This is a genomic window from Streptomyces sp. 7N604 (assembly GCF_052245475.1).
Classification (GTDB): Bacteria; Actinomycetota; Actinomycetes; order Streptomycetales; family Streptomycetaceae; genus Streptomyces.
This window is the reverse complement of sequence record NZ_JBQQBX010000021.1, coordinates 113,020-169,257: the sequence shown is the minus strand read 5'-3', so window position 1 is coordinate 169,257 and position 56,238 is coordinate 113,020. Positions and strand designations below refer to the sequence as shown.

52 protein-coding genes, 1 tRNA gene and 1 pseudogene (2 of these 54 cut by a window edge) are annotated in these 56,238 nt (G+C 71.1%); 31 read left to right on the top strand and 23 right to left on the bottom strand.

Annotation, left to right across the window (positions count from 1 at the left end):
• Positions 1 to 278 carry the start of a UDP-glucose 4-epimerase GalE gene (gene galE / locus ACTWP8_RS23760; protein WP_443324153.1) on the bottom strand. Its footprint begins 724 nt before the window's first position, so 278 of the gene's 1,002 nt are visible here — the first part of the coding sequence; it begins with the start codon at positions 276 to 278; its stop codon lies beyond the left edge, outside the window.
• 283 nt (positions 279 to 561) lie between these two features.
• Between galE and ACTWP8_RS23755 the strand changes: the two genes are divergently transcribed.
• From ACTWP8_RS23755 to ACTWP8_RS23725, 7 genes are all read left to right on the top strand, one after another.
• Positions 562 to 2,523: a DUF5941 domain-containing protein gene (locus ACTWP8_RS23755; protein WP_443324162.1), complete on the top strand. Its 1,962-nt coding sequence runs from the start codon at positions 562 to 564 to the stop codon at positions 2,521 to 2,523.
• Positions 2,520 to 3,257: a phosphocholine cytidylyltransferase family protein gene (locus tag ACTWP8_RS23750; RefSeq protein WP_443324152.1), complete on the top strand. Its 738-nt coding sequence runs from the start codon at positions 2,520 to 2,522 to the stop codon at positions 3,255 to 3,257. Before ACTWP8_RS23755 ends, ACTWP8_RS23750 begins: the two co-directional genes overlap by 4 nt.
• Positions 3,245 to 4,306 carry an iron-containing alcohol dehydrogenase family protein gene (locus ACTWP8_RS23745; RefSeq protein ID WP_443324151.1) on the top strand — a complete coding sequence of 354 codons (1,062 nt, stop codon included), beginning with the start codon at positions 3,245 to 3,247 and terminating at the stop codon, positions 4,304 to 4,306. The genes ACTWP8_RS23750 and ACTWP8_RS23745 overlap by 13 nt, the downstream gene beginning before the upstream one ends.
• Positions 4,284 to 5,063 carry a CDP-alcohol phosphatidyltransferase family protein gene (locus tag ACTWP8_RS23740; RefSeq protein ID WP_443324150.1) on the top strand — a complete coding sequence of 260 codons (780 nt, stop codon included), beginning with the start codon at positions 4,284 to 4,286 and terminating at the stop codon, positions 5,061 to 5,063. Before ACTWP8_RS23745 ends, ACTWP8_RS23740 begins: the two co-directional genes overlap by 23 nt.
• Complete coding sequence (locus ACTWP8_RS23735; RefSeq protein ID WP_443324149.1) at positions 5,060 to 5,947, top strand: glycosyltransferase family 2 protein; 888 nt, start codon at positions 5,060 to 5,062, stop codon at positions 5,945 to 5,947. The genes ACTWP8_RS23740 and ACTWP8_RS23735 overlap by 4 nt, the downstream gene beginning before the upstream one ends.
• Before the next feature lie 112 nt (positions 5,948 to 6,059).
• A complete protein-coding gene (locus tag ACTWP8_RS23730) occupies positions 6,060 to 6,995 on the top strand; it encodes an ABC transporter permease (RefSeq protein ID WP_443324148.1) in 936 nt (311 codons plus the stop codon).
• Entirely contained in the window at positions 6,988 to 7,776 is a 789-nt protein-coding gene (locus ACTWP8_RS23725; RefSeq protein ID WP_443318421.1) for an ABC transporter ATP-binding protein, read from the top strand. Before ACTWP8_RS23730 ends, ACTWP8_RS23725 begins: the two co-directional genes overlap by 8 nt.
• 127 nt (positions 7,777 to 7,903) lie before the next feature.
• Here ACTWP8_RS23725 and ACTWP8_RS23720 read toward each other — a convergent pair whose 3' ends face one another.
• On the bottom strand, positions 7,904 to 10,105 hold the full coding sequence (locus tag ACTWP8_RS23720; RefSeq protein WP_443324147.1) for an MMPL family transporter: 2,202 nt from the start codon (positions 10,103 to 10,105) through the stop codon (positions 7,904 to 7,906).
• Positions 10,106 to 10,183: 78 nt separating this feature from the next.
• On the opposite strand from ACTWP8_RS23720, the gene ACTWP8_RS23715 reads away from it, so the two are divergent.
• The 10 genes from ACTWP8_RS23715 (at position 10,184) to ACTWP8_RS23670 (ending at position 23,064) form a co-directional block, all read left to right on the top strand.
• Positions 10,184 to 10,834: a TetR/AcrR family transcriptional regulator gene (locus tag ACTWP8_RS23715; protein WP_443324146.1), complete on the top strand. Its 651-nt coding sequence runs from the start codon at positions 10,184 to 10,186 to the stop codon at positions 10,832 to 10,834.
• A gap of 422 nt (positions 10,835 to 11,256) precedes the next feature.
• Positions 11,257 to 12,162, top strand: a complete 906-nt coding sequence (gene hpnC, locus ACTWP8_RS23710; protein ID WP_443324145.1) for a squalene synthase HpnC — start codon at positions 11,257 to 11,259, stop codon at positions 12,160 to 12,162.
• On the top strand, positions 12,159 to 13,109 hold the full coding sequence (gene hpnD / locus ACTWP8_RS23705) for a presqualene diphosphate synthase HpnD (protein ID WP_443324144.1): 951 nt from the start codon (positions 12,159 to 12,161) through the stop codon (positions 13,107 to 13,109). The genes hpnC and hpnD overlap by 4 nt, the downstream gene beginning before the upstream one ends.
• Positions 13,109 to 14,602 carry a hydroxysqualene dehydroxylase HpnE gene (gene hpnE, locus ACTWP8_RS23700; protein WP_443324143.1) on the top strand — a complete coding sequence of 498 codons (1,494 nt, stop codon included), beginning with the start codon at positions 13,109 to 13,111 and terminating at the stop codon, positions 14,600 to 14,602. The genes hpnD and hpnE overlap by 1 nt, the downstream gene beginning before the upstream one ends.
• 5 nt (positions 14,603 to 14,607) lie before the next feature.
• Positions 14,608 to 15,708 (top strand): polyprenyl synthetase family protein, encoded by a 1,101-nt coding sequence (locus ACTWP8_RS23695; protein ID WP_443324161.1) that lies wholly within the window; start codon positions 14,608 to 14,610, stop codon positions 15,706 to 15,708.
• A gap of 128 nt (positions 15,709 to 15,836) precedes the next feature.
• Positions 15,837 to 17,906, top strand: a complete 2,070-nt coding sequence (shc, locus tag ACTWP8_RS23690) for a squalene--hopene cyclase (protein ID WP_443324142.1) — start codon at positions 15,837 to 15,839, stop codon at positions 17,904 to 17,906.
• Complete coding sequence (locus tag ACTWP8_RS23685; protein ID WP_443324141.1) at positions 17,906 to 18,571, top strand: phosphorylase family protein; 666 nt, start codon at positions 17,906 to 17,908, stop codon at positions 18,569 to 18,571. Before shc ends, ACTWP8_RS23685 begins: the two co-directional genes overlap by 1 nt.
• A gap of 5 nt (positions 18,572 to 18,576) precedes the next feature.
• Positions 18,577 to 19,599, top strand: coding sequence for an adenosyl-hopene transferase HpnH (gene hpnH, locus ACTWP8_RS23680; RefSeq protein ID WP_443324140.1), 1,023 nt, complete (start codon positions 18,577 to 18,579; stop codon positions 19,597 to 19,599).
• A gap of 88 nt (positions 19,600 to 19,687) precedes the next feature.
• Entirely contained in the window at positions 19,688 to 21,601 is a 1,914-nt protein-coding gene (gene dxs / locus ACTWP8_RS23675; RefSeq protein ID WP_443324139.1) for a 1-deoxy-D-xylulose-5-phosphate synthase, read from the top strand.
• Complete coding sequence (locus ACTWP8_RS23670; protein ID WP_443324138.1) at positions 21,598 to 23,064, top strand: aspartate aminotransferase family protein; 1,467 nt, start codon at positions 21,598 to 21,600, stop codon at positions 23,062 to 23,064. Before dxs ends, ACTWP8_RS23670 begins: the two co-directional genes overlap by 4 nt.
• Before the next feature lie 31 nt (positions 23,065 to 23,095).
• On the opposite strand, the gene ACTWP8_RS23665 is transcribed toward ACTWP8_RS23670, so the two are convergent.
• Entirely contained in the window at positions 23,096 to 23,917 is an 822-nt protein-coding gene (locus ACTWP8_RS23665; protein ID WP_443318411.1) for a tyrosine-protein phosphatase, read from the bottom strand.
• Between the two features lie 211 nt (positions 23,918 to 24,128).
• On the opposite strand from ACTWP8_RS23665, the gene ACTWP8_RS23660 reads away from it, so the two are divergent.
• Positions 24,129 to 24,932, top strand: a complete 804-nt coding sequence (locus ACTWP8_RS23660; RefSeq protein WP_443324137.1) for an SGNH/GDSL hydrolase family protein — start codon at positions 24,129 to 24,131, stop codon at positions 24,930 to 24,932.
• A gap of 84 nt (positions 24,933 to 25,016) precedes the next feature.
• On the opposite strand, the gene ACTWP8_RS23655 is transcribed toward ACTWP8_RS23660, so the two are convergent.
• On the bottom strand, positions 25,017 to 25,424 hold the full coding sequence (locus ACTWP8_RS23655; protein ID WP_443324136.1) for an ATP-binding protein: 408 nt from the start codon (positions 25,422 to 25,424) through the stop codon (positions 25,017 to 25,019).
• Between the two features lie 190 nt (positions 25,425 to 25,614).
• Between ACTWP8_RS23655 and ACTWP8_RS23650 the strand changes: the two genes are divergently transcribed.
• Genes ACTWP8_RS23650 through ACTWP8_RS23640 form a run of 3 tightly spaced genes read left to right on the top strand, consistent with a single transcriptional unit; the run spans position 25,615 to position 27,574 of the window.
• The gene (locus ACTWP8_RS23650) at positions 25,615 to 26,481 is read left to right on the top strand and encodes a helix-turn-helix domain-containing protein (protein WP_443324135.1); all 867 of its coding nucleotides are present in this window, start codon (positions 25,615 to 25,617) and stop codon (positions 26,479 to 26,481) included.
• 3 nt (positions 26,482 to 26,484) lie between these two features.
• On the top strand, positions 26,485 to 26,721 hold the full coding sequence (locus ACTWP8_RS23645) for a DUF397 domain-containing protein (RefSeq protein WP_443318407.1): 237 nt from the start codon (positions 26,485 to 26,487) through the stop codon (positions 26,719 to 26,721).
• A 46-nt stretch (positions 26,722 to 26,767) separates the two neighbouring features.
• The gene (locus ACTWP8_RS23640; RefSeq protein ID WP_443324134.1) at positions 26,768 to 27,574 is read left to right on the top strand and encodes an SAM-dependent methyltransferase; all 807 of its coding nucleotides are present in this window, start codon (positions 26,768 to 26,770) and stop codon (positions 27,572 to 27,574) included.
• Positions 27,575 to 27,607: 33 nt separating this feature from the next.
• Here ACTWP8_RS23640 and ACTWP8_RS23635 read toward each other — a convergent pair whose 3' ends face one another.
• The 6 genes from ACTWP8_RS23635 to ACTWP8_RS23610 form a co-directional block, all read right to left on the bottom strand.
• Positions 27,608 to 28,621, bottom strand: coding sequence for a carbohydrate kinase family protein (locus ACTWP8_RS23635; protein WP_443324133.1), 1,014 nt, complete (start codon positions 28,619 to 28,621; stop codon positions 27,608 to 27,610).
• A 113-nt stretch (positions 28,622 to 28,734) separates the two neighbouring features.
• Positions 28,735 to 29,292, bottom strand: a complete 558-nt coding sequence (locus ACTWP8_RS23630) for a carboxymuconolactone decarboxylase family protein (RefSeq protein ID WP_443318404.1) — start codon at positions 29,290 to 29,292, stop codon at positions 28,735 to 28,737.
• A gap of 122 nt (positions 29,293 to 29,414) precedes the next feature.
• Positions 29,415 to 30,032, bottom strand: coding sequence for a TetR/AcrR family transcriptional regulator (locus ACTWP8_RS23625; RefSeq protein ID WP_443324132.1), 618 nt, complete (start codon positions 30,030 to 30,032; stop codon positions 29,415 to 29,417).
• A gap of 193 nt (positions 30,033 to 30,225) precedes the next feature.
• Positions 30,226 to 31,410, bottom strand: coding sequence for a Glu/Leu/Phe/Val dehydrogenase dimerization domain-containing protein (locus ACTWP8_RS23620; protein ID WP_443324131.1), 1,185 nt, complete (start codon positions 31,408 to 31,410; stop codon positions 30,226 to 30,228).
• On the bottom strand, positions 31,407 to 33,212 hold the full coding sequence (locus ACTWP8_RS23615) for a 5-guanidino-2-oxopentanoate decarboxylase (protein WP_443324130.1): 1,806 nt from the start codon (positions 33,210 to 33,212) through the stop codon (positions 31,407 to 31,409). Before ACTWP8_RS23615 ends, ACTWP8_RS23620 begins: the two co-directional genes overlap by 4 nt.
• Before the next feature lie 17 nt (positions 33,213 to 33,229).
• Entirely contained in the window at positions 33,230 to 33,508 is a 279-nt protein-coding gene (locus tag ACTWP8_RS23610; RefSeq protein WP_443324129.1) for an acyl-CoA dehydrogenase family protein, read from the bottom strand.
• Between the two features lie 119 nt (positions 33,509 to 33,627).
• Here ACTWP8_RS23610 and ACTWP8_RS23605 point away from each other — a divergent pair, with 119 nt between their 5' ends.
• From ACTWP8_RS23605 to ACTWP8_RS23590, 4 genes are all read left to right on the top strand, one after another.
• On the top strand, positions 33,628 to 34,611 hold the full coding sequence (locus tag ACTWP8_RS23605) for a carbon-nitrogen hydrolase family protein (protein ID WP_443324128.1): 984 nt from the start codon (positions 33,628 to 33,630) through the stop codon (positions 34,609 to 34,611).
• A 154-nt stretch (positions 34,612 to 34,765) separates the two neighbouring features.
• Positions 34,766 to 35,635: a GNAT family N-acetyltransferase gene (locus tag ACTWP8_RS23600; protein WP_443324127.1), complete on the top strand. Its 870-nt coding sequence runs from the start codon at positions 34,766 to 34,768 to the stop codon at positions 35,633 to 35,635.
• A 182-nt stretch (positions 35,636 to 35,817) separates the two neighbouring features.
• A complete protein-coding gene (locus ACTWP8_RS23595) occupies positions 35,818 to 36,255 on the top strand; it encodes a GNAT family N-acetyltransferase (protein WP_443324126.1) in 438 nt (145 codons plus the stop codon).
• A 216-nt stretch (positions 36,256 to 36,471) separates the two neighbouring features.
• A complete protein-coding gene (locus tag ACTWP8_RS23590) occupies positions 36,472 to 37,704 on the top strand; it encodes an MBL fold metallo-hydrolase (RefSeq protein ID WP_443324125.1) in 1,233 nt (410 codons plus the stop codon).
• 110 nt (positions 37,705 to 37,814) lie between these two features.
• On the opposite strand, the gene ACTWP8_RS23585 is transcribed toward ACTWP8_RS23590, so the two are convergent.
• A complete protein-coding gene (locus tag ACTWP8_RS23585; RefSeq protein WP_443324124.1) occupies positions 37,815 to 40,772 on the bottom strand; it encodes a glycoside hydrolase family 2 TIM barrel-domain containing protein in 2,958 nt (985 codons plus the stop codon).
• 358 nt (positions 40,773 to 41,130) lie between these two features.
• Here ACTWP8_RS23585 and ACTWP8_RS23580 point away from each other — a divergent pair.
• From ACTWP8_RS23580 to ACTWP8_RS23570, 3 genes and pseudogenes are all read left to right on the top strand, one after another.
• Positions 41,131 to 41,505 (top strand): annotated as a pseudogene (locus ACTWP8_RS23580) (ubiquinol-cytochrome c reductase cytochrome b subunit); the annotation flags it as partial.
• Between the two features lie 432 nt (positions 41,506 to 41,937).
• Complete coding sequence (locus tag ACTWP8_RS23575; RefSeq protein ID WP_443324123.1) at positions 41,938 to 43,017, top strand: alpha/beta fold hydrolase; 1,080 nt, start codon at positions 41,938 to 41,940, stop codon at positions 43,015 to 43,017.
• A 226-nt stretch (positions 43,018 to 43,243) separates the two neighbouring features.
• Positions 43,244 to 43,612 carry an MmcQ/YjbR family DNA-binding protein gene (locus tag ACTWP8_RS23570; RefSeq protein ID WP_443324122.1) on the top strand — a complete coding sequence of 123 codons (369 nt, stop codon included), beginning with the start codon at positions 43,244 to 43,246 and terminating at the stop codon, positions 43,610 to 43,612.
• Positions 43,613 to 43,743: 131 nt separating this feature from the next.
• Here ACTWP8_RS23570 and ACTWP8_RS23565 read toward each other — a convergent pair whose 3' ends face one another.
• The 3 genes from ACTWP8_RS23565 to ACTWP8_RS23555 form a co-directional block, all read right to left on the bottom strand.
• A complete protein-coding gene (locus ACTWP8_RS23565) occupies positions 43,744 to 44,727 on the bottom strand; it encodes a transketolase family protein (protein ID WP_443324121.1) in 984 nt (327 codons plus the stop codon).
• 137 nt (positions 44,728 to 44,864) lie between these two features.
• Positions 44,865 to 45,569, bottom strand: coding sequence for a transketolase (locus tag ACTWP8_RS23560; protein ID WP_443324120.1), 705 nt, complete (start codon positions 45,567 to 45,569; stop codon positions 44,865 to 44,867).
• A 108-nt stretch (positions 45,570 to 45,677) separates the two neighbouring features.
• Positions 45,678 to 45,968 (bottom strand): YiaA/YiaB family inner membrane protein, encoded by a 291-nt coding sequence (locus tag ACTWP8_RS23555; protein WP_443319617.1) that lies wholly within the window; start codon positions 45,966 to 45,968, stop codon positions 45,678 to 45,680.
• A 169-nt stretch (positions 45,969 to 46,137) separates the two neighbouring features.
• On the opposite strand from ACTWP8_RS23555, the gene ACTWP8_RS23550 reads away from it, so the two are divergent.
• Positions 46,138 to 46,214, top strand: a tRNA-Pro gene (locus ACTWP8_RS23550).
• On the opposite strand, the gene ACTWP8_RS23545 is transcribed toward ACTWP8_RS23550, so the two are convergent.
• The 9 genes from ACTWP8_RS23545 to gabT form a co-directional block, all read right to left on the bottom strand.
• The gene (locus ACTWP8_RS23545) at positions 46,193 to 46,783 is read right to left on the bottom strand and encodes a tyrosine-type recombinase/integrase (RefSeq protein WP_443324119.1); all 591 of its coding nucleotides are present in this window, start codon (positions 46,781 to 46,783) and stop codon (positions 46,193 to 46,195) included. The genes ACTWP8_RS23550 and ACTWP8_RS23545 overlap by 22 nt on opposite strands.
• 409 nt (positions 46,784 to 47,192) lie before the next feature.
• Entirely contained in the window at positions 47,193 to 47,780 is a 588-nt protein-coding gene (locus ACTWP8_RS23540) for a thiamine pyrophosphate-dependent enzyme (RefSeq protein ID WP_443324118.1), read from the bottom strand.
• Entirely contained in the window at positions 47,780 to 48,319 is a 540-nt protein-coding gene (locus ACTWP8_RS23535) for a phosphonopyruvate decarboxylase (RefSeq protein ID WP_443324117.1), read from the bottom strand. Before ACTWP8_RS23535 ends, ACTWP8_RS23540 begins: the two co-directional genes overlap by 1 nt.
• A 255-nt stretch (positions 48,320 to 48,574) precedes the next feature.
• Positions 48,575 to 49,348, bottom strand: coding sequence for an SDR family oxidoreductase (locus ACTWP8_RS23530; protein ID WP_443324116.1), 774 nt, complete (start codon positions 49,346 to 49,348; stop codon positions 48,575 to 48,577).
• 96 nt (positions 49,349 to 49,444) lie between these two features.
• Complete coding sequence (locus ACTWP8_RS23525) at positions 49,445 to 50,284, bottom strand: fumarylacetoacetate hydrolase family protein (protein ID WP_443324115.1); 840 nt, start codon at positions 50,282 to 50,284, stop codon at positions 49,445 to 49,447.
• A gap of 34 nt (positions 50,285 to 50,318) precedes the next feature.
• Positions 50,319 to 51,347 (bottom strand): hypothetical protein, encoded by a 1,029-nt coding sequence (locus ACTWP8_RS23520; protein ID WP_443324114.1) that lies wholly within the window; start codon positions 51,345 to 51,347, stop codon positions 50,319 to 50,321.
• Between the two features lie 122 nt (positions 51,348 to 51,469).
• Complete coding sequence (locus ACTWP8_RS23515; protein ID WP_443324113.1) at positions 51,470 to 52,090, bottom strand: pyridoxamine 5'-phosphate oxidase family protein; 621 nt, start codon at positions 52,088 to 52,090, stop codon at positions 51,470 to 51,472.
• Positions 52,087 to 53,103: a type I glyceraldehyde-3-phosphate dehydrogenase gene (gene gap / locus ACTWP8_RS23510; RefSeq protein ID WP_443324112.1), complete on the bottom strand. Its 1,017-nt coding sequence runs from the start codon at positions 53,101 to 53,103 to the stop codon at positions 52,087 to 52,089. Before gap ends, ACTWP8_RS23515 begins: the two co-directional genes overlap by 4 nt.
• Before the next feature lie 62 nt (positions 53,104 to 53,165).
• A complete protein-coding gene (gene gabT, locus ACTWP8_RS23505) occupies positions 53,166 to 54,512 on the bottom strand; it encodes a 4-aminobutyrate--2-oxoglutarate transaminase (RefSeq protein WP_443324111.1) in 1,347 nt (448 codons plus the stop codon).
• A gap of 186 nt (positions 54,513 to 54,698) precedes the next feature.
• Here gabT and ACTWP8_RS23500 point away from each other — a divergent pair, with 186 nt between their 5' ends.
• Complete coding sequence (locus ACTWP8_RS23500) at positions 54,699 to 55,589, top strand: diiron oxygenase (protein WP_443324110.1); 891 nt, start codon at positions 54,699 to 54,701, stop codon at positions 55,587 to 55,589.
• Positions 55,586 to 56,238 carry the 5' portion of a hypothetical protein gene (locus ACTWP8_RS23495; RefSeq protein ID WP_443324109.1) on the top strand. Its footprint extends 208 nt past the window's final position, so the window shows 653 of its 861 coding nt (coding positions 1–653); its start codon is at positions 55,586 to 55,588; its stop codon lies off the right edge, out of view. The genes ACTWP8_RS23500 and ACTWP8_RS23495 overlap by 4 nt, the downstream gene beginning before the upstream one ends.

Here is a 56,238-nt window from a genome sequence, read left to right as displayed (position 1 = left end):
TTCTCGCGGTAGTAGAGCAGCGGCTGCTCCACCGACTGCCCGACCTGCTTCCTGGCTGCGAGATGCACCACTCCTGATACGCGGTGCTCCGCGAGCGTACGGTCCAGCAGCTCCCGGTCCAGGACCGTGCCCCGGACCAGCGGGACGCCCTCCGGCAGCCGGTCGGTCACGCCCGAGGTGAGGTCGTCCAGCACGACCACGTCCTCCCCGGCCGCCGTCATCGCCCGCACCACGTGCGCCCCGATATAGCCTGCTCCGCCTGTGATCAGCCACGTCATGCCCGGCAGCCTAGCCAGGGGCGAGCGCGGGCGGGTGCCCGCGGCCGTTTGTCCCGGGGCGCCGCGATCCACCATGATGCTCGGAGGCAAATCCGCTTCGGTCGTCTCCCGCAACCCATTCGGCCTTATCAGGGCGTAAACGGGCGATGAATGGTCGCTTCCGAGAATCCGATAGCCTCTGCCGACGTGTTGCCGCCGGTCACGGAGCCGGGGTGCGCCACGACGCTGCCCAAACAGCCTGCGTACCGGCGCGGCCGCGCCAGTTTCCAAGGAGTGAGTTCGACTGTCGACCGCCATTCTCACCGGTCAGCCGGTCGCCGGGTCGCGGCTCGAGGGCGACCTGCGGTCGCTGGGCCTCGACGTGGTCACGGCCGGTGCGGACGACGACCTGGCGGCGCTGGCCGGCGCGCTCCCGGCGACGGAGCGCGTGGCGCTGGTGGACCCGCGCCTGGTCGCCCACGTGCACGCGCTGCGGCTGGCTCTGACGGACCCCCGCTTCCCGGCCGCGGCCGTACCGGGCGCCGTGACCGCCCAGCCCGAGCAGCGCCCGGCACTCCTGAACGCACTGACGACCGCCCTCCGCGGCACGGCCCCGACCACCGGCCCCGCAGCGCCGGCCGCCGCCACCACGCCGAACCAGGCGGCCCCCACCCGCCCCGCCGCAGGCGGGAGCGCCGCGGCCGTCGGCACCGCGCCCGACCAGGCCGCCCCCACCCCGCCCGCCGCAGGCGGCTGCCTGCCGGACGTCGTCTCCGGTGCCCTGCTCGCCGCAGGCGTGCCCGTGCACCGGCCCGAGCTCGGGGTGCTCGTCGCCACCGTGCCCGGCGACGACGCGGAGCGCGCCGAAGCCCTGGCCGTCGTCGACGGAGTCGACGACGAGCAGGTGCGGCTGCGGAGTGCCGTGAAGGCGCGGGACGGGTTCTTCACGACCTTCTTCATCAGCCCGTACTCCCGCTACATCGCCCGCTGGTGCGCCCGCCGCGGCCTGACCCCCAACCAGGTCACCACGGCCTCCCTCCTCACCGCCCTCATCGCGGCGGGCTGCGCGGCCACCGGCACGCGCCCCGGCTTCGTCGCGGCAGGCGTCCTGCTCCTCGCCTCCTTCGTGCTCGACTGCACCGACGGCCAGCTGGCCCGCTACTCGCTGCAGTACTCCACGATGGGCGCCTGGCTGGACGCCACCTTCGACCGCGCCAAGGAGTACGCGTTCTACGCGGGCCTCGCCCTCGGCGCGGCCCGCGGCGGCGACGACGTATGGGCGCTCGCTCTCGGCGCGATGGTGCTCCAGACCTGCCGCCACGTCGTGGACTTCTCCTTCACCGAGGCCAACCACGACGCCTCGGGCAACACCAGCCCCACGGCCGCCCTCTCCGGCAAGCTGGACGGCGTCGGCTGGACCGTCTGGGTCCGCCGGATGATCGTGCTGCCGATCGGCGAGCGCTGGGCGATGATCGCCGTCCTCACGGCCGTGGCCACCCCCCGTATCGTCTTCTACGCCCTGCTCATCGGCTGCGCCCTCGCCGCCTGCTACACCACCACGGGCCGTGTCCTGCGCTCGCTCACCCGACGCAAGGTCATGGAGGTCCCCCCAGGCGTTAAGCCCTGGGAGAGGACCGACCGGGCCGCCCAGGCTCTGGCCGACCTCGCCGACTCGGGTCTCATCGCCGAGGTCGTCGCCGCGACCTCCTTCCGCGGATCGCGGCCCCAGGCGTACCGCGCCCCGCTGTACGCCGCGGTCGGCACGGCGTACCTGCTCCTGACCGTGTGGGAGCGGCCGTTCGGCAGCTGGCTGATGCTCTTCGGCCCCCTGCTCTACGCCATCACGGCGGGCCGGGCGGTCATGAGCCCCCTCAAGGGCCCCCTCGACTGGCTCGTGCCGCCACTCTTCCGCACAGCGGAATACACCACCATCCTGGTACTCGCCGCCCGCTCGGAGGTGAACGGTGCCTTGCCAGCGGCTTTCGGACTGGTGGCCGCCGTCGCCTACCATCACTACGACACGGTGTACCGCATCCGCGGCGGCACCGGCGCGCCCCCGCACTGGCTGGTGCGGGCAATCGGGGGGCACGAGGGACGGGTTCTGGCGGTTGTGGTCGCCGCTGCCCTGCTGCACGGCACAGGTTTCACCATCGCGCTGACGGCCCTCGCTGTGGTCCTGGCGCTGGCGGTGCTCATCGAGAGCATCCGCTTCTGGGTCTCTTCCGGAGCACCCGCAGTACACGACGAAACAGGAGAACCCGCATGATCGGCCTCGTGCTGGCAGCAGGCGCCGGGCGGCGTCTGCGCCCCTACACCGACACCCTGCCCAAGGCACTGGTGCCGGTCGACGGCGACACCACCGTCCTCGACCTCACCCTCGGCAACTTCGCCGAGGTGGGTCTGACCGAGGTGGCGATCGTCGTCGGCTACCGCAAGGAGGCCGTGTACGAGCGCAAGGAGGCCCTGGAGCAGAAGTACGGCCTCAAGCTCACCCTGATCGACAACGACAAGGCCGAGGAGTGGAACAACGCCTACTCCCTGTGGTGCGCCCGCGACGCGATCAAGCACAGCGTGATCCTCGCCAACGGCGACACCGTGCACCCGGTCTCCGTCGAGAAGACCCTGCTCGCCGAGCGCGGCAGGGGCCAGAAGATCATCCTCGCCCTCGACACGGTGAAGCAGCTCGCCGACGAGGAGATGAAGGTCATCGTGGACCCCGAGAAGGGCGTTCAGCGCATCACCAAGCTGATGGACCCGTCCGAGGCCACCGGCGAGTACATCGGCGTCACCCTCATCGAGGGTGACGCCGCGGCCGACCTGGCCGACGCGTTGCGGACCACCTTCGAGCGGGACCCCGACCTCTACTACGAGGACGGCTACCAGGAGCTCGTCAACCGCGGCTTCAAGGTCGACGTGGCCCCCATCGGTGACGTCAAGTGGGTCGAGATCGACAACCACGACGACCTCGCCAAGGGCCGGGAGATCGCGTGCCTGTACTGACCCGGCTCATCCCGTCGCCGCTCGTCGTCGACATCCGCGCGGGCGCGCTCGACGATCTCGCGGGCGTGCTGGCCGACCAGCGGATCTCCGCTTCCGGCAAACTCGCCATAGCGATCAGCGGCGGCTCGGGGGCGGCGCTGCGCGATCGGATCGCCCCGGCGCTGCCCGGAGCCACCTGGTACGAGGTCGGCGGCGGCACGCTGGACGACGCGATCAAGCTCGCCGACGCGATGAAGTCCGGTCACTACGACGCGGTCGTGGGGCTGGGCGGCGGCAAGATCATCGACTGTGCGAAGTTCGCCGCGGCGCGCATCGGCCTGCCGCTGGTCGCCGTCGCGACGAACCTCTCGCACGACGGTCTGTGCTCGCCGGTCGCGACGCTCGACAACGACGCGGGCCGCGGCTCGTACGGCGTCCCCAACCCGATCGCCGTCGTCATCGACCTCGACATCATCCGCGAGGCCCCGGTCCGCTTCGTCCGGTCCGGCATCGGTGACGCGCTGTCGAACATCTCCGCCGTCGCGGACTGGGAGCTCGCGGTCCGCGAGAGGGGCGAGCAGATCGACGGGCTCGCCGCCGCCATGGCCCGCCAGGCCGGCGAGGCCGTGCTCCGGCACCCGGGCGGCGTCGGCGACGACAGCTTCCTGACCGTGCTCGCCGAAGGCCTGGTTCTCACCGGCCTCTCGATGTCGGTCGCCGGAGACAGCCGCCCGGCCTCCGGCGCCTGCCACGAGATCAACCACGCCTTCGACCTGCTCTTCCCCAAGCGCGCCGCGAGCCACGGCGAGCAGTGCGGCCTCGGCGCCGCCTTCGCGATGCACCTGCGCGGTGCGTACGAGGAGTCGGGGCTGATGGCCGAGGTGCTGCACCGGCACGGCCTGCCGGTGCAGCCGGAGGAGATCGGCTTCAGCGTGGACGAGTTCGTCCGGGTGGTGGATTACGCACCGCAGACCCGCCCCGGGCGCTTCACGATCCTCGAGCACCTGGACCTGTCCGCCGACCAGATCAGGGACGCATACGCCGACTATGCCAAAGCCATCAGTAGCTGAACTCCGTCCGGTCGTTCACCCCGCGGGCGTGAAGGACCGGCGCAGCGGTGAGCACTGGGCCGGGCGCCTGTATATGCGGGAGATCTCGCTGCGCTGGACCCGGCACCTGGTGAACACCAGGATCAGTCCGAACCAGCTCACCCATCTGATGGTGGTCGCGGGCGTCCTGGCCGGCGCGGCACTGCTGGTGCCGGGCCTGGCCGGGGCGCTGCTCGGCGCCCTGCTCATCCAGCTCTACCTGCTGCTGGACTGCGTGGACGGCGAGGTCGCGCGATGGCGCAAGCAGACCTCGATCACGGGCGTCTACCTGGACCGGATCGGCCACTACCTCTCCGAGGCGGCCCTCCTGGTCGGCTTCGGCCTGCGGGCCGCGGACCTCTTCCAGCACGGCGGGATCGACTGGCTGTGGGCCTTCCTCGGCACCCTCGCCGCCCTCGGCGCGATCCTGATCAAGGCCGAGACGGACCTGGTCGACGTCGCCCGCGCCCGCAGCGGCCTTCCGGCCGTCCAGGACGAGGCATCCGTCCCCCGGTCCTCGGGCCTGGCCCTGGCCCGCAGGGCCGCGGCCGCGCTGAAGTTCCACCGCCTGGTGGGCGGCGTCGAGGCGTCGCTGTTCATCCTGGTCACGGCCATCCTGGACGCGTTCGGCGGCGACCTCTTCTTCACCCGGCTCGGCGTCGCCGTGCTCGCGGGCATCGCCATCGTGCAGACCGTGCTGCACCTCGTATCGATCCTCGCCTCGAGCAGGCTGCGATGAGCGGGGGGGACTTGCGGCTCGGCGCGGTCGTCCTCACCATGGGCAACCGCCCCGACGAACTGCGCGCGCTCCTCGACTCGGTCGCCAAGCAGGACGGCGACCCGGTCGAGGTCGTCGTCGTCGGCAACGGCTCCCCGCTGCCCGAACTCCCGGAGGGCGTACGGACCGTGGAGCTGCCCGAGAACGTGGGCATCCCGGCCGGTCGCAACGTCGGCATCGAGGCCTTCGGCCCCGGCGGCTCCGAGGTCGACGTGCTGCTCTTCCTCGACGACGACGGCCTGCTGCCGAACGCCGACACCGCCGAGCTGTGCCGCCGGGCCTTCGCCGCCGACCCGGAGCTCGGCATCATCAGCTTCCGGATCGCCGACCCCGAGACCGGTGTCACCCAGCGCCGCCACGTGCCCCGGCTGCGCGCCTCCGACCCGATGCGCTCCTCCCGGGTCACCACCTTCCTCGGTGGCGCGAACGCGGTCCGTACGGCGGTGTTCCAGCAGGTCGGCGGCCTGCCGGACGAATTCTTCTACGCGCACGAGGAGACCGACCTCGCCTGGCGCGCCCTGGACGCGGGGTGGATGATCGACTATCGCTCGGACATGGTGCTGTACCATCCGACGACCGCTCCCAGCCGTCATGCCGTCTACCACCGCATGGTCGCCAGGAACCGGGTCTGGCTGGCCCGCCGCAACCTCCCGGCCGCCATCGTCCCCGCCTACCTCGGTGTTTGGCTGCTGCTCACCCTGGCCCGCCGCCCCTCCCGGCCGGCGCTGCGCGCCTGGCTCGGCGGCTTCGGAGAGGGCTGGACCACACCGTGCGGTCCCCGCAGGCCCATGAAGTGGCGTACGGTATGGCGCCTGACCCGACTGGGCCGACCTCCGGTGATCTGACAAGCTTCGTGTCTGAGAGCATCGGTCGTACAGCGGGAAAACGGCTGACACGTCGCCTACGCCTGCCTGCGCCCGATCCGGCAGCGCATTTTGAAGACGAAAGTTTCCATTTGTGAGTGAGACAACGCATGACGGTGCGGTCGCGGTGAGCGCCCGGCCATCCCCTGACGAGGGACTGTCCCGGGCCGAGCTCGCCGCCAAATACGGTCTCTCGGTGAGCGGGGCCCGTCCAGGGCTCGGCGAGTACGTCCGCCAGCTCTGGGCGCGGCGCCACTTCATTCTGGCGTTCTCGCAGGCGAAGCTGACCGCCCAGTACAGCCAGGCCAAGCTCGGCCAGCTCTGGCAGGTCGCGACCCCGCTGCTCAATGCGCTGGTGTACTACCTCATCTTCGGCCTGCTGCTCGACACCAAGAGAGGGATTCCCCACGAGGTCTTCGTCCCGTTTCTGGTGACCGGCGTCTTCGTCTTCACCTTCACTCAGAGCTCGGTGCTGGCCGGGGTGCGAGCGATCTCGGGCAACCTCGGTCTGGTCAGAGCACTGCACTTCCCGCGCGCCGCGCTCCCGATCTCGTTCTCGCTCCAGCAGCTTCAGCAACTGCTGTTCTCCATGATCGTGTTGGTGCTGTTCGCCGTCGGCTTCGGCAGCTATCCCACCTGGTCCTGGCTCCTGGTCGTCCCCGCCCTCGCCCTGCAGTTCGTGTTCAACACCGGCCTCGCTCTGATCGTGGCCAGGATGGGTGCCAAAACCCCTGACCTGGCACAGCTGATGCCGTTCGTCATGCGGACCTGGCTGTACGGCTCGGGTGTGATGTTCAGCATCCCCCACATGCTCGCGGACAAGGATCTGCCGGGCTGGGTCACCGATGTGCTCCAGTGGAACCCGGCCGCCGTCTACATGGACCTCGTACGCTTCGCCCTGATCGACGGGTACGGATCGGAGTACCTGCCCTCGCACGTCTGGGCGTTCGCCCTCGGCTGGGCAGTCGTCATCGGTGTCCTGGGCTTCGTGTACTTCTGGAAGGCGGAGGAGAGGTACGGCCGTGGCTGAGCACAACGGTGCCGACCAGGCACATGTCCCCACCGTCATCGCGGACGACCTGCACATCGTCTACCGGGTCAACGGCGGCACCCGCGGCCGCGGCAGCGCGACCGCCGCGCTCTCCCGGATGATGGGCCGCAGCAAGGGCGCGCCGGGCATGCGCGAGGTGCACGCCGTACGCGGGGTGACCTTCACCGCCTACCGGGGCGAGGCGATCGGTCTCATCGGCTCCAACGGCTCGGGCAAGTCGACGCTGCTGAAGGCCGTGGCCGGGCTGCTGCCGCCCGAGCGGGGCCGGGTCTACACCGACGGCCAGCCGTCGCTGCTGGGCGTGAACGCGGCGCTGATGAACGATCTGACCGGCGAGCGGAACGTGATCCTCGGCGGCCTGGCGATGGGTATGTCGCGCGAGCAGATCCGGGACCGCTACCAGGGGATCGTGGACTTCTCCGGGATCAACGAGAAGGGCGACTTCATCACGCTGCCGATGCGGACGTACTCCTCCGGCATGGCGGCCCGGCTGCGGTTCTCGATCGCGGCGGCCAAGGACCACGACGTGCTGATGATCGACGAGGCGCTGGCCACCGGTGACCGGAAGTTCCAGAAGCGGTCCGAGGAGCGGATCCGGGAGCTTCGGAAGGAAGCCGGGACGGTGTTTCTGGTCAGCCACAACAACAAGTCGATCCGGGACACATGCGACCGGGTGCTGTGGCTGGAGAAGGGCGAGCTCGTCATGGACGGGCCCACCGACGAGGTCATCAAGGCCTACGAGAAGGAGACCAGCAAGTAGGCCGGCCGCGCCGGACAGCACGTACGGCACCCACTGCGCGGCAAGCACGAACAGCACGCACTGCGCGTGAGGCCCCGCCGGGCGATCCGGCGGGGCCTTTCGCGCGTACGCGGGCAGGCGGGCGGGGTCAGACCTTGGCGGGCGTCCGTGCCGGAGCGGGTTCCCCTTCGCTGACGCCCAGCCGCCGATGCAGTCTGCGCAACGGCTCCGGCGCGTACCAGGCCGTACGCCCGAGCAGCCGCATCGCCGCCGGCACGAGGACTCCGCGCACGGCCACCGCGTCGATCAGGATCGCCAGGCCGCTGCCGAGCCCGAACATCTGGATGAAGCTGACGTTCGCCGTGCCGAAGGCGAAGAAGCTCACCGCGAGCAGGCCCGCGGCCATCGTCACGATCCGGCCGGTGTGCGAGAGCCCCTCGGTGACGGCGGTCCGGGTGTCCGCGCCCGCGTCGTGCAGCTCCTTGATCCGGCTGGTCAGGAACACCTCGTAGTCCATCGACAGACCGAACGCGATGCAGAACATCAGGACGGTCATGGAGGTGTCCATCGGCTGGGGCGTGAAGCCGAGCAGCGAGGACAGATGGCCGTCCTGGAAGATCCACACCATGACGCCGATGGCCGCGGTGAGGCTGACGGCGTTGAGCACCAGCGCCCGCAGCGGCTGCACGACGCTGCCGGTGAACAGGAAGAGGATCACGAACGTCGTGCCCGCGACCAGCCCGATGGCGGCGGGCAGCCGGTCGGCGATCGAGTCCTTGGAGTCGACGAGCCGCGCGTCGGTGCCGCCGACCAGCGTCTCGGTCCCGGCGGGCGGATCGACGGCCCGTACGTCCTCGACCAGGTCCTGCGCCGCACCCGACTTGGGCGTGAGGTCGGTGATCAGGGTGATGCGCTGGGCGTCGGGCCGGGCGAGCGCCGCGTTCGCGGGTCCGGGCGGCGAGGACTGCCCCTCGCTGTAGGTGCCGGTGGAGGTCTCGACCCGTACGGTGTCGTCGAGCCGCGAGAGTTCGGTCGCGTACGAGCCCAGCGCGGCCGGGGCCACAGGACCCGTCGTGACGATCTGCACCGCCGACTCGTCGCTGCCGGTGAAGTTGTTCTGCACGGCGGTCGCGACCTGCCGGCTCTGGGCGCTCTCCGGCAGCACCCGCTCGTCCGGTGTGCCGAAGGCGACGCCGAGCAGCGGACTCGCGGCGAGCAGCAGCACCGCGAGGACCGGCAGGGCGGTGAGGGCGGGTCTGCGCATGACCGTGCGCGCGAGGCGGCCCCAGAGCGGTGCCTCAGCGCTCTGTACGGTCTTGGCCCAGGGCAGGCGGCCGCGGTTGACCCGGTGGCCCAGCACGGCGAGCAGCGCCGGGATGACGAGCAGCGCGCTGATCGCGGCGATGGCCACGACGCCGATGCCCGCGTATGCGAAGGACCGCAGGAAGAACTGCGGGAAGATCAGCAGCGCGGCCAGTGCGGCGGCCACGGTGGCCGCGGAGAAGGTGATGGTGCGGCCGGCCGTCCGTACGGTGCGGCGCAGGGCGTCGGGGACGTCCGCGCCCTCCGCGAGGTGCTCGCGGAACCGGCTGACCAGGAGGAGCGCGTAGTCGATGCCGAGGCCGAGGCCGAGCGCCGTGGTGAGGTTGATCGAGAAGACGGACACGCTGGTCAGGCTGCCGAGCACATAGAGCTGGGCGAAAGTGCCGGCGATCGCGATCAGTCCGATGACCAGGGGCAGCAGCGCCGCGATGATGCTGCCGAAGGCGAGGACGAGCAGGACCAGGATCAGTGGCACGGCGATCGTCTCGGCGAGCGCGAGGTCCTTGGCGACCTGGGCCGGCACTTCGTCGCTGACGGCGGCCGTGCCGCCCGCCTGCACGGTGAGCCCGTTCTTGTCGCCGGTGTACTCGTCGATGAGCGCCTCGGCGTTGTCGCCCTGCTCGGTGTCGTCGCCCTTGACATGCGCCAGCACCAGCGCCTCGTCTCCGTCTCGCGAGGTCAGCGCGGCTGCCCCGGAGTCCCAGTACGAGATCACGTTCGACACGGTCGGCTCGCCCTTGAGCTGCGCGGTGAGGGCGCGGCCGCTGCGCTCGGCGGCGGGCGAGCCGACGGCGCCGTCGTCGGGCCGCACCAGCAGGACCAGGTTGCTCTCGCCGCCGAACTTCTCGTCGATGAGCTCCTGGGCTTGGGTCGACGGCGCGTTGGGGTCCTCGAATCCGCCGCCCAGCAGTTTGCCGAAGGCGCCGAAGCCGATCGCTCCCATGGCGACCACGGCCACGACGCTGAGGGTCAGTACGAGCCGGGCCCGTCGGAGGGCCAGCTCGGCAATGCGGTCGAACACGGTCATCGCCTCCGGATGTTTACGCTATTAACATTGACGGTGACACAGGATGTTAATGGCGTCAACATCAGGCAGGATGAGGTCATGGGTTCGATCAAGAGCGCAAAGTCCGGCTACCACCACGGGGATCTCCGCAACGCGCTGATCGAGGCCGCCGTCGAGCTGGGAGCCGAGGGCGGACCCGAGCGTGTCGTGCTGCGCGAGGCGGCCCGCCGGGTCGGCGTGTCGCCGACCGCCGCGTACCGGCACTTCACCGGCCACGGAGATCTCCTCGAAGCCGCGAAGGTCCGCGCCCAGCAGGCGCTCGCGGCCTCCATGGCCGAGGCGGTGCGCGCACTCCCCGGCGTCGCCGACCCGGGCGAGGAGGCCGTTCGCAGGACCGAGGCGATCGGGCGCGGGTACGTCCGGTTCGCGATCGAGCACCCTGGCCTCTACCGCGTCGCCTTCTGTCGTACGCCCTCGGCGGAGGCCAGTGGCTTCACCGGCCTCGAGGCCCCCGACGACAGGCCGGAGTTCTCGGCGTTCGTCCTGCTCTCCGGCGTGCTCGACGCGCTCGTCGACACGGGCCGGATGCGGCCGGAGAACCGGCCCGCGGCCGAGATCGCCGCCTGGTCGGCCGTCCACGGCATCTCCCTGCTCATCCTCGACGGCCCGCTCGCCCGGCTCCCGGCCGACCAGCGCGACGCGGTCGTGGAGCGCACCCTCACCACCGTCGTCGCGGGGCTGACCCGGTAGGTCTTCCCGGCCGACCCCGTCAGCCGGCCGCACGGCCCCGGCGCGGCGCTTTTCCACCGTCAACTTCTGTGCGCCCGGGGAAGATTGACCGGTCCGTGCGTGTTGTGGGGACCGGGTTGTCACCCTGACGCGCCCGGGGGTGCTGTACGGCGTAGGCTGTACCGGTGCTGATTCGCGGCAAGTCGGGCACTGTGCCTCCCCGGGGAGAACCCGGACCCCGTACTCGGCGTCTGGGGGCGGCAGGCCGGTATCGCCGCAGGCGAGCGGGCGGCGTGTCCGAAATAGGATGTTCTGGGTCGGCGGTGTAGAACGGGAGATATGACGGCCATGGCGACGAGTACTCTCCGGCTCCGAGGCACGTCCGCCGTCGCTCCCCGGCGTTGTCCCCCCGCCCCCGAGAGCGCCTCGCCGGGCGGGCCGCGGTGACCGCGGCGACGGACGCTCACGCCCACGCGCGCGCCGTGCTCGGCAAGGCGGCGCGCGAGAACTTTCCCGTGGCGCCGTTCTTCCTGCCGCGCACCTGGCGCCGCGACCTCATGGCCGTCTACGGCTACGCCCGCCTCGTCGACGACATCGGCGACGGCGACCTCGCCCCCGGCGGCACCGACGCCGCCCTCCTCGGCGTGTCCCCCGCGCGCGCCGACGACCGCCTCGCCCTGCTCGACGCCTTCGAAGCCGACCTCCGCCGCGTCTTCGACGGCTCCGCCGAGGGCCCACGGCACCCGCTGCTGCGCGCCCTGCGCCCGACCGTACGCCGCTGCGGCCTCACCCCCGTGCCCTTCCTCGACCTCATCGAGGCCAACCGCCAGGACCAGCGCACCGGGCGCTACGCCACCTACGACGACCTGCTCGCCTACTGCGAGCTGTCCGCCAACCCCGTCGGCCGGCTCGTCCTCGCCATCACCGGCACCACCACCCCCGAGCGGGTCCGCCGCTCCGACGCCATCTGCACCGCCCTGCAGATCGTCGAGCACCTCCAGGACGTGGCCGAGGACCTCGGCCGCGACCGTATCTACCTGCCCGCGGAGGACATGAAGCGGTTCGGCGTCGAGGAGGCCGGACTCGCCGCCCCCACCGGGAGCGCGGAGGTGCGCGCCCTGATCGCATGCGTCGCCGAACGTGCCAGTCTCCGGCTGAATGAAGGCGCCGCCCTCGTGGGTAGCGTCCACGGCAGGCTCAAGCTGCTGCTCGCCGGGTTCGTGGCCGGCGGGCGCGCCGCGCTGAGGGCGATCGCCGCCGCAGGACACGACGTACTCCCTGGACCGCCCAAGCCCACCAAGCTCGCCCTCGTGCGCGAGGTGGGGGCGACACTGCGAAGAGAGGGGTGAGCCGGACCGTGGACGGATCCGTACACGCGTCCGCGCAGGTGCTCGCTGCGTACCGCTACTGCGAGGCCGTGACGGGACAGCAGGCCCGCAACTTCGCCTACGGCATCAGGCTGCTGCCGACCGAGAAGCGTCAGGCCATGTCGGCGCTGTACGCCTTCTCGCGCCGGGTCGACGACATCGGCGACGGCAGCCTCCCCGCGGACGCCAAGCGCGCCAGGCTCGAGGACACCCGCGCCCTGCTCGGTCGCATCCGCGAGGGCGGCATCGACCCCGACGACACCGATCCCGTGGCCGTGGCCCTCGCGCACGCGGCGCGGCGCTTCCCGATCCCGCTCGGCGGCCTCGACGAACTCATCGACGGCGTCCTGATGGACGTGCGCGGCCAGACGTACGAGACCTGGGACGACCTCAGGGTCTACTGCCGGTGTGTCGCGGGCGCGATCGGCCGGCTCTCGCTCGGCGTGTTCGGCACCATGCCCGGCGTGCGGGACGCGGAACAGGCCCCCGAGTACGCCGACACGCTCGGGCTCGCTCTCCAACTCACCAACATCCTGCGGGATCTCAGGGAGGACGCCGAGGGCGGCCGCAGCTACCTCCCTGCCGAGGACCTCGCCAAGTTCGGCTGCTCCGCGGGCTTTCACAGCGCCGAACCGCCGGTGGGCTCCGACTTCACCGGCCTCGTCACCTTCGAAGTCCAGCGTGCCCGCGCCCTGTTCGCCTCCGGCTTCCGGCTGCTGCCCATGCTCGACCGGCGCAGCGGCGCCTGCGTGGCCGCGATGGCGGGCATCTACCGGCGGCTGCTCGACCGCATCTCCCGCGACCCGGAGGCCGTGCTGCGCGGGCGTGTCTCCCTGCCGGGCCGCGAGAAGGCGTACGTGGCGGTGCGCGGTCTGTCGGGCCTGGACGCCCGGCACATCTCCCGGCAGACGGTCCGGAGGCGGGCCTGATGTCCACGCGCGCGAAAGGCCGTGACGACGCAGCGAGTCCGGGTGCGGCAGGCCGCTCCCAGGGGGCGGCCGTGGTGATCGGGGGCGGAATCGCCGGGATCACCGCCGCGCTCGCGCTGGCGGACGGCGGTCTGCGGGTGACCCTCGTCGAGGGCCGGCCGCGGCTCGGCGGCCTCGCCTTCTCCTTCCGCCGCGAAGGGAAGGCGGGCGAGTTGAGCGTCGACAATGGTCAGCACGTCTATCTGCGCTGCTGCACCGCGTACCGCTGGTTCCTCGACCGGATCGACGGCAGCCGCCTCGCACCGCTCCAGGACCGGCTCGACGTACCCGTCCTCGACGCCCGGGGGCTGCGGCTCGGCCGGCTGCGCCGCACCGCGCTGCCGGTGCCCCTGCACCTGGCCGCCAGCCTCGCCCGCTACCCCCACCTCTCGCTGGCCGAGCGCGCCCAGGTCGCCCGCGCCGCCCTCGCCCTCAAGGGCCTCGACCCGGCAGACCCGGCCCTGGACGGCACCGACTTCGCCACCTGGCTGCACCGGCAGGGCCAGTCGCCGCGCGCCGTCGAAGCCCTGTGGGACCTCGTCGGCGTGGCGACCCTCAACGCCCGCGCCGGGCAGGCCTCTCTGGGGCTCGCCGCCATGGTGTTCAAGACCGGCCTGCTCTCCGAGCCGGGCGCCGCCGACATCGGCTGGTCCCGCGTACCGCTCGGCGAACTGCACGACACGCTCGCGCGCGCCGCCCTCGACAAGGCCGGGGTGCGCACTGTGCTGCAGGGGCGCGCCCAGGTCGTCAGCCGCGCAGCCGACCGGGGCTGGCTCGTCGACATCACCTCAGGATCCAAGGGCAGCGGGGCCGGGCACACCGGCTCGGAGCAACTGCACACCGACACGGTCGTCCTCGCCGTACCGCAGCACGAGACCCACGGCCTGCTGCCCGACGGCGCCCTCGAGGACCCCGACCGGCTGCTGTCCATCGGCACCTCGCCGATCCTCAACGTCCATGTCGTCTACGACCGCACCGTGCTGCACCGCCCCTTCTTCGCGGCGCTCGGCACGCCCGTCCAGTGGGTCTTCGACCGTACGGCCGCCTCCGGGCTCACCGGCGGCGGCCAGTACCTGGCCCTCTCCCAGTCCGCGGCGCACGACGAGATCGACACGCCGGTCGCCGCGCTGCGCGAGCGCTATCTGCCCGAGCTCGAGCGGCTGCTGCCCGCCGCCCGGCGCGCGCGGGTGCGCGACTTCTTCGTCACCCGGGAGCGCACAGCGACGTTCGCCCCGGTACCGGGCGTCGGACGGCTCCGCCCAGGGGCCCGTACCCGTGCTCCCGGCCTCTTCCTGGCCGGCGCGTGGACCGACACAGGCTGGCCCGCGACCATGGAGGGCGCCGTCCGCAGCGGGATCACCGCGGCGGGCGCGGCACTCGCCCAACTCGGCCGCCCGCACCTCAACCCTCACCCCGCCTTCGGGCGGGGGAACCCCCAGCCGGAGGCGGCATGAGCACGATGAGCAACACCAGCACGACCACAGGACACAGAGGAGAGACCGTGTCTTCGCAAGACCCGGCCAAGGACACCGCGGGCGTCGCGGCGCTGCTGGAGCGCGGACGGACGCTCGCCACGCCGGTGCTCCGCGCCGCCGTGGACCGGCTCGCCCCGCCCATGGACACCGTGGCCGCCTACCACTTCGGCTGGATCGACGCGGAGGGCCGCCCCTCCGCCGCGGACGGCGGCAAGGCGGTGCGCCCCGCCCTCGCCCTGCTGTCCGCCGAGGCCGCGGGCGCCCCGCCCGAGGTCGGTATCCCGGGCGCCGTCGCGGTCGAGCTGGTGCACAACTTCTCGCTGCTGCACGACGACCTGATGGACGGTGACGAGCAGCGCAGGCACCGCGACACCGTGTGGAAGGTGCACGGCGCCGCCCAGGCCATCCTCGTCGGCGACGCCCTCTTCGCCCTCGCCAACGAGATCCTGCTGGAGCTCGGCACCGTCGAGGCGGGCAGGGCGACACGCCGGCTCACCACCGCCACCCGCAAGCTGATCGACGGTCAGGCCCAGGACATCAGTTACGAGCACCGGGAGCGGGTCAGCGTCGAGGAGTGCCTGGAGATGGAGGGCAACAAGACCGGCGCCCTGCTGGCCTGTGCCTGCTCCATCGGCGCGGTCCTCGGCGGCGCGGACGACGACCTGGCCGACACGCTCGAGGCGTACGGGTACCACCTCGGCCTGGCCTTCCAGGCCGTCGACGACCTGCTCGGCATCTGGGGCGACCCGGAGGCCACCGGCAAGCAGACCTGGAGTGACCTGCGGCAGCGCAAGAAGTCCCTCCCGGTCGTGGCCGCGCTGGCCGCCGGCGGGCCCGCGTCGGAGCGGCTCGCCGAACTCCTCGCGAGGGACGCCAAGAGTCACGATCTGTCCAACTTCGACGAGCACGCCTTTGCCACCCGCGCGGCGCTGATCGAGGAGGCGGGCGGCCGCGAGTGGACCTCCAGCGAGGCCCGCCGCCAGCACGCCACCGCCATCGAGGCGCTGAGCCGGGTGGAGATCCCAGGACACGTCCGGGAGCAGTTGGTGGCGCTCGCGGACTTCGTGGTCGTGCGAGAGCGATGAGGGGCGGCCACGTCATATAGCTCGCAGTCGCCGGCCGGAAGCCCGTACGCCCTCCACGGATCGACGGACGGGCCCGGCCGACGGCAAGCCCCAGCACAGCAGAGGAACCACTGCACGGAGGGGAAGCCATGACAGCGACGACCGGCGGCAGCGGCGGGGCGGTACCGCCTCAGGAGCACGCGGCCGCCACGGCAGAAGTGCCCGCACCGGTCCGTGAGCCCTCGGGACCGCCCGAGGAGGCCGCCGGCACGCAGGCCGCGGCCGAGCGGGCGACCGCCCGGGCGGTCGAGCACCTGCTCGGCCGGCAGGACGCCGAGGGCTGGTGGAAGGGCGACCTGGAGACCAACGTCACCATGGACGCCGAAGACCTGCTGCTCCGTCAGTTCCTCGGCATCAGGGACGAGAGGACCACCGAGGCCGCCGCCCGCTTCATCCGCTCCGAGCAGCGCGAGGACGGCACCTGGGCCACCTTCCACGGCGGGCCCGGCGAGCTCTCCGCCACCATCGAGGCGTACGTCGCGCTCCGGCTCGCCGGGGACGCGCCCGACGCGCCGCACATGGCGGCCGCCTCCGCCTGGGTCCGCGCCCAGGGCGGCATCGCCGCCTCCCGGGTCTTCACCCGCATCTGGCTCGCGCTCTTCGGCTGGTGGAAGTGGGAGGACCTGCCCGAACTGCCGCCCGAGCTCATCTACTTCCCGAAGTGGTTCCCGCTCAACATCTACGACTTCGGCTGCTGGGCGCGGCAGACCATCGTGCCGCTCACCGTCGTCTCCGCCAAGCGCCCCGTACGGCCCGCTCCGTTCCCCCTCGGCGAACTGCTCCCGCCCGTCGCCCACCGCCACCCTCATTCGAAGGCGCTGCGCGCCCCATTGGATTCCGCGCGCCCCAACCCCCCGCGCCGCAAGGCCCCCGCCACCACCTGGGACGGCGTCTTCCAGCGGCTCGACCGGGCCCTGCACGCGTACCACAAGGTGGCGATCCCCGGGCTGCGCAAGGCGGCGATGCGGTCGGCCGCCCGCTGGATCGTCGAGCGGCAGGAGAACGACGGCTGCTGGGGCGGCATCCAGCCCCCGGCCGTCTACTCGATCATCGCTCTCCACCTGATGGGCTACGACCTCCAGCACCCCGTGCTCCGCGCGGGCCTCGAATCGCTCGACCGGTTCGCCGTGTGGCGCGAGGACGGCAGCCGCATGATCGAGGCCTGCCAGTCACCGGTCTGGGACACCTGCCTCGCCACGATCGCGCTCGCGGACGCAGGGCTGCGCCCCGACCACCCGGCCCTGGTCAAGGCCGCGGACTGGATGCTCGGCGAGCAGATCGTGCGGCCGGGGGACTGGTCCGTACGGCGGCCGGGGCTGCCCCCGGGCGGCTGGGCGTTCGAGTTCCACAACGACAACTACCCCGACATCGATGACACCGCCGAAGTCGTTCTGGCGCTGCGCCGTGTACGGCACCCGGACCCCGGGCGGGTCGACGCCGCTGTCGGGCGGGGCGTGCGCTGGAATCTCGGCATGCAGTCGAAGAACGGCGCCTGGGGCGCCTTCGACGTCGACAACACCAGCTCCTTCCCCGACCGGCTGCCGTTCTGCGACTTCGGCGAGGTCATCGACCCGCCGTCCGCCGACGTCACCGCGCACGTCGTGGAGATGCTCGCGGCCGAGGGCAGGGCGCACGACAGCCGCACCCGGCGCGGTGTCGCATGGCTGCTCGCGGAGCAGGAGGACTGCGGCGCCTGGTTCGGCCGCTGGGGCACCAACTACGTGTACGGCACGGGGTCGGTCGTCCCCGCGCTCGTGGCCGCCGGGATCCCCGCCTCGCACCCCGCGATCCGCCGCGCCGTCGCCTGGCTGGAGCGCGTCCAGAACGACGACGGCGGCTGGGGCGAGGACCAGCGCTCGTACCCCGACCCCGAGTGGATCGGGTGCGGCGCCTCCACCGCCTCGCAGACCGGGTGGGCGCTGCTCGCCCTGCTGGCGGCGGGGGAGCGGGACGGCAAGGCCGTGGAGCGGGGGGTGAGCTGGCTCGCGCAGACGCAGACCGAGGACGGCACCTGGGACGAGCCGTACTTCACCGGCACCGGCTTCCCCTGGGACTTCTCGATCAACTACCACCTCTACCGGCACGTGTTCCCGCTCACGGCACTGGGCCGGTACGTCCACGGCGAGCCGGATCTGCTCAGACACCCTCAGGGGGCCTGATGGCGGACGCCCCCGGCGCGCCGGCCCGCACGGCACCGCTGCTGATCGCCTGCGCGCTCGGCATCGAGCGGCTGGCCCTGCGCAGCGGCGCCGCGCCGGGGCCCGTGACCATCCTGCGTACGGGCATGGGCCCGCAGGCCGCCGAGCGGGCCATGGCCCGTGCGCTCGGTGACGATCCCTCGGCCTCGGACGCGGCGGTGGTCGCCACCGGCTTCTGCGCGGGCCTCGCACCCGGGATGCACCCCGGGGACCTGGTCGTCGCCGACGAGACCCGCGACGCGGCGGGTCGTACCGTCTGCACCGGCACCGATGTGCTCGCCGCGGCGCTCGCGGAGCTCGTCGCGAACCGCCCGGGCCGCCCCGGCCGAGCCATCCACACCGGACCGCTCACCGGCTCCGGCCACGTGGTGCGCGGTGCTGAGCGGGCCGAATTGCGCGCCACCGGCGCCATCGCCGTCGACATGGAGTCCGCGGCCACGCTCCGCAGCGCCGTGCGCGCCGGGCCCCGCCCGGTTGCGGCCGTACGGGTGGTCGTGGACGCTCCAGAGCATGAGCTCGTCCGCATCGGGACACTGCGCGGTGGAATATCAGCTTTCCGAGTCCTGCGCGCTGTCCTTCCGGCTTTCTTCGAATGGCACCGTTCTTTACTGCTCCCCAGGAGGTGAGCCAGATGGCCATGCCGCTCCGCCAGACCATCAGGGTCGGGACGTATCTCCTTGAACAGAGGCTCCGGCGTCGCGAGAAGTTCCCCCTGATCGTCGAGCTCGAACCGCTGTACGCCTGCAATCTGAAGTGCGAGGGATGCGGCAAGATCCAGCACCCGGCCGGCGTGCTCAAGCAGCGCATGCCGGTCGCGCAGGCGGTCGGTGCGGTGCTGGAGTCCGGCGCGCCGATGGTCTCGATCGCGGGCGGCGAGCCCCTGATGCACCCGCAGATCGACGAAATCGTCCGGCAGCTCGTGGCCCGGCGGAAGTACGTGTTCCTTTGCACGAATGCGCTGCTGCTGCGTAAGAAGATCGATAAATTCCAGCCGTCGCCGTACTTCGCTTTCGCCGTGCACATCGACGGGCTGCGGGAGCGGCATGACGAGTCGGTCGCCAAGGAGGGCGTGTTCGACGAGGCGGTGGCGGCCATCCAGGAGGCCAAGCGGCGCGGCTTCCGGGTCACCACCAATTCGACCTTCTTCAACACCGACACCCCGCAGACCGTCATCGAGGTGCTCAACTACCTCAACGACGACCTGCGCGTGGACCAGATGATGATCTCGCCTGCCTACGCATATGAGAAAGCCCCCGACCAGGAGCACTTCCTGGGTGTGGAGCAGACCCGGGAGCTGTTCAAGAAGTCCTTCGCGGGCGGCAACCGGCGGCGCTGGCGGCTCAACCACAGCCCGCTCTTCCTGGACTTCCTCGAGGGCAAGGCGGACTTCCCGTGCACCGCGTGGGCGATTCCCAACTATTCGCTCTTCGGCTGGCAGCGGCCCTGCTACCTGATGGCCGACGGGTATGTGCCCACGTACAAGCAGCTGATCGAGGAGACCGACTGGGACGCGTACGGGCGCGGGAAGGACGATCGCTGCGCGAACTGCATGGCGCACTGCGGATACGAGCCGACGGCCGTGCTCGCCACCATGGGGTCGCTCAAGGAGTCCCTGCGCGCGGCACGGGAGACGGTCACCGGGAACCGCGGGTGACGGCCGCGCCCGGCGTGAGCGTGGGCTGAACGAGCTGGGCTGAACGAGCTGGGCTGAACAGGCACAGAACACACAGAGGGGGCCCGGAGTGTCGTTGTTGGACAACATCAGGGAACCGCGTGACCTCAAAGCGCTTCCCGAAGAGCTGCTCGACGAACTGGCCGAGGACATCCGGCAGTTCCTGATCCAGGCCGTGGCGAAGACCGGCGGCCACCTGGGGCCCAACCTCGGCGTCGTCGAGCTGACGATCGCCCTGCACCGGGTCTTCGACTCGCCCGCCGACCGCATCCTGTGGGACACCGGGCACCAGAGTTACGTCCACAAGCTGCTCACGGGCCGTCAGGACTTCTCCAAGCTCCGCGGCAAGGGGGGACTCTCCGGATATCCCTCGCGCGAGGAGTCCGAGCACGACGTCATCGAGAACAGCCACGCCTCGACCGTCCTCGGCTGGGCCGACGGCCTCGCCAAGGCCAACCAGCTCCTGGGCAGGCGCGACCACGTCGTCGCGGTGATCGGCGACGGCGCCCTGACCGGCGGCATGGCCTGGGAGGCGCTGAACAACATCGCCGCCGCCAAGGACCGCCCGCTCGTCATCGTCGTCAACGACAACGAGCGCTCGTACGCCCCCACGATCGGCGGCCTCGCCTACCACCTCGCCACCCTCCGTACCACCGACGGCTACGAGCGCTTCCTCGCCTGGGGCAAGGAGGTGCTGCAGAACACGCCGGTGGTCGGACAGCCGCTGTACGGGTCGCTGCACGGCGCGAAGAAGGGCTTCAAGGACGCCTTCGCGCCCCAGGGGATGTTCGAGGACCTGGGCCTGAAGTATGTCGGCCCCATCGACGGCCACGATATCGCCGCCGTCGAGTCCGCCCTGCGCCGCGCGAAACGCTTCACGGGACCCGTCCTCATCCACTGCCGCACGGAGAAGGGCCGCGGCTACGCGCCCGCCCTGGAGGACGACGCCGACCGCTTCCACACGGTCGGGGTGATGGACCCGCTCACCTGCGAGCCGCTGTCCGCGCCCGCCGGCCCGTCGTGGACGTCCGTTTTCGGCGACGAGCTGGTGCGGATCGGGGCCGAGCGGCCCGACGTCGTGGCCATCACCGCCGCGATGCTGCACCCCGTCGGGCTCACCAAGTTCGCCGCCGCGTACCCCGACCGCGTATGGGACGTGGGCATCGCCGAGCAGCACGCGGCGGTCTCGGCCGCGGGCCTGGCCACCGGCGGTCTGCACCCGGTCGTGGCCGTCTACGCGACCTTCCTCAACCGCGCCTTCGACCAGCTCCTGATGGACGTGGCCCTGCACAAGTGCGGGGTCACCTTCGTCCTGGACCGGGCCGGGATCACCGGCACCGACGGCGCCTCCCACAACGGCGTGTGGGACATGTCGGTCCTCCAGGTGGTACCCGGGCTGCGGATCGCCGCGCCGCGCGACGCCGACCAGCTCCGCGCCCAGCTGCGCGAGGCCATGGATGTGGACGACGCGCCGACCGTCGTCCGCTTCCCCAAGAGCGAAGTCGGCGAGCCGGTTCCGGCCGTGGAGCGGATCGGCGGCACGGACGTGCTCCACCGGGACGGCGACGCCGGCGCCGGGACGGACGTGCTGCTCGTCTCCGTCGGCGTCCTGGCGCCCGTATGCCTGCGGGTCGCGGAGCTGCTCGCGGCGCGCGGCACCGGCTGCACGGTCGTGGACCCGCGCTGGGTCAAGCCGGTCGACCCCGTGCTGACCGAACTGGCCGAGCGGCACCGCCTCGTAGCGGTCGTCGAGGACAACAGCCGCAACGGCGGCGTCGGCACAGCCGTCGACCAGGCGCTGCGCGACGCCGACGTGGACCTGCCCGTACGCACCTTCGGCATCCCCGAGCAGTTCCTCGCCCACGCCAAGCGGAGTGAGGTGCTGGCTGACATCGGGCTCACCCCGGCCGAGATCGCGGGCCGGATCAGCGCCGCCCTGGCCCGCGGGGAGGCCACCCTCGTCCGTGAGGAGAACCACGCATGACGTCCGCCCACCCCACTGAGTCCGCCGGCTCGGGCGAGTCCAGAGGGCCCGACGGGTCCCGAGAGGCCGGGAGTTCCACGGCGTTGGGCTTCGACCTGGGGAAGCTGCTGGCGGAACGCGGAGCCGAGCGCTACGAGCTGCATACCCGGCACCTCAACCATCAGCTGCCGCGCATGCTGCACACCATCGGCTTCGACAAGGTCTACGAGCGGGCCGAGGGCGCGTACTTCTGGGACACGGACGGGCAGGACTACCTCGACATGCTGGCGGGGTTCGGGGTGATGGGGCTCGGCCGCCACCACCCGGTCGTACGCAAGGCGCTGCACGACGTCCTCGACGCCTCCCTCGCCGACCTCGTCCGCTTCGACTGCCAGCCGCTGCCCGGTCTCCTCGCCGAGCGGCTGCTGGCGCATGTCCCGCACCTGGACCGGGTGTTCTTCGGGAACAGCGGGGCGGAGGCGGTCGAGACCGCGCTCAAGTTCGCCCGCTACGCCACGGGCCGGCCGCGCGTCCTCTACTGCACGCACGCCTTCCACGGGCTGACCACCGGTTCGCTGTCGGTCAACGGCGAGGACGGCTTCCGCTCCGGCTTCGAGCCGCTGCTGCCCGACACGCCGATCGACCTGGGCGATCTGGCCGCGCTCGAGCGGGAGCTGGGGCGCGGCGACGTCGCCGCGCTGATCATCGAGCCGGTCCAGGGCAAGGGCGTGCACGCCGCGCCGCCCGGCTTCCTGCGGGCCGCACAGAACCTGCTGCGCCGCCACAAGGCGCTGCTGATCGCCGACGAGGTGCAGACGGGCCTCGGCCGGACCGGGGACTTCTTCGCCTACCAGCACGAGGAGGGCGTCGAGCCGGACCTGGTGTGTGTCGCGAAGTCGCTGTCGGGCGGCTACGTCCCGGTCGGGGCGACGCTCGGCAAGGACTGGATCTTCAAGAAGGTGTACTCGTCCATGGACCGGGTGCTGGTGCACTCCGCGAGCTTCGGGGCCAACGCCCAGGCGATGGCGGCCGGGCTCGCCACCCTCGCGGTGATGGAGGACGAGGAGATCACCGCCAACGCCCGGCTCACCGGGGATCTGCTGAGATCCCGGCTCGCCGAGCTCGTGGACCGCTACGAGCTGCTGCACGACGTTCGCGGCCGCGGCCTGATGATCGGCATCGAGTTCGGCAGGCCCACGTCACTGGGCCTGCGCAGCCGCTGGGCGATGCTCCAGGCAGCTCGTAAGGGACTCTTCGCGCAGATGGTGGTGGTGCCGCTGCTGCAGCGGCACCGGATCCTGACGCAGGTCTCCGGGGATCACCTCGAGGTGATCAAGCTGATCCCGCCGCTGATCATCGGAGAGCGGGAGGTCGACCGCTTCGTCGGCGCGTTTACGCAGGTCATGGATGACGCCCACAGCGGAGGCGGCCTGATCTGGGACTTCGGCCGCACGCTCGTCAAGCAGGCCGTCGCCCTGCGCTGAGCCGCCGCCCGCTGACCTTGGAGCGCGAGGCTCAGGCCGAGCCGTCGAGGAGCCGGGCGCGCAGCCGCTCGCGATGCTCCGGGCCGAACGCCAGCCCCTCCGTGAGGTAGGCGTCGACCGACCCCCACATCTCGTCGATGGTCGCGAAGGCGGCCGCCAGGTACTCGGCTCGGGCGTCGAAAAGCGGGCTCAGCAACCCCCTGACCTCGGCGGACATCTCGGCCTCCGTCTCGTTGCCGCGGCGCACCCGGTAGCGGCGGTGGGTGGCGTTGCTCGCAAGGTAGTCGGCCTCGATGGCGTCCCGCTCGACGCCGAGCGCCAGCAGGGTCACGGCGATGGACAGCCCCGCGCGGTCCTTCCCGGCCGCGCAGTGCATCAGCGCGGGGACGCTGTGGTCGGCGAGCGCGTGCAGCACCTGGCCCTGCTCGGCGGTGCGGGTGCGGATGATGTGCCGGTACGTGGCCGTCATCCGTTGGGCCGCCTTGCCGTCCGCGAGCGCCTCCCGCAGCTGTGAGACCTTGCCGTCGCGCACCATCCGCCAGAAGTCGGCACCCTGCGCGGGGTCGGTGAGCGGAAGGTTCACATGCCGTACGCCCGGCAGGTCGACGTCCGGGCCTTCGAGGGCCATGTCGGCCGAATTGCGGAAGTCGAAGATCGTGTGCAGGCCGAGCGAGGACAGGAACGCGGCGTCCTCCGGGGTCGCGTGCGCGAGATGGCCGCTGCGGAAGAGCACGCCGGTCCGCAACAGCCTGCCGTCCTCGGTCGGCAGCCCGCCGACGTCGCGGAAGTTGCGAACCCCCGACAGCTCGGGCTCGGTCGACGGGGGCTGCGGGACCTGCGGCGTCTGCGTCACGGGCGCTCCTCTGTGCGGGTGTCCTGGCGTCGGCTCTCGCTGCCGACACAGTGACATGTCGACGATACGACAACAGGTTCAGTGGGCAATCATCGTGACCCGGCCGCTCTATTCCGGGATGACAGCAATTGACCCGGTGGTTTAAATCACGCCTCGTCAATACCTGGTTACGGTGGCGTAAGTCACTACCGGGGCGGAAGTATGTGCTGCCGTGGCAGACGATTCGACATCAATCATCAGTGGCGCAATCGGGTCGTACACGGCGGTCGGGGACAGCTTCACCGAGGGTGTGGGCGACCCCGGGCCCGACGGCACCTTCATCGGCTGGGCCGACCGCCTCGCCGTCCTCCTCTCCGATCACCGGCCCGACGGTGACTTCCGCTACGCCAACCTCGCGATCCGCGGCCGGCTGCTCGACAGGATCGTCGCCGAGCAGGTGCCCCGCGCCAAGGAGCTCGGCCCCGACCTCGTGACCTTCTGTGCCGGCGGCAACGACATCATCAGGCCGGGCAGCGACCCCGACGACGTGGCCGAGCGGTTCGAGGCCGCGGTCGCGGACCTGACGAACGCGGTCCCCGTCGTCATGGTGACCACCGGGTTCGACACCCGCGGCGTGCCCGTGCTCCGCCACCTCCGGGGCAAGATCGCCACCTACACCGCACATGTACGGGCCATCGCCGACCGGTACGCGTGCCCGGTGCTCGACCTCTGGTCGCTGCGCTCGGTGCAGGACCGGCGCGCCTGGGACCCCGACCGGCTCCACCTGTCGCCCGACGGGCACACCCGGGTCGCGCTGCGGGCTGCCCAGGTCCTCGGCCTCGACGTGCCCGCCGACCCCGACCAGCCCTGGCCGCCGCAGCCGGAGCGCCCGGCCTCCGCGGTGCGCCGGGACAACATCCAGGACAACGTCCAGTGGGCGCGTGAACACCTCGTCCCCTGGATCGGGCGGCGGCTGCGCGGCGAGTCCTCGGGGGACGGCGTCGAGCCCAAGCGGCCCGACTTGCTCCCGCTCTAGGGCGGAAGCGGTGCACCGAACTCCCCCATTACCGCTGGGAAGTGCTCCCAGCGGCAAGGGACGGGTAAATCGCCGCGAGCGCCCCTAGCGGTCGTTCGCGGGCCCGTACCGCAGCTCGGCCCAGACGACATGCCCGCAGCCGCCGGCCGCCGGTCGTACGCCCCACGCCTCCGACAGGGCGTCGACCAATAGCAGGCCGCGCCCGCCCTCGCCGTCGAGGTCGCCGGGCCCCGGGTGCGGCGCCGTCGACGCCCACCCCTCGTCAACCACTTCCACCGTCAACAGCGCCCCGACAAGCTGCAGTTCACAGCCTATGGTGTCACTGTCCGTGTGGCATACGGCGTTGGTGAACAGTTCCGAGATCACCAACTCGGCACCGTCCAGCGTCTCCCCGTTCGCACCCCACTCGCGCAGCTGCGCCAGCACGCGCCGCCGCGCCTCGGCGGCGGAGGTGCGCAGCGCCGGCAACTGGAACGCGTTCCGACGGTCCACGGCAACGAAGTCACCCCGGTCCGCTAATCGGAGAGCGTCTTGGAAAGAAGCCACTCCGTAACTATGCGGGTCGTGACTGACGTATGGCAAGGTTCAATCTGCAAATTACAGAGTTTCAAGGACAGCCTGTTGCCTCAGGTGACGGCATGCCACACTTTCGTGCTGTGACGGCAGTTGGAGGGGATGGGTAGTGGCGGATACGCGGTCCGGCGGCGCCCCGACCGTCCTGCGTGTGGTACTCGGCAAGCGCCTGCAGGACCTTCGCGAGAGGGCGGGACTGTCGTACGAGGACGCGGGCCGGGCCCTCGACGTCACCCACGCCACCATCCGCAGGATGGAGAAGGCCGAGGTCGGCCTGAAGATCCCGTACGTCGAGAAGCTGCTCAGGACGTACGGCGTCACCGCACAGGAGGAGCTCGAGGACTTCCTCTCGCTGGCCCGGCAGGCGAATCGGCGCGGCTGGTGGCACCGCTTCCGGGACGTACTGCCCGAGTGGTTCAGCGCGTTCGTGGCGCTGGAGGGCGAGGCCAACCTCATACGCGCCTACGAGCCGCACTACGTCCCCGGGTTGCTGCAGACTCCGGCCTACGCCCGGGCCGTGCTCCGCGCAGGCAAGCCGCACGCCCCGGACGACGAGATCGAGCGCGGCGTCGCCCTGCGTATCGAACGCCAGGCGGTGCTGACCAAGCAGGACGCGCCGCTTTTGTGGGTCGTCATGGACGAAACCGTCATGCGCCGGCCCATCGGGGGACCCGCCATCATGCGGGAGCAGGTGGACCGGCTGATCGAGGCCACCTCGATGCCGAACGTCCGGCTGCAGATCATGCCGTTCGCCGCGGGCCCGCACCCCGCGATGTACGGGCCCTTCCACATCTTCCGGTTTCCGATCCAGGAACTGCCGGACATCGCCTACACCGAGAGCCTCGTGGGCGGCGTCTACCTCGACCAGCGCGACGACGTCTCGGCATTCCTGGAGGCACTGGACCGGATGTGCGCGCAAGCCGCGCCGGCACACACCACAGAGGGATACCTCGGTGGCATTCGCAAGGAGTTCTGATAGATGGGTCGCATATACAACGGCATGCCTGCCAAGGACCTCGGCACCGAGGGCTGGCGCAAGCCGTGGAGCGGCGGCAACGGGGGAAGCTGTCTCGAAGCCATGAAGCTGAGCGACGGGCGCGTGGCACTGCGTCAGTCCACCGACCCCGACGGTCCCGCCCTGATCTACACCCACCACGAGATCAAGACGTTCATCCAGGGCGCGAAGGCCGGCGAGGCCGACTTCCTGCTCGCCTGACAGCCATGGCCACCTCCAGCACCACGACCACCGAAGGGAGACCGTCGTGACCGACCACGGCTTCTCCGCTGAAGAGATAGACACCAGCAGGCCGCACCCGGCCCGGATGTACGACTACTACCTGGGCGGGCGGGACAACTACGAGGTCGACCGCGTGGCCGCCGAGCGCGTCATCGGGGAGATCCCGGAGATACGGCCCACCGCGCAGGCGAACCGCGCGTTCCTCCGACGGGCCGTCAAGTTCGTGGTGGAGAGCGGGATACGGCAGGTCGTCGACATCGGCACGGGCATCCCCACCTCACCCAACACCCACGAGGTCGCGCAGGCGGTCTCCCCGGACGTCCGGGTGGCCTACGTCGACAACGACCCGATCGTCGCGTCGCACGCGGGCGCGCGGCTGACCGGCACCAGCAATACGAGTTTCGCCCTGGCCGACGTCCGCAAGCCGGAGTCGGTCCTGGAACACCCGGGGATCCGCAAGGTCATCGACTTCGACGAGCCGGTGGCGCTGCTGCTCGTCGCCGTACTCCACTTCGTCAGGGACGAGGAGGAGCCGGGCCGGATCGTCGCGACGCTGGCCGAGGCGCTGCCCGCGGGCAGCCATCTCGTACTGTCCCACGGCACCGCGGACTTCCACCCCGACGGCTTCCCCACCGCCGTGCAGGTCTACCAGACCGCCACGGCCACGCTGAACACCCGCCCGTACGCCCAGATCCTGCCGTTCTTCGACGGGTTCGAGCTGCTGGAACCCGGGCTGGTGCAGGTGCCGCTGTGGCGCCCTGAGGGTCCGCCGCTGTCCGATGAGGAGCTCGGCAGGATCGGCTTCTACGGCGGGGTGGGCCGCAAGAGCTGAGGATCCGGCTGTCGCCCGCTGGGTGGGCGTCGATCACGAGCGCACTGCGGCCGGTCCGCCCGCCCGGCCCTCCTGGGCGTTCTCGCGAAGACCCTGATCAGCCCCGCCGGCCGGACCGTCCTCGGCCAGCGCAGCGGCCAGGCCTGCCTCGTCGATCAGCGTCGTATGCGTGCCTTCCCCGGTGCAGGCGTACGCGCCCGCCGCCGCGCCCAGCCGGGTGCAGTCCTCGAGGTCGAGGCCCACCAGCCGTCCGTAGAGGAAGCCGCAGGCGAAGGCGTCTCCCGCGCCGTTGCTGTCCACCACGGGCGCGGGCGGCGCGGCCGCGGGCACGTGGCGGAGCGAGCCGCCGCCCTCGCGCGCCAGCACGTACGCGCCGCCCGCGCCCGCGGTCGCGATCACGGCCTCCGCCCGCCCGTCGGCGATGATGCGCCGCATCACGTCGGCGAGCCGCTCCCCCGCACCCGACGCGCTGAGGAAGACCAGGTCGGCGCGGAGCGCGAACTCGCGGTGGTGGCCGTCGAGCCCGTCCCAGTCGTGGAGGTCGGTGGAGACCGGGACGCCGAGCTCCTCGATGTCGTCGAAGAGGAAGCGCGCAAAGTGCATGATCGACAGGTGTACGTGCCGGGCGCGCCGCAGGTGCGGCAGATAGTGGTCGGGCGGCATGCGCAGGTCGAGCTGCGGGTCGCGGCCGTCGTAGAAGGAGGTGCGGCGCCCCTGGGCGTCCACGAGGTTCACGGCCCGCCGGGTGCCGTGCGGCGACATCAGCGGATCGAACTGCACGCCGCTCTCGGCCAGCCGCCGCCGCACCAGCTCTCCCTGCGGGTCGTCCCCGATCAGGTCGAGGAAGCCAGTGGCGAGTCCGAGCGCGGCGCAGCCGAGCGCCACGCCCGTGCCGGTGTGCCCGGCCCACTCGCGGATCGGCGGCACGCCGTACGAGTCGGCATACGGCACCGGCAGGGTGTCCACGCGTACGACCGTGTCGACGCCGGCCCCGCCGACGACCAGGACGTCGTACGGCGCGTCCGCCCGCTCCTCCGTGCTGCTCATGCCGTGTCCGTCCTCTCCCGTACGGGCCTCTCCCGTACGTACTGCCGCCGGTGCCGCCTTGCCCGCGCCCCTCGTCCAGGTTGTCCGGGCTGTCCCGGCTGTCCAGGGCGTCGTCAGCCTAGGGGCTGAGGCACGTCGCAGCTGTCCTTGAAACCCTGGCTGGTGAGGCCGAGTGCCGCGTTGACGCGCGAACGGAGGTTCTCCACGGCGACCATCGCGGTCAGCTCCACGAGACCGGCCTCGCCGAGCTGCCTGCGGAGCCGCTCCACCAGCTCGTCGTCGACGGTCGGCGGCGTGGCGGTCACGGCCTCGGCGTACGCCATCACGTCCCGCTCCAACGGCGTGTAGACGTCACTGTCGCGCCACGCCGGTACGTCATGGAGCTTGCGGTGGTCCATGCCGTGCCGCCTGTTCTCCCAGTAGCCGAAGTCCATGCACCACGAGCAGCCGATGGAAGCGGCCGAGGCCATGACGGCGAGCGCCTTCAGCCCCGGGTCGAGCCTGTTCCACTTCGCGAGGGAGCGCTCGAAGCGGGCCTGGGAGATCAGCACGCGCGGGTTGTGGGCCCCGGCCCGGACGGGGTCGAGGACGGTGCCGTAGGTGCGGCGGGAGTACCAGTCGGTGAGGCGTACGAGGAGTGTGCGCGGCGGGTCGAGCGAGATGCGGGCCATGGTGGGCCTCCTGTGCGTGTGCGCTGTGGTGCTGCTTGCACCTCTGCGACGGACGGGATCGCCCGGATGTGACATCGGCTGTGCCATCGGCCCGGGGCCTGGCGGCACACCGCCCGGCGCCGTCAGCGGCCCGCCACCAGCTCCGCGCGGTCGAGACCCAGCTCGCCGGCGAGGGCGTCGTCGACCCAGGACTCCATCTGCCGCCGGCTGAGCGCGCCGGAGAACGCCGTCATCTGCACGGCGAGGCCGTCGAGGAGCGCCGTGAGCCGCCAGGCCGCGGCCCGCGGGTCGGGGCAGTCGTACTCGCCCGCGTCCGCGCCCTGCGCGATCACCTCGGCGAGCGTGGCCTTCCACTGCCGGTCGAGACCGAGCGTCACCTCGCGCAGCCCCGGTTCCCGCAGCGAGACGGCCCAGCCCTCGATCCACAGCTTCCAGCCCTTGGCCTGCCCGGTCGGCGAGTACCAGCGCACCGCGGAGCGCAGCCTGCGCACGGCGCTGCCGCCGCGTCCGACCAGGGTGCGCAGCCGCTCGAGGTCGGCCTCGGCGGCGTGCGTGAAGGCCGCCGCGACGAGCTTCTCCTTGGTCGAGAAGTGGTACAGGACGAGGGCGTTGCTCACACCGAGCGTCGCGGCCACATCGGCGATGCGCAGCGCGGCGACTCCGCGCTCCTCGATCTGCTCGACGGCAGCCCGCAGCAGCTCCTCGCGCCGTTCCTGCACGCTCAACCGGACTCTCGCCACGCCGCCACCCTACCTCCGTCATGGCCTCTCACCGGCCGGAAGGTTCCTGACGGCCCCTTGGCACGCACGCGAGGCGGGGGCCACAGTCGTCCACTACTAACTGTGCGTGCGCGCACCGGCGATGAGCCCGACCGTGTGCGGCGGGGACGCCGTGGCCTCCACCGCGGCGGGACGTTTGCGCGCTCCCTCGTCGTCACCCGTACCACCCGAAACGCTCCGCGATCACCGGAAGCCGTTCCGCGACGATCGCATGGGCCGCCGCCCGGGGCGTGCTGCCCTCGGCCTCGGCCTTCGCCAGCATCCGGTCGATCAGAGTGCGCATGGACCGCCGGACGTGGCCGAAGGCCTCATCCGCGTCGGGCCCGATGTCACCGAAGAGCGTCCACCACCACCACGCGTTCGTACCGGAGTTGACGACGATGTCCGGCAGGACGGTCACCCCGCGCGCCGCAAGCAGCTCCTCGGCCTCCGGCAGGACCGGCATGTTGGCCGCCTCGACCACCCAACGCGCCCTGATCCTGTGCTGGTTGGCGGCATCGATGGCGTACGAGACCGCGGCCGGGACCAGCACCTCCGCTTCGGCCTCCAGCCAGGCCGTCCCCGGCTGTTCGGTGTCGGCTCCGGCGCGGAGGGCGGAGCGGTCCACCGTGCCGAAGGGGTCGCGGGCGGCGAGCAGCGCCTCGATGTCGAGCCCTGCCGGGTTCGCGATCGTGCCCTTGACGTCGGCGACGGCGACGACCCGCAGGCCCGCACGGGCCAGGAAGCGCGCGGTGGCCCCGCCCATCGTGCCGAGGCCCTGCACGGCGACGCCCGTCCCCTCGTACGGCACGCCCGCCCGGTCGAGGGCCGCGAGCACCGACTCGGCGACCCCGCAGCCGCCGACCAGCTCGTCGAGGCCGATGCCGTCCACTTCGACGGCGAAGGCGTCGGCCAGCCGCCGGCGTGCGGCCCGCTCGTCGTCCAGCAGGGGATACACGGCCTGGACGGAGGAGACGAGCCCCGCCTCGACGGCCGCCTCGTCGACCCGGTCCTGGGTGAGGCCGAGGTCCTCGCCCGTGGTCCACAACCGCTCGATGTACGGGCGCATCGCGCGGAGATAGCGGACCAGGACGCCGTACGCCTCCGGGTCGTGCGGGTCGCAGTCGATGCCGCCCTTGGCGCCGCCGAGCGGGACGTACCGGGCGCCGGGGTCGTAGTGCAGGGCCTCCTTCATGGTCATGCCGTGCGCGAGCCCGGCCACCTCCTCCAGGGTGCAGCCCGCTCGCATGCGCAGACCGCCGCTGCACACGCCGCGCACGAGTCGTTCGACGACGAGGAAGCCCTGGCGGCCGGTGACGTGGTCGGTCCAGGTGGTGGACAGCAGGGGCGGCGTGGTCACGGGGCGCTCTCCTCGGGTTCCCGGCGTTCTTCGGGTGCGTTGCGCTCTATGGGCTCGTTGGGCTCTATGGGTTCGTCGGGCTCTTCGGGTTGTTGGGGCTGCTCGGGCTGCCCGGGTGCTTCGAGGGCTTCGGGTAGCTCGGGCGTGTCGTGTACGGCGGGTTCTTCCGGCACGGTGATGACGGTGGGGCCGGGCGTGTCGAGGGCGGTACGGAGGGCGCGCGCGAGCTCGTCGGGAGCCGAGACGCGGACGCCGTGGCCGCCGTACGCGCGGGCGAGGGCGCTCAGGTCCACCTGCGCCAGGTCCACGGCGTCCGGGGTGTCGCCCCGCGCGGCCATCTCGTCCCGGATCTCGCCGTAGCCGCCGTTGTCGAACACGACGACGGGCAGCGGGAGTCGGAGCTGAGCGGCGGTGGCCAGCTCCTGGACGGTGAACTGCAGCCCGCCGTCGCCGCTCAGCGCGACCACCTGCCGCTCCGGGGCGGCGGCCTTCGCGCCGATGGCCGCGGGGAGCGCGTAGCCGAGCGTGCCGAAGCCGGTGGGGTGGAGGTAGCGGCCCGGCGGGTCGACGGGTAGGTGCGGGAGGGCGCCGTAGTAGCAGCACTGCGCGCTGTCGGAGGTGAGGATCGCCTCCGGCGGGAGGACGGACCGGATGGCGGCGAGGTAGGGGAGCCAGCGCGCGTCGCGCTCTGCGGTCTCAGCGAGCAGGGCCGCGCGCAGCGCGGCTGCCGCCTCGCGGCCTTCCGGCACACCGGCCGAGCCGTCCCGGGGGGCCCATGCGGCGTGCCGGAGGTCCGCCAAGGCCGTGCGCGCGTCGCCGACCAGGGCGATCCCCGCCGGCAGCCCCACGTACATCTGCGCCGGGTCGATGTCGACCCGGATCAGCGTGCCGCGCAGCTCCAGGTCGTCGCACCACACGTCCGACTCCGCCAGCTCCGTGCCGACCGCGAGAACCACGTCGCAGTCCGCGAGCCAGTCGCGTACGGCGCGGCTGTGCAGGGCGACACCGACGGAGAGGGGATGGGACTCGGGGACGACTCCCTTCCCGTTGGCGGTCGTCACCACCGGCGCGTCCAACTGCTCGGCTAACGCGAGCGCCAGGCACTCCTCCGCGGCCCCGCGCGCTCCGCCGCCCAGCACCATCGCCGGGCCGCGAGCCGCGCCGAGAGCCGCGGCTGCCGCGCGTACGGCCTCGGGCGCGGGCCGCGCGGGCGCCGCGGCAGGCGCGAGGCGCGCCGGGCCCACCTCCTCGGCCGTCTCCAGAAGGTCGAGCGGGATCTCGATGTGCACCGGCCGTGGACGTTCGCCGCGGAAGAGCGTGAACGCGCGGGTCACCGCCGCGTCGATCTCGTCGACCGACGACACGCGGTGGCTGAAGGCGGCGATGCTGCCGAACGCCTCGCTCTGGCTGCGGGTTTCGTGCAGCAGCCCGACCGGCTGCCGGGGGTGACGCAGCGGCATGCCGGGCGAGACGACGAGCAGCGGCACGCTGTCGGAGTACGCCTGTCCGACGGCTGCCGCGATGTTGAGCAGCGCGGGCCCGGTGGTGGTGATGGCGATCCCGGGCCGGCCGGTCGTACGGGCGTATCCGTCGGCTGCGTAGCCGGCGCCCTGCTCGTGGCGGGGCGCGATGTGCCGGATCCCGTATGTGCCGAGGTGCCGGTAGATCTCGAGGTTGTGCGTGCCCGGGATGCCGAAGGCGAGGTCGGCGCCGTGCGCGGCGAGCGCCCGTACGACAGCCTCCCCGCCGGTCAGCCTCCGGGAACGCGAGGTGGACGGCCGCATCGTGGTGGATGACCGCATCGAGGTGGACGGCCGCATCACAGGCCCCGGGAGATGATCAGCCGCATGGTGGCGGAGGTGCCTTCCTCGATCTCCTCCAACTTGGCGTCCCGCATCCACTGTTCGACCGGCAGCATGAAACCGGTGTTGCCCACCTCTGCCGCGGCCCGCCACAGGTCCCACGGCGTGGCGGTGTCGGCCTCGTCGACGGCACGGGCCCGGGGCCGTATCTCGTCCCGGGCGAAGGCGCGGGTCAGCTCGACGATGTCGCTCTGCTCGGGGGAGAGCGGGCACAGCTCGGTGGGGAGGACGGACATGGTGCCTCCTGCGCCAGTTAACTGAATAGCGAATCAGTATCGGGACCCGCGTCCGGGCCTGTCAACGGCCCTGACGGCGGCAGTGCCTCACCAGATCAGGCAACGGAGGAGCCCTCATCATGAGCACGTTGACCATCGCCCTGCTCCAGCTCGCCCGGCCCGGGCACGATCTCCGGGCGAACCTCGTCACGGGGGAGGCCGCCTGCCGCCGGGCCAAGGCACTTGGGGCGGACATCGCCCTGTTCCCCGAGATGTGGAGCAACGGCTACGCCTCGGCCGTCCCGCCCGAGCCGGGGGAGCAGAACGTCTACCGGCATCCGGGGCTGTGGGCCGGTGCCGATGCCGACGCCTGCCCCGGGGGCGAGGCGGAGGCTGGGCGTGGCGCGGCGGCGTGGCGCGGCGAGGCGATCACCCGGGACTCGGCCTTTGTGGGCCACTTCCGAGAGCTGGCCGCGGACTTGGGCATGGCGATCGCCCTGACCTACCTCGAGCAGTGGGAGGGGGCACCCCGCAACACCGTCTCCCTCATCGACCGGCACGGCCGTATCGCGCTGACCCAGGCCAAGGTGCACCCCTGTGCCTTCGGCCTCCCCGAAGCCGCCCTGACACCAGCTGACTCCTTCGACGTCTGCACGCTGGACACCGCGGCCGGTGCGGTCCCCGTGGGCGCGATGATCTGCTACGACCGTGAATTCCCGGAGAGCGCCCGCGCGTTGATGCTCGCCGGGGCGGAGATCATCCTCACCCCCAACGCCTGCGAGCTGGAGATCAACCGGCTCGCCCAGTACCGCGCGCGTGCCTTCGAGAACATGGTGGGCCTGGCCATGGCCAACTACGCGGGGCCCGCCCTCGGGCACTCCATCGCCTTCGACGGCATCGCGTACGCCGACGGGGGCTCCCGCGACATGCTCGTCGTCGAGGCGGGTGAGAGCCCGGGGGTGTATCCGGCGGTCTTCGATCTCGACGCACTGCGGGACTACCGGCGCCGGGAAACCTGGGGGAACGCGTTCCGACGCCCCAGCGCCTACGCGACACTGACGAGCCGTGACGTGAGCGAACCGTTCGTCCGCGTCAGCCGCGAGGGCCACCGTCTCCCGCGCTGACGCGGGCCGCCCGGCGCCGCCCGCGCTGACCGCCCTGACCGGAGCCGCCCCCGCCGCCCGCGCTGACCCAGCCCACCCCAGCCCGCCCTGCCCGCCGATGCGGGCAACCCGAAAATGTCGTGCGGCCCGCCCCGGCCGCGCGGGAAGCTGTGGCATGGCGTGGATCACGACGGATGACCTCGAAGAGTTCCTGGCCGCCGCGGGCGGCTTCCTGCGAGCGCGGCCCGCGCAGCACACCGTCCTGCTGACGGTCACCGCATCGCTGCGGGCCAGCACGCGGGTGTTCGGCGCCGCCCCGCCCGAATACGGCTGGTGGCGCGCGCCCGACGGCAGAACCGCGGGCGCCTTCCTGCGCACCCCGCCGTACCCCGTCCTGCTGTCGCAGATGCCGGGCGAGGCGGCGGACGACCTGGCGGGCGTACTCGTCGAGAGGGAACGGCCGACCGGCGGGGTCAACGGCGGTCGCGCGGCCGCCGAGGCGTTCGCGGCGGGCTGGCAGCGCCGGACGGGCGCGACGGCGCGGCACGGCGAGACCAACCGGCTCTATCGCCTCGGTGAGCTCACCTGGCCCCGGCCCGCGCCACCGGGCCGCGCCCGCGTGGCCGGGCCCGCCGACCGCGAACTGCTCATCGAGTGGTACGAGTCGTTCGACCGGGAGACCTCCGCCCACGGAGGCGACCATGCCGGGAGTGTCGACGACCGGCTCCGCTACGGCGGGCTCACGCTCTGGGAGGTCGACGGAGCTATCGTCTCCTTCGCCGGTGTCACGCGCACGATCGCGGGCATGGCGCGCGTCGCACCCGTATACACACCGCAGCCGCTGCGCGGCCGCGGCTACGCGGGCGCCGCGACGGCCGCCGTCAGCGGCGCGGCCCTGGACTCCGGCGCCGAGGAGGTCCTCCTCTTCACGGACCTCGCGAACCCCACGAGCAACGCCCTTTACCAGCGCATCGGCTACCGTCCGGTGGAGGACCACCTCCAGCTCTTCTTCGAGCCCGCTTCCTCGGGGCAGGGCGCTGCATGACGACCAACGCCGCGAGGCCGCCTGAAGCCGGATCCGAAGCCGGATCCACATCCGAAGCCGGATCCACATCCACATCCACATCCACATCCGCTTCCGCATCCGCATCCGGAGCCTCAATTCGCCGCGCGGGCGCGGGCGACGCCCCCGCCCTGGTCCGCCTGCGGGCGCAGATGCTCCACGACATGGGGGTGGATGTCGGCGGTCAGGACGCATCCTGGCGCCGCGCAGCCGAGGAGTGGTTCGTACAACGGCTCCACGAGAAGGGGGACTTCGCCGCCTTCGTCGCGGACGAGCCGGAACTCGGCGTGGTCAGCAGCGCGGTCGGCACCTGCGACCGCCACGCGCCCGGGCCAGCCAACCTCAGCGGCCTGCACGGCCATGTCTTCAACATCAGCACGGATCCGCGCCGCCGCCGGCTCGGATACGCCAGGGCCTGCCTGGACGTGCTCCTCGCCTGGTACCGGGACGAGACCGACGTCGGCGTCATCAATCTGAACGCCACCCCCCGACGGCCTGAGCCTCTACCACTCCCTCGGCTTCGCCGCCCCGCGCTTCCCCGCCCTCCAACGCCTGTCGCACCTGTCCCACAGCCCGCCCGCCCACAGCCCGCCCGCCCGTAGGCGATCACGATGAGCATGCGCTCACGCTGCCGGATTCCGCTGGGGGGCGATCCCTGCGGGCGGCGACCCCGCGCGGAGGTGACCCCTCTCACCGTCCGTGACCAGGGCAGATACTGGGACGACCCGGCGAGATCGCATGTCGGCGCACATAATGGAACGACCGGAGTGCGCCCGCGCACGGGGCGTAGTCCACGCCGTCCTCGTCCTGGAGGTCTCGTGTCCGGATCCAGCCCCCGTCGCTCCCCCCTGGTGGGCCTGCGTCCCGCATCCTTCGGCGCGGACCCGGCCGGAGAGCGGCTGGAGCGGGTCCGGCGGTCACCCAATTACCGCGACGGGCAGTTCCGGAACCCCGTCCCCACCCGCACCATGGTCCCCGGCGCCACCCTGCCCATGCTGCGCACTCAGCTGAGCCGTGCCGACCGGGCCCGCAGGGCACCCGCCCGTCCCGTGCCGGTGCACCGGCCCACCGCCGCCGACTGGGGCGAGCCGCCCGCCTCCGGCCTGCGACTGACCTGGATGGGGCACTCCAGCGTGCTCGCGGAGATCGACGGGCACCGGGTGCTGTTCGACCCGGTCTGGGGTGAGCGCTGTTCGCCCTTCACCTTCGTCGGGCCGCGGCGGCTGCACCCCGTGCCGGTGCCGCTGGCGGAACTCGACCCGGTCGACGTCGTCGTCATCTCCCACGACCACTACGACCACCTCGACATGCCCTCGATCCGCGCTCTGGCCCGTACGGGCACGCTGTTCGCCGTGCCCCTGGGCGTCGGCGCCGACCTGGAGCACTGGGGCGTCGCGGAGAAGCAGATCATCGAGCTGGACTGGAACGAATCGTCCCGGGTCGGGTCGCTGACCCTGACCGCGACGCCTGCCCGGCACTTCTGCGGGCGGGGGCTGCGCGGCGGGTTGCGTACGCTGTGGGCCTCCTGGGTCGTGGCAGGACCCGAGCACCGGATCTTCCACAGCGGGGACACCGGCTATTTCCCCGGCTTCCGGGAAATCGGCGCGCAGTACGGGCCGTTCGACGTGACGATGATCCAGATCGGTGCGTACAGCGAGTTCTGGCCGGAGATCCATATGACGCCGGAGGAGGGGCTCCTGACGCACGCCGACCTGTCGGGCGGGAGCCCGGCCGGGGTGCTGCTGCCGATCCACTGGGGCACGTTCAATCTCGCTCCGCACCCGTGGGCGGAGCCGGCCGAGCGGACGGTCGCGGCGGCGCGGGAGACCAGGGCGAAGGTCGCCGTGCCGCGGCCGGGCGTACCGTTCGAGCCCGCGGATGTGCGGCCCGCCGACGAGCAGGCCGTCGACGCGTGGTGGCGTGCGGTCGCCGCGGAGTTGGGGGCGGCCGGTCGGCCCCCGGACACCGTGCCCGCTACGGACGTGGGCGCCGCCGACGCCGCCGCGAAGGACGGCACGACGAGCACCAGCGCCGGTTCGGCGACCGCGTAGGCCCGTACGGGTTCCCCGCCGCGGGCGGACCCCGGCGATAGTGAACGCTCTGTCACCTGCGACCGCGAGGGTTGTGGTCGATTCGACACCGCCGGTCTCCGCCACAGCCGCTACGGGCGACTGCCGGCGTCTGGCTCCACCGTGCGGAAGGTGAGCGAGAAGTCGGCCGGCGCCGCAGTGAGACGGTGCCGGGGGAGCACCCCGGGCCCACAGGACTGGCTACCGATGCCGTGCAGCCCGTGGTCCAGGTTCACCCACACCGCGCCGCCCGGCCGCAAGTCCGTCGTGTGCGCGGCCGCGTCCAGGTCCTCGCTCGTCCAGCGCCTGGCCGTGAACCAGAAGGCCGGCGCGCCCTCCACCCGCAGCCCCATGCCGTCCTCGCGGCGCAGCTCCACCCACCGCACATCCGCCCGCGCGCCGTTCTCCTGCGGTCGCACGTACGGGGTCTGCAGCGCGTCAACCGGCAGTGTCCAGCGGCCGATCCGGGAGGCCGCGCGCGTGTCCGGGTACGCCTCGCCCGGCCCGCCGCCGTACCACTCCGCGAGTCCGAGGCTGGTGCACACCCCCAGCCGTACGCCGAGCCGCGGCAACGGGCACGGCCAGTCGCCCTCCGGCACCACCGAGACGTCGAGCCGCAGCGCCGTCCCGTCCGCGGTCCACCGGAAGGCCGTGTCCAGGCCCAGGTCGGTCGCGGCCGGGGCCACCCGCGTACGGACCACCAGCTCGGCCTCCCCCTCCCGTACCGAGACCACCCGGTGCCGCATCCGGTGCAGGCCGAGCCGGCGCCAGATCGTGCCGTGGCGGGCGTCCGGCTGCCACTCCGCGCCCTCGTCGTTGTCCGTCGGGGCCCGCCACACGTCCAGCCGGGGCGGCACGATCTCGAACCCGTCCAGGTAGCGGAGCTCGCCGGTGGCCGTGTCGAAGGCGCCGTGGCCGAGCACGAACAGGTTGCCCTCGCCCTGCCGCAGCAAAGCCGGCGCGCCGGAGGACGTCAGCGGCGGGTGCGGTACGGCCGGGAGCTGAGCCCACGCGATCTCGTGCCCGGCCCCCGCCCAGTCGGTGTCGCTCGCGAGCACGGCCCGCACGGTCCAGAGCGCCTCGCCCGGACGCTCCGGAGCGGGCGGCTCCGGCAGCTTCAGCTCCGTCGACTCGCCGGGCCCGAGCGGCGGTACGGCCAGCTCCCCGTGCCCGACCGCCAGGCCCTCGACCTCGTACGACCAGTGGAACGACAGGCCCGACAGGTCGGCGAAGTCGTACCCGTTGGCGATCCGCACCGTGCCCGCCCTGCCGTCCCCGCCGATCCGGACGGGCTCGATCACCTTCTTGTACTCGGTCAGCCCTGGGGAGGGGGTGCGATCGGGGAACAGCAGCCCGTCGCACACGAAGTTCCCGTCGTGCAACTCCTCGCCGAAATCCCCGCCGTACGCGTACCAGGGCTCCCCGTCGCCCGTGTGGCGGGCGATGCCGTGGTCGATCCACTCCCACACGAACCCGCCCTGGCAGCGCTCGTACGTCTCGAACAGCCGCTGGTACTCGGAGAGGCCGCCGGGACCGTTGCCCATCGCGTGCGCGTACTCGCACAGGATGAACGGCATGGCGCGCCGCCGCGCATCCAACGCGCCGTCGGCCCAAGGGGCTTCGGCGCGCCGGCCGATCTGCTCGACCTCGGCGTGGTCGGCGTACATCCGGGAGTAGACGTCCACGTCCGCGCAGGACAGGTCGCCCTCGTAGTGGAGGGGCCGCGCCGGGTCACGCTCCCGGATCCACCGGGCCATGGCGGTCAGACCGCGACCTGTCCCGCACTCGTTGCCCAGCGACCACAGCACGACGGACGGGTGGTTCTTGTCGCGCTCGACCATCCGGGCCGCCCGGTCGAGCAGCGCCGGGGTCCAGCGCTCGTCGTCCACCGGGTTGCCGCGCCAGCCCACCGCGTGGAAGCCGTGCGTCTCCAGGTCGCACTCGTCGATCACCCACAGGCCCAGCTCGTCGCACAGGTCGAGGAAGGCCGGGTGCGGCGGATAGTGGCTGGTGCGCACGGCGTTGATGTTGTGCTGCTTCATGAGCAGCAGGTCGCGGCGCATCGTCTCGAGGTCGACGGCTCGCCCGTGCTCGGGGTGGAACTCGTGCCGGTTGACGCCCCGGAAGAGGATGCGGCGGCCGTTGACCTTGAGCACGCCGTCCTGGACCGCGACCGTACGGAACCCGATGCGCAACGGGACGCGCTCGCCGTCCGTCTCCAGCACGGCGTCGTACAGCCGCGGGATCTCGGCGCTCCACGGCTCGACGGGCACGGTCGCCGACTCGCCGGTCGCGAGGTCGAGCCCCAGCTCGGGCACGGTGACGCGGCCTCCGGGCTCCGCCTCCACGCGCAGGGTGCCGGTGCCGTCGGCGTGGTCGTACGAGGCGTGGACGAAGAAGTCGCGCACCGCGCCCTCGGGGCGGTGCAGCAGCGTCACGTCCCGGAAGATGCCGGGCAGCCACCACTGGTCCTGGTCCTCCAGATAACTGCCGGACGACCACTGGTGGACCCGTACAGCCAGCAGGTTGCCGCGCGGCCGCAGCAGCCCGCCGACCTCGAACTCGTGCGGCAGCCGACTGCCCTTGAAGGTGCCCAGCTCCTGCCCGTTGAGCCACACGCGGGCACAGGACTCGACGCCGTCGAAGCGCAGCACGGCGGCCTGGCCGGTCTCGCCGCCGCCCCAGCCGGGCGGCAGGTCGAAGGTGAAGTGGTGGTCGCCGGTCGGATTCTCGGTGGGCAGGTGCGGCGGGTCGACCGGGAAGGGGTACGGCGTGTTGGTGTACGCGGGGGAGCCGTGCCCGTGCAGCACCCAGTGAGCGGGGACGGGCAGTTCGTCCCATCCGGAGGCGTCGAAATCGCGGTGTGCGAAGGAGTCGTCCGCGGCGGTCGCGGTCGGCGAGAGCCGGAAGCGCCAGATGCCGTTCAGACACAGCCGGGCGGCATCGGAGGACGCAAACCAGGCGCGGGGCGGGAGGGTGCCCTGGGCAGGGGAGACGTCCTCGTAGTACGGGAGATCGCGTTCGGCGAGGACGTCCTGCGGGTTGCTCATGCTTCTCCTCGATGGCGGCCCTTGGCGTGGGTCTTTGCCAAGCCTGCCGCAAGGGCTTGCTCCGGAAAATGGACTCGCGTACCGAGTTGTAGGATTTCGCGCGGGCGCGGCGCGAGCGCGGCGCGGCGCGGCAGGGTGCGGGCGCGACGCGGCACGGCAGGGTCCCGGGTCACGTGATCCGCCCGCCCGTGATGCACTCGACGCGCGAGCGCAACCCCGCGACGGCCCGGCCGTCAGGCGCCAGCGGCGCAGTGCCTAGCCCGAGCGATCGGTGCGCAACTTGTCCAGGGCGCCCGCCATTTGGTCGTATTCGTGCACATGATGCGGGTGTTCTCACCGGTGCGTTCCGTAAGCCGCGATCGCCTTCTTCGCTGGCCCGGTCATCGCGTTCGTCGTGACCAAGCGGATCTGCCTGGGGCTGCAGCGGCGGGACCGGGACAAGGTGCTGCACGGGCGGGAGAGCGGCATCATCAAGCGGCTGCCGCACGGAGAGTTCATCGAGGTGCACGAGCCGCTCTCGCAGGAGCAGCTGCACGCGCTCACCCAGCACCACCAGTACGAGCCGCTCGAGCTCGGCCCGGAGGTCGGGGAGGTCGACGAGAACGGCGTACGGCGCAAGATCAAGCGCTCGCAGAAGTTGCGCGCGAAACTCAGCCGCGCCTTCTACGGCTCGGGCAGCCAGATCCCCAAACCCGCCAGCGCTCATTCCCGCACCCCGTCCCGCCGTTCTTAGGCGCTCTGGGAAAGCGTTTACTGAATTGCGGATTTGGCGCTGGGCTTGTGTCAGGAAGGCGCGCCCGCGGGTCACGATGCTGTCGGCGGCCTGGTTCCGGGCGGAGTCGAGTACGGCGGTGCCCATCGACGCGGCCGCCGCGGTCAGCTAAGGGCGATCTGGCCGGCCACCATCATTGTCTCGGACTTCCAGCACTCCGTCCCGCCGCAGAACCACGTACCGAGGCTGTCAACGTGCTTTCATGTGCGGCGAGTTATCCGTCATGGGCCGATACGAATGCACAGATGCGAGGTCCAGGTGACCTGCGCGTCGTGGGTCATTTTCACGGCTCACCCCTCCAGGGGCCCTGGCATGAGGGACGTGCGGGCGGGGGAGGGTGGTCCCGGGACGGATACCACAGCATCCCTGACAGTGATTCAGGAGGCGAGCCGCATGACGCAGACGACGCACGGCATGGCCGGCAACGGCGCGGGAGCCGGCAGGGGTGCCGGGGCGGGGACGGGTACGGGAGCGGGCAGGGGTGCCGGCACGGGCACGGGTACGGGAGCGGGCAAGGGTGCCCGAACCGGCACGGGTGGCGGTGCCGGCTTCACGTACCGTACCGACCACCTCGAGGCCGCCGACCACGCGCGCGTGGCCACGTACACCTGGCTGCCCGCGAGCGGCGTCCGCCCCCGCGCGCTGGTCCAGATCGCACACGGCGCCGCGGAACACGGCCTGCGCTACGACCGGTTCGCCCGCTTCCTCGCCGGGCACGGCTACGCGGTGGTGGCCTCCGACCACCGTGGCCACGGCGCGACCGCCGTCTCCACCGGCGGCTACGGCGTCGCGGGCGACGACGGGTGGCGGGCGATCGTCGCCGACATCAAGGCCATCGGCGACCGGGTCCGCGCCGAGCACCCCGGGGCGCCCTTGGTCCTGCTCGGCCACAGCCTGGGCTCGATGCTCGCCCGGGACTGCGCGCAGGAGTACGGGAGCGAGCTCGCGGGGCTGATCCTCTCGGGCACCTTCCGCTCGCTGCCCGGCGCGGAGACCGAAAGCGGGATCGCGGACCTGGAGCAGGAGATCGCGGAGCGCGGCCGCGCCGCGCTCTCCTCCTTCATCCCCGACCTCTTCGCCTCCTTCAACGACCCCTACCCCCACAGGACCGGCTTCGAGTGGCTGTCCCGCGACGAGGCCGAGGTGGACGCGTACGCCGCGGACGAGCGCTGCGGGTTCGCGTTCAGCGCCGGTCTCGCCCTTGACTGGGTCCGGGCCGTCCGCAAGATCAACGACCCGCGCAACCTCGCCCGTATCCCGGCCCGGCTGCCGGTCCACATCGCGGTCGGCACCGAGGACCCGTGCAACCAGCGGATGACGCTGGTGTACGAACTGCTGGAGGACTTCCGCTACCTCGGCACGGAGGACCTGAGCTGGCGGGCCTACGAGGGGGCGCGGCACGAGATCCTCAACGAGACGAACCGCGACGAGGTGCAGCACGACCTGCTGGAGTGGCTGGACAAGCACGTCTGACGCGTCCGAGTCAGCGGAGTTCGGGGCCGGGCCGGGGCCGCTGTCAGTGGCGGGCGCTACGGTCGGTGACAGTGGGTGACAGCCGGGGACGGTCAGCACCGGCAGACCGGGCGCGCCCGGAGAACCGGGGGTTCCGGGGATGACGGTGCTGCCGGGAGCCGGGAGCCGGGAGCCGGGAGCCGGGAGCCGGTTGCCGGGGAGAGTGGGAGAACGGAGGGGCAAGGGGATGGGGACCACGGCCGAGGACGTCCGCAGGATCGCGCTCGCGCTGCCGGAGACGGAGGAGAAGCTCGCCTGGGGCATGCCGACCTTCCGCGTGAAGGGGAAGATCTTCGCCTCGCTGGCCGACGACGACGACTCGATAGGCGTGAAGTGTCCGATCGAGGACCGGGAGGAGCTGATCGCGGCCGAGCCGGGGAAGTTCTTTCTGCGGCCCGGACACGACGACAACTTCGCGTGGCTGCGGGTGCGGCTCGCCGCTCTGGACGACGGGAACGAGCTGGAGGCCATCCTGCTGGACGCCTGGCGCTTGACGGCGCCGCGCAGGCTGGCGGAGGAGTACGAGGGGGAGGGGGAGGAGGCGACGACGGGCTGAGAGCGTGTGGTCGGCGTGCGGTCGTGCCCGGCCCGGCGGCCAGGGGACCAGCCAGCTGGCGTCGGCCGGTTAGCGGTCAGCCGGTCGGCTGCCGGCGTACCGGGCGTGCCGGGCGTGCAAGGTCTGCCGGGTCAGACGGGTCGAACGGGCCTGACATGCCTCCCATGCCTCCCAGGCATCCCAGGCCGCCCAGGGCTTCCGGGGCTTCCGGGGCTTCCGAGGCCGAGGAAGCCGGTGACGCGCTCGCGCAGCGCACGCGGGTCGAGCCCGTGCGCGGCGAGGTGCTCGTCGATGGTGCCGTACCGGCGCAGCTCGCCGCGCGCCGTGCCGAGCCCGAGGATTCGGTGCGGGGTGTCGGCGAGTGCGTCGACCGCGGCGGCGGTGGAGGTGCCGGCGAGATAGGGCTCGACGAGCACGACGTCGGCCCGGTCGCCGACGGCGGCGCGCAGCGAGGCCGCGTCGAAGGGCCGCACGGTGGCGGCGTACAGCACGGTCACGTCCAGGCCCTCGACGGCCGCCAGTACGTTGCCGAGCATGGGCCCCACGGCGACGACCACCCCGCAGCGCCCTCGCCGTACGGTCAAGAACCCGCCGTCCCCGGTGACCGGCTGCGGTTCCGCGTTCTGCTGTACGGAGAGCCGTACGTACACCTTGTCGTCCCCGGCGGCCACCGCGTGCCGCAGCAGCCGCTCCGCCTCGTCGGGGTGGCCGGGGACGTGGACGGCCCAGCCGTCGAGGGTGTCGAGGAGAGCCACGTCCCCGGGCGCCATGTGGGTGTAGCCGCCGGCCGGCCAGTCGTACGACGCGCCCGCGCTGACCAGCACGCCGCCCGCGCCCTGATGTCCGAAGTCCAGCTTGACCTGCTCAAACGGACGCTCGACCAGGAAGCTGGCGAACGTGTGCATGACCGGTCGCATCCCGGTCAGCGCGAGTCCGCCGCCCGCGCCGATCAGCAGCTGCTCCCGGATACCGACGTTGATCACGCGGTCGGGGTGCCTGCGCTCGGCCTCGGCGAAGCCGTCCCTGCCGATCTCGGCGAGGACGACCGCGACGCGTGGGTCCTCGTCGAGGAGCTGGGAGGCGGTGGCGGCGAAGCGTTCACGCATGGTGTCCATGGCGGGTTCCTCTCGGCGGGGGTGTCGGCTTGCGCTGTCGGCCGGGACTTGGCGGGGCCGGTGCCGGCGGCCGCCCGCTGGTGGCCGCGGCCCGGCGCGGCCGGGGGCCGGGGCCTGAGCCCAACCTGGGGCCGGGCTCAGGTGGTCTTGGGTTCGACGCGGGCGACGACGGCGTGCGGCCGCCCGGGATGGGGCGCGGTGAAGGCCTGGTACAGCGCCTTGTGATCGCGCCCGTCAACGGTCGCGGCCGACCAGCCCGCCGCCTCGAAGCGCGAGGCGATGCCGCCGGGCCAGCCGTGGGTGGCGGAGGAGTTGTCGATCACGAGGGTGTGCAGCCGGTCGAGGCCCGCGGCCGGCGTGAAGGCGATGGCCTCGTGGTTACTGCCCTCGTCCAGCTCGGCGTCCCCGATCAGCACCCACACGCGGGCGTCGGTCAGGCCCTGCGCCCGCAGCCCGAGGGCCGTACCGACGGCGAGCGGCAGCCCGTGCCCGAGCGACCCGCTGCCGATCTCGGCCCCTGGGATCAGCATCCGGTCCGGGTGGTGCCCGAGGGGGGAGTCGTACGAGCCGAAGCCCGGCAGCAGCGACACGGGGAAGAAGCCCTTGGCGACCAGCACGGCGTAGTACGCCATCGGCCCGTGCCCCTTGGACAGCAGAAACCTGTCCCGGCCGGGCGCGTCGGCGGTGGCGGGGGAGACCCGCAGCACGCGGTCGTAGAGCACCCAGAGCGCGTCGAGCGTCGAGGTCGCGGCGGGGCCGTGCTTCTCGTCCCCGGTCATCACGCTCATGAGCCCGGGCAGATCGGCGTAGCCGTACGCGAGGTCGTCTGATGTGGCGGTCATGGCTCCGAGCCTGCAACCTCAAGCTTGCTTGAGGTCAACTGGGCCATGTGGAGAACCGGCCGCGCTCACGGTGAGTGACCGCGCCCGGCCGGGTTCGGACGTCAGGCGTCAGACGTTCTTGATGTCGAACGGATCGTGCTCCGAGATCAACTTGTCCAGCCGGGCCTTGTCCACCCGGCTTGTCACCTCGGTCATCTCCTGCCGGTCCCGCACACACTTGGCGAGGGTGAAGCTCGACGTCACGACGAAGATCATCCCGAGCCCCAGGAACCCCCGCTCCCATGCGCCCACAGGCAGCTTCAAGATGCCGTACGCAACCGCCGCGAGCGAGATCCCGAACGAGATCGCGGCCTGCACGAAGAAGGCCGTCGTCGTCGGCCGCTGGATCGGTGTACTCATGTCCGTAGGCTCGACCATGGGCCGGGCGCGCGCCTGAGTAGCCGTACTCAACCCGACGTGACCCGTACGTGCCCCCTGCCCGGGGAATGGGGTGGGCAGCCACCCCCTGAGGTGCGGTATTGTTCTCGTGCGCGGTCGCCCGGGGGGAACCCCAGGCTGACACGGGCACCGGGACGTGGCGCAGCTTGGTAGCGCACTTGACTGGGGGTCAAGGGGTCGCAGGTTCAAATCCTGTCGTCCCGACCAGCGTTTTCGCAGGTCGGAGGCCGTTTTCTCAGAGATGGGAAAGCGGCCTTTTCCGTGTTCGCAGGCCTGGTGGTCGCATACCTACCCTGGAATTGGGATGCCTGGGGTGAACTGGTTGGTGGGATGGGGGAGTAGGACGGCTTGAGTCGCTTGTTGCGGCCTTCGGAGTGGTCGCGGTGTGGTCGCAGCCAGTTCGGCCAGTGACGGCGGGTGCCGCCTTGGTCGGCGTTGGTCAGGGCTCGGTCGATGGTGTCGACGGCGTCGCGGGCGGCTTGCTGGGTGAGGTGGCTGTAGAGGTTCGCGGTGGTGGACAGGGTGGAGTGGCGGAGGGTCTTGGACACCACGGTGAGGGGGACGCCGACGGTGATGGTGAGGGTTGCGGCGAGGTGCCGCAGGTCGTGGAGGCCGATGCGGGGCACTCCGGCTTCTTCTGCCCGTCGTCCGAGGTGAACAGACGACGGTACATAACGCTCCCAGGGGTTGTTGCAGGTTGGCCGGTTCGGAAACGGAAGAGGCGGAAGCGAGGCAGGGCGTACAGAGCGATCACTGTCCCTGCTTGCGGCCTCCACTGGCGCGGGCCCGGAGCCGTGAAGGGCGGCGTCCGTCCGCGGCTCTCCCCCTGCGGTGAGGCGGTTTCGAGAGAGTGCCCGCCGGCCGCGGGGGACCCGATAGAAGGGTCGGCCGCTGGTGCGGCCGTGCTGGGCCCGAACATGCTCAGCACGGTGGGCAGCGGGTGGGTGTCGGGCGCCGGCGCCCGGGCGGGAGAGGAAGAGGGGCGTAAGGAGGCATGGTTCTCACACCCGCCCCGGACCAGTCCCTCCGCCGCCCCTCCAGCAACCTGGGCCAGGGCTTGACAGGACGCACAAAGACCTGAGTCCGCGATCTTGCCCTTAATGGTGGACATCATGGACACCGAGCCCTTCATCCACGCGGTCCCCAGATAGGGGGCGTCGCGGGGAACCACTTGCCGCCGCCGGTTCAGAAGGTGGCCAGGCCGAGCGCGGCGCGGAAGGCGTTCTTGTTGGCCACGCCGTCGCGGGGCGGCAACGCGCGTGGTGGCTCGTCGGTGGTGATCAGCACCTGGGCGTACGTTGTCGCCGCGCGCGCCTTGATGCGTGTGGCGAGGTCCTCGGCCTGGGCGAGGTCGGTGATCCGTACGGCGTCGCGGATGCCGAAGCCGTGGGCGACGGCGACGAGGTCGGTGCCCAGACCGGTGTGGCTGGGCTGCATGCCGGTCTCGCCGAAGTGCGCGTTGTCCAGGACCACAAGGGTGAGGTTCGGAGGGAGTTGGGCACCGACGGTGGCCAGCGTGCCAATACCCATGAGGTGTTCGCCGTCGCCAGTAATCGCGACGACCGGGCGGTCCGGCTGAGCGAGGGCGAGACCGAGGGCGAGTGGAGCGGCGGCACCCATCGCGCCCCACAGGTAAAAGGTGCCGGGACGGTCGCCGGCCGCGAACACGTCGTAGCTGGGGGCGCCGAGGCCGGTGACGACCAGGGTGTCCTCGGGGACACCAGCAAGCAGGTCGGCGACGAACACACGCCGGTCCAAGCGGGCGGGGGTCATCAGTCGCGCTCCCATTTCTTGCGGCCGATCAGCTTCTGTCCGAGGAGCACAGCGACGCGCTCGCCCGCCTCGAATACCGAGTCCAGGGCGGCCTCGACGGTCTCCTCGACCTCTTCAGGGGTGTCGGCGCGCAGGACGGTGATGCCCATGAGTTCCAGGGCCTGTTGCGTGGTGCGGCCCATGGGGCCCTGCCACGGGTTGAACTCGGCGTACTCGCCCCGCATCGTCACCAGCGTCAGGAAGGGGAACCGGCACATCTGCAGCAGGGAGAACATGTTGACGCAGTTGCCCACCCCGCTGCTCTGCATCAGCAGCACGGACCGCTGCCCGCCCAGCCAGGCCCCGCTGACCACGGCGACGCCCTCCTCCTCGGTGGTCAACACCACGTCGTGGATGGCTGGATCGACACGCGCTTCACGGATGACGTGGGAGTGGCCGGCGTCGGGGACGTAGGCGACCTGCTGGATGCCGTACTTCTTCAGTGCGGCGAAAACGCCCTCCTGCCAGGAGGGGGCCGCCGGGGCGCGTGTCTGGCTCATCCGTTACTACTCCGCTGATTGGTCGGTTCAGGTGCAACGCACCATGAGTGCTGATGGACAAGGGAGGGCATCTCGCACTGCGTTTGGCTGTACTTTCGGTTCCCGCCCTCGTTCCGTGACGTCGAGGACGTGATTGCAGAAACTTCTCTGGACCCCGCGCCGAGGGGCCGATCGGGCGACAGACCACCGACGCGCTCCTGGACCACCAGCTTCAGGAGCGCGACCGCGCCCTCACCATGTACGACCCACTTCGGACTACAGGCTGCGTACGAGGCCGCCGTCGCAGCGCAAAGCTGTCCCGGTGACGTACGACGCCGGCGCGCTGCAGAGGAATGCGGCTGCTGCGGCGAATTCCGAAGGGCGACCGTAGCGACGGGCTGGGATCGTGGCGATCGACGCCTGCTCCACCTCGGCGACGGTACGACCGGAGCGTTCGGCATTCGCAGCGTCGACCGCCGCGGTGCGGTCGGTCTCGATACGGCCGGGCAGCAAGAGGTTGACGGTCACACCGTCTGCGGCGACCTCTGCCGCCAGCGTCTTCAAGTACCCGGCCAGTGCAGCGCGGCCGAGGTTTGACAGCGCGAGGTTCGGCAGGGGGGCGGCAATCCCGCTGGAGCCCACCGCCAGGATTCGGCCCCAGCCGCGTTCTCGCATAGCGGGCAGTGCCTGCGAAACCAGCCGGACGTGCTGGCGCAGCATCGCGTCCAGCGCGGCATCGACGTCATTCGCATCGACGTCGGCCGCCGGGCCGGGCTTGGGCCCAGGGCCGTTGAGTACGAGCACATCGGGTGGACCGAATGCCGCGACCGTCGCCTCGAACAGCTCGGCCGGACCGTCCTCAGCGACAAGATCCACCTCGACACCGACGGCGCTGGGCAGGTCCGCGGCGATCTCCTTCGCCCGGTGTCCCCGCCGGCCACAGACCACAGTGTTGGCTCCTTCCGCAGCCAGCGTCCGGGCAATTGCCTCGCCGAGGCCTCCTGTCGACGAGCAGACGAGGGCGGTACGCCCTGAAAGACCAAGATCCATCAAAAGGAACCTCCTGTAAGGCCCCAGCAGGATCGGGGGCTGGCGCGGTGGCCGTGAGGGCTCCGTTTCCAGCCCCCTCTGCTAGGCCCTGTCGGCCTAGGACTTCACCGTGTGAGCGAGGGTGCCGATGCCCTCGACGACTGCGGTGATCGAATCGCCGGGTTCGATCACCGCGGCTCCCGGGGTTCCCGTGCAGATGACGGTTCCCGGCGCGAAGGTGCGGCCGGCCGTGAAGTACTCGACCAGGAAGCCGAGGTCGTACTTCATGTCGGACACGGGCGCGGAGGCGACGACCTCACCGTTGCGAACGGTCGAGACCTGGATCGACTCGAGATCCGCGTCCTCGAACTCGTCGATGGTCACCAGCTGCGGGCCCACGCTGCAGAACGTGTCGAAGCCCTTGGCCCAGGGGATGTAGCGGGGGTTTTCACGGATGACGTCCTCCGCGGTCAGGTCGAGGACGGCCGTGACGCCCGCGATGACGGACCGCCACTCGTCACGTCGCACGTTCTTGCACTCCGTGCCGATGACGAGGCCCAGTTCAGCTTCCGCAGTCACCCTCTTGCTCTGGGACGGCAGTTCGATCTGCTGACCGTTACCGATGAGGCAGTTGCCCGGCCGCAGATACGATCCGGGCCCGGACGAGGGTTGTTGGGTGTTCAGATCCTCGGAGTGACCCTTGTAGTTGAGGCCGGCTCCCCAGATGTCGCCCCCGTCGACGATGGTCAGGGCGTCGTCCAGGCGGACATCGGCCGGCTCGGCGTCCGGCAGAGGGTCGAGCAGCGCCGCGAGCTCCCTCCTGCGGGTCGCGTCCAGCAGGTTGGCCAGACGGCTCGGGGCCTCGTAGCCTTCGATGCCGGAAAGCGAAACCCAGCCGCTGCGGTGATGTGCGAATATCTGGTGACCGTCCTCGGTATTGAACCGTGCCAGCCGCACTTTTTCTCCTCCCGTATCGTGCTGTTCGAAGGGGTCAGGCCGCTGCCGTGCGCTGGAAAATGCGCTGTGCCGCGGCATGGATATCGCTCTTGCCCACGCTCCGCGGGGCCAGCTCGGCGGCGGTCTCCATCAAGGAAGCCGGGTCGACGGTGAGTTCGGCGCACAGCCGCTCGATGATCGGGAAGAATCCGGAATGCAGTCCGATCACGCCGCCGAGTACCTGCATGTTCCGGTCCTCGGGAAGGAGTTCCAGGCTGGTCCGGCAGAAGTGCGCGAGCCTGGCCAGCGCCTTGTAGTCGAACCTGTCCTCGCCGAGGGTGCTGATGATGCCCGCCAGCGACTCCGTCTCCGCGTTACCGGCGCCGCGGCCGATGCCGTCGAGCGTCCCGTCGACGATCGTGGCACCCGCCTCGAATGCGGCGATGCTGTTCGCGTTCGCCATGCCCAGGTTGTCGTGGCCGTGAAATCCGACAACGGGGAAGGACTCCTTCGCGATGGTCACATAGAGGTGGACGTTCGCGGGAAGCATGGAGCCGTACGAGTCCACCACATACAGACCGGCGATGGCCGGAGTGACGTCGCGTAGCAGACCGGGCAGTTCCTCGGCGGGCGTGCCGCTCGTCTTCATCAGGTTGAGGTAGACCCCGCCGCAGATCTCGGTGGCGCGCTCGATGTAGTCGAGGTGCTCCGGGACCCGCTCGGGCTCCATGCCGATACGGACGAACGACATACCCTGGTTGCAGAGTTCCGCGAGTGTGGAGAGTCGGCTGAACTCGGGCTGCGCGAACATGCCCCACGAGGTGGCCGTCAGCTCCGACCGCGCGATCTCGCACCAGCGTTTGAGATCGATGTTGCATGCCCTCGTACCGAGTCGTTCCGCCTCGAAGCCGAGACCGTGCCCGATCTCGACCTTCTTAATGGGTGTCTCGTCGAGTCGTCGGAGGAGTTCGCTGACGAACTCTTCGTCGAGTTGGAAGTCGACTGCGTAGGAACCATCACGCAGTGTCGCGTCAAGAATCTCTAACCTCTGCGGCTGGAAGAGCGGGGACTGTGGTGCAGGCATACGTATCCTCCTGAGCTCGGCAGTGTGGAGATGGCTCTGTCAGCCATTGCGGAATTGCGCGGGGCGTGGCGGCCTGTGGTCCTTTTGCTGATGCCTGTGACTGTGTTTTCGTCCGGCGCGGCTCAGTTCACGCGAGCGAGTTCCCTGCGCAGTCGCCTGTTGTCTTCCTCCAGTTCGTCCAGGCGGGCGCGGGTGGCATGGAGGTACTGGCGGATCTCGGCCTCGGTGAAGCGGGGTGTGATGTGCTGCTGGCAGTTCCAGCTGTAACCGTGGACATGGACGGTGATCACGCGCTCCACGAGTCCGTCCGTGCGCGGGCCCGTGGCGACATGGTCACCGCCGGCCTCGGCCGGGTCGCCGACGGATGCCCGGCCGAACAGTTTCATGCGGCGGCGGTGTGCGTAGTCCATGAAGAACAGCGACACCCGGTCGTTGTGCGCGAGGTTGCCGACGCTGATGTACTGCCTGTTGCCGCGTACATCGGCGAAGGCCAGTGTGTCGTCGCCCAGGACCCGCGCGAAACCGGGCGGCCCGCCCCGGTACTGCACATACGGCCAGCCGGTCTCACTCACGCTCGCCAGGTAGAAGCCGTCGCTGACCGAGATGAACTCCGCTTCCGCGGGCCCCAGTCGGTCGCGTTCGGGTGCATCGGCTAGCAGCCGCGAGACGGCTCGCGTGCTTCCCTGGTCCTGCTGGGCGCGGCGTACCGAATCGGTGAACGCGATGTGCGCGTATCGGCTCATCGCCGGCTCCCCAGTCGCGCGGTCAGCTCCAGCAGCCGGTACGAGAAGGCCGTCTCGTTGTCGTACCAGCCGACCGTTTTGACGATCGACCCACCGCCCTCCCGGTTGGTGACCATGGTGAGCTGGGAGTCGAAGGTGCACGAGGCCGTCGTGCCGACGATGTCGGTCGAGACAAGGGGCGCCTCTGTGTACGCGAGCAGACCCCGCAGCTCGTTCTCGGCCGCCTTACGGAAGGCGGCGTTAACCTCGTCGACCGTCACCTCACGGGCCAGCTCCACGGTCAGATCGGTCACGGAGCCGTCGGCGACGGGGACGCGCATGGCCATGCCGTCGATACGTCCGGCCAGTTCGGGGATGACCTGCCCGATGGCCCGGGCGGCGCCGGTGCTGGTGGGAATGATGTTCTGGGCGGCGGCGCGCGCACGCCGGTAGTCCTTGTGCGGCAGGTCGAGGATGCGCTGGTCGTTGGTGTAGGCGTGCACGGTGGTCATCAGCCCGCGTTCGATCCCGAACGCCTCGTGCAGGACCTTGGCCATGGGCGCGACACAGTTGGTGGTGCAGGACGCGTTCGAGACGATCCGCGCGTCCTCGTCCAGGGTGTCCTCGTTGACCCCCATCACCACGGTCCGGTCCGCGTCGGCGGAGGGCGCGGAGATGACGACCTTGCGCGCGCCGGCCTCGATGTGCCGCCGGGCGTCGGCGGCGCGGGTGAAGACGCCGGTCGACTCGATCACGACGTCGACGTCCAGCTCCCGCCAGGGCAGCGCAGAGGGGTCGGTCTCCTTCAGGACCCGGACGCGGCGCCCTCCGACGACCAGGACGTCACCGTCCACGGAGGCCCCCTCGGTGAGCCGCCCGTGCACCGTGTCGTACGCCAGCAGATGAGCCAGCATCGCGGGTTCGGTCAGGTCGTTCACCGCCACCAGTTCGATGTCGTCACGCTCCAGGGACGCGCGGGCCACGCTGCGTCCGATGCGCCCGAAACCGTTGATGGCGAGGCGAAGCACAGTCATCACCACTCCTACCTATTGCGACGTCAATCGGATGCTTCGAAGTCTATAAACTGGTTCGATGGTCATCGCAACAAATCCAGGACCCGGGGAAAGGTGTGCTCCAGGATGTCCAGGCCCTCGTCGAGGAGGCCCTCGCCGATGACGAGCGGGGGCAGGAAGCGCAGTACGTTGCCGTAGGTGCCGCAGGTCAGGACCAGCAGGCCCGCGGCGTGGCAGGCCTTGGCCAGCGCCGCCGCCAGCTCCGGATCCGGGTCCTTCGAACCGGACTTCACCAACTCGATGGCGATCATCGCGCCGCGGCCGCGGACGTCCCCGATGACGGACAACTTCTCCTGCAACACCGTCAAGCGGGCCTTCATCGTCTGCTCGATCTCCTTCGCCCTGGCGTTGAGGTCGAGCTCCTTCATCGTCTCGATGGCGCCGAGCGCGCCCGCGCAGGCCACCGGGTTGCCGCCGTAGGTGCCGCCCAGGCCGCCCGCGTGCGCCGCGTCCATGATCTCGGCGCGGCCGGTGACCGCGGCGAGCGGCAGACCGCCCGCGATGCCCTTGGCGGTGGTGATCAGATCGGGCACGATGCCCTCGTCCTCACAGGCGAACCACTGGCCCGTACGGCAGAAGCCGGACTGAATCTCGTCCGCGACGAAGACGATGCCGTGGTCGGCGGCGAACTCGTGGATCGCCGGCAGGAAGCCCTTGGCCGGCTCGATGAAGCCGCCCTCACCCAGCACCGGCTCGATCACGATCGCGGCCACGTTCTCCGGGCCAACCTGCTTGGTGATCTGGTCGATGGCCTGCGCGGCGGCCTCCGGACCGGCGTTCTCCGGACCGGTCGGCCAGCGGTAGCCGTACGCCACCGGCACACGGTAGACCTCGGGTGCGAACGGGCCGAAGCCGTGCTTGTACGGCATGTTCTTGGCGGTCAGCGCCATGGTCAGGTTCGTACGGCCGTGGAAGCCGTGGTCGAAGACCACGACCGCCTGGCGCCCGGTGTACGCGCGGGCGATCTTCACCGCGTTCTCGACGGCCTCGGCGCCGGAGTTGAACAGCGCCGACTTCTTGTCGTGGTCACCGGGCGTCAACTCGGCGAGCCGCTCGCAGACCTCGACGTACCCCTCGTACGGCGTGGCCATGAAGCAGGTGTGGGTGAAGTCGGCGAGCTGGGCGGAAGCCCGGCGCACGACGGCCTCGGCGGACGCCCCCACGGAGGTCACGGCGATGCCGGAACCGAAGTCGATGAGCCGGTTCCCGTCGACGTCCTCGATGATCCCGCCACCCGCGCGCTGGGCGAAGACCGGCAGAACCGAGGCGACGCCGGCGGCGACCGCCCTGTCCCGTCGAGCCCGCAGCTCCAGCGACTTCGGGCCCGGGAGTGCGGTCACGAGTCGGCGCTCCTGCGGAATGCTGTCCATAAAGGCTCCAGGTCCAGGAATGGCGCTAGGCGCTCTTTGCTCTGCCCATGCAGGCTACGGTCCTCGGGCCGTCGAGGGATATGGCGATTGCCTGGCCGCTACCGGCCTGGCCGCTGGCGGGCATTGAACGCGTCCGGTCTCCTCCATAGCGTGGAGTTGCCACCAAGTTGGGGAGGGCGATTTCACATGGTGAGCCAACTCATCGACAGCGACGAGCGATTCCTGGGAATCCTCGAACGGCTCTCGGCGAAGTCGATCGACGACTATTACAATCCGTACCAGATGTTCGAGTGGCCGGACAGTCTGCCCGAGGACATGTGGTGGATGAGCCCGGAACTCACCACCACGTACGGAACGGAAATCGCCAAGCGGCTGAGCGAGCAGCAGTTGCACGCGCTTTCCAAGTACGAGAGCGTCAACTTCTACAGTCTGAACGTCCACGGAATTCGCGAACTCCTCATCGAGGTGGTGAAGCGGATTCACACGGCCGGGTTCCAGACGCCGTCCGAGTTCTTCCACCACTTCGTGGGTGAGGAGAACGAACACATGTGGTTCTTCGCCGAGTTCTGCAACCGGTACGGCAAGAAGATCTACAAGCAGATGCCCGGCGGGACCGTCTCCCTCGCCAACAGCCAGGCAGAGAGCCTCGTCGTCTTCCTGAGAATCCTGATCTTCGAGGAGCTGGTCGATCACTTCAACTCCCTGATGGGTGCCGACGAGCGCCTGCACGAGACGATCCGCTCTATCAACCGGCTCCACCACCAGGACGAGTCGCGGCACATCGCCTTCGGGCGCGAGCTGGTGGGTGTCCTGTACGAGGACCTCAAGCGCACGGCCACCCCCGACGAGCTGCGAGACCTGGACGCCTACGTACGGCGTTACATGACGTACAGCTTCGAGACGCTCTACAACCCGCAGGTCTACCGGGACGCCGGGATCGACAACCCGCAGCGGGCACGCAGCGAGCTGCTGTCCAGTGCGGCGCGCGCCGACCTGGAGCAGCGGGTGTTCCGCAAGACGCGCAAGTTCCTGGAGAAGACCGGGATCATCTCCCATTCGCAGGAGGCCTGGCGATGACCTCACCCACCACCACCGCGTCGGACAAGGCCCCCGCAACCTCGGGCGCGGTGACCACCCTGGGCCCGGAGCAGACCGCCCTGCTCAAGGAGCTGGACGGCATCTTCGCCGGCTGGGCGGTGTCGGACGGCGCGCGGGAAGTGATCGCGCCGCCGCTGTACCCGGTGTCCGACCTGGAGAAGTTCGACGTCTACAAGAACTTCCCGCACCTGGCGCTCACCGCGAGCCCGATCGATCCGGCGCACCGGGGCGACGGGCCGGTCGCGGGCCGGTTCGAGCCGTCCCAGCTCCAGGGGACGCAGTACGGTCTGCCGCATGCCACCTGCTACGGCGCGTACCTCTTCCACGAGGGCCGACAGCTCGATGCGGATGTGCTGGTGACGCTCGTCAGCCGATGCTTCCGCAACGAGACGCACTACAGCGGGCTGCGTCGGCTCATGACCTTCCAGATGCGCGAAGCCGTCGCCATCGGGGCCTTCGACCACACCCAGCACCTGTTGGAACGCTTCTCAGGGCGGATCACCGCCTTCTCGGACGCCCTCGGGCTGGGCCTAGAAAAGGTCCCGGCCACCGACCCGTTCTTCGAGAACACCGGGGCGCGCGCACTTCTGGCAAAGCTCTCCCCGGTCAAGTACGAATTCCAGTACGG

Excerpts from the sequence above, each read along its gene's own strand:
- ACTWP8_RS23750 (WP_443324152.1), top strand. The coding sequence starts at position 2,520 with ATGATCGGCCTCGTGCTGGCAGCAGGCGCCGGGCGGCGTCTGCGCCCC.
- ACTWP8_RS23740 (WP_443324150.1), top strand. The coding sequence starts at position 4,284 with ATGCCAAAGCCATCAGTAGCTGAACTCCGTCCGGTCGTTCACCCCGCG.
- ACTWP8_RS23735 (WP_443324149.1), top strand. The coding sequence starts at position 5,060 with ATGAGCGGGGGGGACTTGCGGCTCGGCGCGGTCGTCCTCACCATGGGC.
- ACTWP8_RS23720 (WP_443324147.1), bottom strand. The coding sequence starts at position 10,105 with ATGACCGTGTTCGACCGCATTGCCGAGCTGGCCCTCCGACGGGCCCGG.
- ACTWP8_RS23715 (WP_443324146.1), top strand. The coding sequence starts at position 10,184 with ATGGGTTCGATCAAGAGCGCAAAGTCCGGCTACCACCACGGGGATCTC.
- hpnE (WP_443324143.1), top strand. The coding sequence starts at position 13,109 with ATGTCCACGCGCGCGAAAGGCCGTGACGACGCAGCGAGTCCGGGTGCG.
- ACTWP8_RS23695 (WP_443324161.1), top strand. The coding sequence starts at position 14,608 with ATGAGCAACACCAGCACGACCACAGGACACAGAGGAGAGACCGTGTCT.
- shc (WP_443324142.1), top strand. The coding sequence starts at position 15,837 with ATGACAGCGACGACCGGCGGCAGCGGCGGGGCGGTACCGCCTCAGGAG.
- ACTWP8_RS23685 (WP_443324141.1), top strand. The coding sequence starts at position 17,906 with ATGGCGGACGCCCCCGGCGCGCCGGCCCGCACGGCACCGCTGCTGATC.
- hpnH (WP_443324140.1), top strand. The coding sequence starts at position 18,577 with ATGGCCATGCCGCTCCGCCAGACCATCAGGGTCGGGACGTATCTCCTT.
- ACTWP8_RS23670 (WP_443324138.1), top strand. The coding sequence starts at position 21,598 with ATGACGTCCGCCCACCCCACTGAGTCCGCCGGCTCGGGCGAGTCCAGA.
- ACTWP8_RS23645 (WP_443318407.1), top strand. The coding sequence starts at position 26,485 with ATGGGTCGCATATACAACGGCATGCCTGCCAAGGACCTCGGCACCGAG.
- ACTWP8_RS23635 (WP_443324133.1), bottom strand. The coding sequence starts at position 28,621 with ATGAGCAGCACGGAGGAGCGGGCGGACGCGCCGTACGACGTCCTGGTC.
- ACTWP8_RS23630 (WP_443318404.1), bottom strand. The coding sequence starts at position 29,292 with ATGGCCCGCATCTCGCTCGACCCGCCGCGCACACTCCTCGTACGCCTC.
- ACTWP8_RS23615 (WP_443324130.1), bottom strand. The coding sequence starts at position 33,212 with ATGCGGTCATCCACCACGATGCGGCCGTCCACCTCGCGTTCCCGGAGG.
- ACTWP8_RS23610 (WP_443324129.1), bottom strand. The coding sequence starts at position 33,508 with ATGTCCGTCCTCCCCACCGAGCTGTGCCCGCTCTCCCCCGAGCAGAGC.
- ACTWP8_RS23605 (WP_443324128.1), top strand. The coding sequence starts at position 33,628 with ATGAGCACGTTGACCATCGCCCTGCTCCAGCTCGCCCGGCCCGGGCAC.
- ACTWP8_RS23600 (WP_443324127.1), top strand. The coding sequence starts at position 34,766 with ATGGCGTGGATCACGACGGATGACCTCGAAGAGTTCCTGGCCGCCGCG.
- ACTWP8_RS23595 (WP_443324126.1), top strand. The coding sequence starts at position 35,818 with ATGGGGGTGGATGTCGGCGGTCAGGACGCATCCTGGCGCCGCGCAGCC.
- ACTWP8_RS23585 (WP_443324124.1), bottom strand. The coding sequence starts at position 40,772 with ATGAGCAACCCGCAGGACGTCCTCGCCGAACGCGATCTCCCGTACTAC.
- ACTWP8_RS23575 (WP_443324123.1), top strand. The coding sequence starts at position 41,938 with ATGACGCAGACGACGCACGGCATGGCCGGCAACGGCGCGGGAGCCGGC.
- ACTWP8_RS23570 (WP_443324122.1), top strand. The coding sequence starts at position 43,244 with ATGGGGACCACGGCCGAGGACGTCCGCAGGATCGCGCTCGCGCTGCCG.
- ACTWP8_RS23565 (WP_443324121.1), bottom strand. The coding sequence starts at position 44,727 with ATGGACACCATGCGTGAACGCTTCGCCGCCACCGCCTCCCAGCTCCTC.
- ACTWP8_RS23560 (WP_443324120.1), bottom strand. The coding sequence starts at position 45,569 with ATGACCGCCACATCAGACGACCTCGCGTACGGCTACGCCGATCTGCCC.
- ACTWP8_RS23555 (WP_443319617.1), bottom strand. The coding sequence starts at position 45,968 with ATGAGTACACCGATCCAGCGGCCGACGACGACGGCCTTCTTCGTGCAG.
- ACTWP8_RS23540 (WP_443324118.1), bottom strand. The coding sequence starts at position 47,780 with ATGACCCCCGCCCGCTTGGACCGGCGTGTGTTCGTCGCCGACCTGCTT.
- ACTWP8_RS23535 (WP_443324117.1), bottom strand. The coding sequence starts at position 48,319 with ATGAGCCAGACACGCGCCCCGGCGGCCCCCTCCTGGCAGGAGGGCGTT.
- ACTWP8_RS23530 (WP_443324116.1), bottom strand. The coding sequence starts at position 49,348 with ATGGATCTTGGTCTTTCAGGGCGTACCGCCCTCGTCTGCTCGTCGACA.
- ACTWP8_RS23520 (WP_443324114.1), bottom strand. The coding sequence starts at position 51,347 with ATGCCTGCACCACAGTCCCCGCTCTTCCAGCCGCAGAGGTTAGAGATT.
- ACTWP8_RS23515 (WP_443324113.1), bottom strand. The coding sequence starts at position 52,090 with ATGAGCCGATACGCGCACATCGCGTTCACCGATTCGGTACGCCGCGCC.
- gap (WP_443324112.1), bottom strand. The coding sequence starts at position 53,103 with ATGACTGTGCTTCGCCTCGCCATCAACGGTTTCGGGCGCATCGGACGC.
- gabT (WP_443324111.1), bottom strand. The coding sequence starts at position 54,512 with ATGGACAGCATTCCGCAGGAGCGCCGACTCGTGACCGCACTCCCGGGC.
- ACTWP8_RS23500 (WP_443324110.1), top strand. The coding sequence starts at position 54,699 with ATGGTGAGCCAACTCATCGACAGCGACGAGCGATTCCTGGGAATCCTC.